Below are 47751 nucleotides of genomic sequence, written 5' to 3' on the forward strand. Positions count from 1 at the left end.
CGGCGGACCCGCGGCCCGGGACCACGGAGAGATCCGCGGGACGGACGGGGCGGCGGGGGCGGCGAGCGGCGGGCACGGCGGGGCGGCGGGCGGGCGGAAGGAGAACGGCGGGCGGACGGACGGGGGTGGAACGGGTCATTTGCGGATCGCCCCCGGCGGGGAGAGCGGGTACACGTCCACCACCCCCCGCGGGAAGGCGCAGAACATCTCCCCCGTCACCGACGCCTCGTTGAAGAACGGCGTCTCCGAGGAGAGCGCGAACTGCAGGTATTTCCGCCCCGTCGTCGTGTCGTCCGGCGGCGCCACCGGCGCGTCCGCGGCGTCGCCTTCGCTGACCGTCAGCGCCCCCACCGACAACCACTTCAACACGGACATCTCCAGCAGCCGGGCGCCCCCCGAGACGTTCGGCGGGCTCTGCCCGGCCGTCGGGTCCCAGAACAGCACGTAGGACTCGATCCGGCCGCGGTCGTTCACCACCGGCTGGCAGCGCCACACCGACTCGTCCTCCGCCGACAGCGCCCGGTTGAAGAACACCGCCACCTCGGTCTCCAGCCGGTCGGTGCCGGTCCGCCGGCAGGTCAGCATCCAGCTGTACTTCCGGTCCGGCCGCTCCAGCCGCACGCGGAGGACGGCCGCGTCGTCCGTGTCGGTCAGCCCGGCGGCGGCGAGGAACTCGTTGTTCGGCAGGGCCACCTTGACCCGCGCGAAGTTCCCGTCTTCGGTGACGATGTCCATCGCCTTTTGCCCGTGGAGCCGAAGCAGCGGGATCGCCGCGCTGCCCCGGCCGTCCGGGCGGAACAGCACCGCCCGGGCGGTCGCCGTGCCGACGGCCGGCCGCTCCGTGGTCCCCTGGGCGAACAGGTCTTCCAGCGAGCCGACCTCCGCCAGCGGGTAGGCGACTTCCAGATAGGGTTGGTCGCCGTCCTCCCGGCGCGTCACGGTCGCCAGCGTGTCCACCTCGGTGCCGTAGTCCCCCGCCCGGCCGACGAGGTTGTAGGCGGTTTCGATCATCTGGTTGCGGACCGCGGCGCCGTCGGCGTCGCCGGGGTCCTCGGCGGCCGCCAGCGCCTCGTACGGGAAGGGCCAGCAGAACCGCTGCACCCGCCCGCCGATCGTCCCGCTGATGCGGGCGCCGAACTGATCGATCACGTTCGCCGTGGAGACCGCGTTCGGCGTGTCCACCGCCCCGAACAGGAACGGGGTCACCTGGTCGATGCTATTGCGGCTGAGCACCGCCGCCCCCAGCGGGTCGACGATGTATTTCCGTGGCGGGACCGGGTCGCCGGCCCAGTCGTTCACGGGCGTGCCGTCGGGCCGACCGGGGCCGAACGTCTCGATGCTGCCGTTCGCGTCCGGGTCCAGCAGCATCGCGTCGCGGGAGACGCCCGTGCTGATGCGGGCGACGATCGGGCTCACGTCGACTTCGCCGGCGCCAGTTCCGATCGCGACCCCGCCGATGTTCGCCGGCGGGGGGGCCAGCGAGGGGCTGTAGCTGAACGCGACGGTCTCCGCGGCGTTCTGCTTCAGGATCGTTCCCGCCGTCAGTTGCGTGGCCCGGGCCCCGCGGAGCACCGCCAGCGGGAACAGCGTGGCGACGCTCGTCACCCCGATGCCCATCACCAGCACGCTCATCAACACCTCCGTCAGCGTCACGCCGGACCGGTTCGCGCCGGACCGGTTCGCGCCGGACCGGCGGGCCGCGCCCGGACGCCGTCCCCGGACCGGGGCGAACCGGGCGGCGGACGAGCGGCGGCGGACGGGGCGGGCGAACATGGAGAGGGGGCGGCGGGCGAAGGAACGGGCGGGAGAGAAAACGGCGGCGGGGGACGGCATCACGGCGCCTCCGTGCCGGTCTCGGCGAAGTACAGCGGGTCGTCGGCGAGGCCGTCGGCGTTCCCGTCGAACGGGTCCACCGGCGCCACGGTGATGTTGCCGGTCTGCGTGTTCACGGAGACGACCAGCTCCTCCTCGGTTTTGCCGGGACCGGCGTAGACCTTCGTCGCCGGGTCGTAGGCGGCGGGAACGTCCGGGTTCGTGCCGACGTACCCCAGCGGCAGGAACGTCCCCGGCCGATATCCCGGCGGGTCCTCGCCGGCGTCGTATTGGTTCGAGCCCCGGTCCAGGTCCTCCAGACCGACCACCGGCAGGTGGATCGTCCCGGAGGCCGCTAACGGCCCGGTGACCAGCCCGCTGGGGTCGAACATCAGGTCCAGATGCCCTGCCGGCACGCCGTCGATCAGCCAAGAGTCGGGCAGTCCCCCGAGCGTCGCCGCGGAGTACAGGTCGATTGCCGTGCCCGCCGGCAGGGCCCGCGGTTGTTCCCCCGCCAACGGAACCGTCCGCAGTTGGAAGACCCAACCGAACTCCGCCGATTTCTCGTTGTACCGCGGCAAACCGCCGGTGAACTCCGGCTCCGTCATCAGATAGATCCGCTGGATGCCGGACAGCCGGGCGTCCTGCTCCAGCCCCTTGGAGGCGGACTCGATCACCGCCGCGTACCACCGCCCCCACGCGGCGAACTTCGGCAGCCGGATCTTGGCGTTAAAGTACTGCACCTGACCGTCGTTCTCGACGATCGGCTCGCCCAGCAGGCCGCTGCGGAAGAGCGACCACAGCGGCGTCGCCGCCCACGCGTCCCTCAAATCGTCGGCGTCGATGGCGCCCTGTTCCGCCGAGGAGACGAACCGGTCGTTGTTCACGTCGCCGAACGGCACCCTCGCCTCCGGGGCCGACAGGTCCGACAGATTCTTTGGCGGGAGCACCTGGGTCGGGTCGGCGGAGCCCCCCTCGCTCCCCGCCAGGTACAGCCGCAGGCCCACCGGGTACTCGCCGACGCCCGAGGCGGCGGGCGGATAGAACCCGGCGCTCTCCACGTACTGCATCGCCGTGCAGGCGAAGGGCGTGGGGTCGGTCGCCGGATCGCCGTCGAGGTCCGCCGTCAGGTTGTAATCCAGCAGGAACCGCACGCCGCGGGCGCGGGGGCCCTCGTCGGTGCGGTTCGTATAGATCGCCCGGTCGCGGGCGCCGCTGACGTAGCTTTGCACCTGCCGGGCCGACCCGCTGACGACGTCCCCGCTGCGGAACGCCTGCACCGCGGTGATCGTCACCGCGGCCAGGATCAGCACGATCGCGATGACGATCAGCAGTTCGATCAGCGTATACCCGGCCCGTCCCCGGCGGGGGCGGTTCGCGGCGGCGAAGGCTCGTGTGAACGCCTGCATCAGAAGCCCCCCTGGGCGTTGGTCAGATTGTCCAGCGCCGCGTTCGGCTCCGACGGCTGGGCGAGGTGCCCGAAGCGGTTGCGGTCTTGCGGCTCGTACAGCCCCAATTCCCCGTCCGCCCCCGCGGAGACGACCAGCGGGGTGAAGTAGGTGGTGGGCGTGTGAAAGTAGAATTCAAAGTTTTTGCCGGCCTCCGCGGAACTCCCCGCCTGCCGCCGGTAATTCAACGCGAACTCCCGCCCGATCTGGGCGAACCGGTCGTCCGGGTCGGACCGCATCCGGCTGCCGATAGTCGGCAGGAACGGGTCGTCGGGGTCGGCGTCGTCGTCGATCTCGTCGCCGTACGGCGAGAATTCGCGGGCGGGGAACTCCCGGCCCAGCAGGGCCGCGGCCGCCGCCATGCTCTCGGCGGATTCGGGGGCGGCGTCGTAGGCCGACAGCGGGAACCGGCCGTTGCCGTTGTCCGCCCGGGCCTCCGCGTCGCTGATCACCCCGTCCCCGTTCCCGTCCGGCGCCGGCCGCAGCAGGCGGGTCGGCCAGCGGTAGAACCGCAGGGGGTTGCCGAACCCGTCGACGATCTCGCGGAGGCCGTCGCCGTCGGTGTCGGCCAGTTCGCTTTCCTTGAAGGCGTCGGCGTCGGTGTCGGCCACGCCGAACGTCTCGCCGCGGCTCAGGAACAGGAACAGCGCCTCCGAACTGGCGGTCGGGTCCTCGGCGAAGTTCGCGGCGGCGAACGCCCCCTGGGCGGCGCCGCCGTTTGCGAGCCGCAACGCCACGTCGCGCTCCTCGGTCAGCGGGCGGGGGTCGTCCTCCGTCCCGAGCGCGCCGTCCGGACCGGCCTGGGCGGCGGCGTACTGCGGCATCCGCTTGAGCTGCTCCGACTTGATCGCCAACGCGGGAACCGCCCCGCGGCCCACGCCGGCGGCGTTCCCGCTGCCGCTTTCCAGGCTCCGCCGCAGCGCCGCGAACCGGCGGTCCAGCTTGCCGTCCACCTTGGCCAACGTCGCTCGGGTGGCGGACTCGCGGGCGCTGGTGACGAACGCCAACGTCGCCGTGACGGTCATCCCCAGCAGGACCGCGATCACCGCGACCACGATCAGCAGTTCGATCAGCGTGAACGCCCCGCGCATCCCCGCCGACAGGCGCAGCGGCCCCGGCGGGAGCGTGGATCGAGATGACGTGCGGCGGTGAAGCATGAAACGGCTGCGGGTGCGAGGGAACGGGGCGGAACGGCGCGGCGGCTACTCGTCGCCCAGCGTGCCCTCGGAAAAGTTCGTGACGTTGTCGTCCCCGCCGTCGACGACGTTCCCGGCGCCGTCCAGGGCCGGCTTATATCCGTCTTCAACGCCGTACGTGCCGCCGGCGCCGAACTTGCCGTCACGCCCCGGCGAGATGATTTGATAGCCGTTGGGGTTGATCGGGGGGTTGTCTTCCAGATTCTCGGGGGTTTCGTCCGGCGTACGGTAAACGCCTTTGAACAACGACGGGCTGCCGTTCGTGTTCTTGAAGACGCCGACGTTGTAGGCCACGTCCCGGGCTTGGTACCCGCGGCCCATGTCGCTGTTGGCGTAGATCAGCGGCGTGGTCTGCCCGTCGAAGGCGTCGAGGTAGGTGAAGTAAGCCAGCTCGTCGGCGGCGCCGAGTTCGCCCGGCCGCTTCAGGCGGTCCGGTTGGAACTCGTAGAACGGCGGCGTCCGACGCGGCCCGTCGAGCAGAACGAAGTCGCCGGGGATCGGCGAGGAGGTGTTTTTATATTTCACGTTGAACGGGTCGCGGGGGTTCTTGCTCCAGCCGGACAGTTCCTTCGTGGGTCCGCTGGCGGCCGTCCCGCTCGCCGGCAGTCCGCCCAGGAACAGCACCAGGCATTCCGCCCCCCGCAGCACGCCCGGGTCGCCCGGCCCCCCGACGGCCGACGCGGAGACGCCGCCCCCGGGGAAGTTCATCGCGTTCAAGCTGTCCACCATCGCGCCCTCGTCGACCGTGATGCCGAACAGGCTGCGCAACAGCGGCATCGTCGCCGGGTCGACGAACGAGCCGGTCCCGGTCCGCCGCAGGTTGATGTAGCTGGGCGGCATCCGGCCGTACTCGCTGTGGAACTGCGACAGGGCCGCCTCCATCCCGCTCATCTCCGTGCGGACCGCGGCCGTCTTCGCCGTCCCGATCGCGCTGCGGAGGGCCGGCGTCAGCAGGGCCAGCAGCAGGGCGATGACCCCGATGACGACCAGCAGTTCGACGAGCGTGAACCCCGCTCGGGCGGGCGCCCGGACGGCAGACCGTCGCCGGAACGCGGGAACCGAGGCGGCGGACAGGGGCGAACGCGAAATCACGGGAGGCTCCGGGGAGAGATGCCGAACGGCACGGGAAAGAGGCTGCAAACGCGGCGCCGACGCCCGACAGGACCGCCTAAACCGTTGCGATGCCGGGAGTTGTACAGAACGCACGACCGCCGACGGGGTGCCGCATTTCGCAACACCCCGGCCCGGCGGGCGTGGCAGAATCGGACGGGACGGCGGGGAGAGCGTCACTGACCAAGAGACAAGAGGCCAAGACCGAGCGGGCGGAACGCGGCGCCGAACCCAGGCTTTGGTTCTTGTCTCTTGGACCTTGGTCATTCCGTCAGGAGAGGTCGTTGAGCAGGTCGATCAGCGGCATGAACAGGGCGATGACGATAAAGCCCACGACCAGGCCGAGCACGACGACCATGATCGGCTCCAGCAGCTTGATCAGGCCGTCGACCAGCACCTTGACCTCTTCGTCGTACACGTCGGCGACCTTGTACATCATCGTGTCCAGGGCGCCGGTCTCCTCGCCGACGTCCACCATATTGACGACGATGTCGTCCACGATGCGGGCCTCCTTCAACGGCACGGCCATCGATTCGCCCTCGCGGATCGCGGCGTAGATGTTGTCGAAGGCCCGGGCGAACACCGCGTTGCCGGCGGTGTCGCGGGCGATGATGATCGCCTCCAGGATTGGCACGCCGGAGGCGATCAGCGTGCCCAGCGTCCGGCAGATCCGGGCCACCGTGGCCTTCTCCACGATCTTCCCGAGCACCGGGATGTGCAGCAGAATCCAGTCGGTGACGTATTTGCCCGTGCGGTTCTTGCGGATGATCTTGAGGATCAGCCAGATCGCGAACGGGACCGCCGGGAACAGGTAGAAATACTTGACGACGAAGGAGCTGGTGTTGATCAGCACCTCCGTGATCGCCGGCAGCGGGGTGCCGAAGTCCTCGAAGATCTTTTTAAACTTCGGGATGATGTAGTACATGATGAACCCGACGATCGCGACCGCCACCGTGACGACCGCGACGGGGTAGATCATCGCCCCCTGAACCCGCTTCTTCAGGCTCTGGGAGCGTTCTTTGAAGTCCGCGAGCCGCTGGAGGATGATCTCCAGGGCGCCGCCGGCCTCGCCGGCCTTGACCATGTTGACGTACAGCCCGTCGAACGCCTTGGGCTGCTTGGCCATCGCCTCCGAGAGCGTCATGCCGCCCTCGATGTCCTCGATGACGCCCAGCAGGGAGTTCTTCAGCACCCCCGGCTTGCTCTGGCCTTCGAGGATGCGGAGGGACCGCAGGATCGGCAGGCCGGCGTCCTGCAGCGTGGAGAGCTGCCGGGTGAAGGTGGTCAGCTGCTTGGGGCTGACCCGCCCGATGGTGAAGCCGCCGCCCTTCTTTTTGGCGCGGGCGCTTTTGGAGGATTTCGCCTTCTCGCCGTCCTTGCCGCCGGACTTCTTTTTCTTCTTGGCCTTCGATTCCCGGATGTCGGTGACGAAGAAGCCCTTCTCGCGGACCTTCGCCTCGGCGTCCTTCTTGGTGGGCGCGTCGATCGACTCCTTGATCTCCAACCCGGTGTTGTCCATCGCCTCGTAGACGAAGGTGGGCATAGCGGTCTCCGGGCGGCGTGAGTGCGGCGGGGTACGGGCGGCCCTGTCGGGATCGTACCGGTCGGGGGAACCGGAGCGGGAGGAAGGTCCGGGTGCGTCCGGCGGAGCCGCGGGTTATGTGTGAAGGAACGGGAAGGAACGCCCGGCGGGCCGGGCGACGGGAAAACGAAGCCTAGGTCACGTCCTCGATCACGGTTTCGCGGACGACCTCGTCGATCGTGGTGATCCCCTCGAAGATCAGCTTCAGGCCGGCTTCCCGCAGGGTGGTCATCCCCTGGGAGCGGGCCAGGTTGCGGAGGTCGTCCACGTTGGCGTCCTCGGAGATCAGGTCGCGGACGTCGTCGGTGACGTCCATCAGCTCGTACAGCCCCACCCGGCCTTTATAGCCGCTGTTATGGCAGGTCGCGCAGCCCTTGCCGTAGTAGAAGTCGTACTGCCGGGCCGTCTCGACCGGCAGCTGGAGTTCCATCAGCAGTTCGTCGGAGGGCTCGAAGGCGGTGCGGCAGTCAGTGCAGATGCGGCGGACCAGCCGCTGGGCCAGGATCGCCTCGACGCAGGCGGTGATAAGGAACTTGGGCACGCCCATGTCCAACATCCGCGTGATGGAGGAGGGCGCGTCGTTGGTGTGCAGCGTGCTGAACACGAGGTGCCCGGTCAGGGCGGACTGCACGGCGATCTCGGCGGTCTCGTAGTCGCGGATCTCGCCGACGAGGATCAGGTCCGGGTCGTGCCGCAGGATCGCCCGCAGGCAGGCGGCGAAGGTGACGTCGATGTCCGAGTTAATCGGGCACTGAATGAGGCCGTCGATGTCGTACTCGATCGGGTCCTCGGTGGTGATGATCTTCTCGGTGATCTCGTTGAGTTCGTTCAGCGTCGAATACAACGTGGTCGTCTTGCCCGACCCCGTCGGCCCCGTCACCAGGATGATGCCGTTGGGCCGCTTGATCATCTTGCGGAACCGGTCCAGCGTGCCGGCGTCCATCCCGATCTTGTTGAGGTCGAGGCTGACCACCGTGCGGTCCAGCACCCGCATGACGCAGGCCTCGCCGAACATCGTGGGCAGGATGCTGACCCGCAGGTCGACCGGGTTGCCGCCGACGTTCAGTTCGATCCGGCCGTCCTGGGGCAGGCGGCGCTCGGCGATGTCCAGGTCCGCCATGATTTTAATGCGGCTGATCACGGCGTTCGCCATGTGCCGCGGCGGGGGGATCATCTCGTAGAGGACGCCGTCCGCTTTGACGCGGATCTTAAATTCGTCCTCGAACGGCTCGAAGTGAATGTCGCTGGCCTGGTCCTTGATCGCGTTGAGCAGCACGATGTTGACCAACTTGCGGATCGGCGCCGCGTCGGCCATCTCCTCCGGGTCGGACAGGTCGAAGGCGTCGCGGACGCTGCCCTGCTCGATCTCGAGCTCCCCGATGACGTCCTCGATGCTGTCGGGGCGTTCGGCGTAGTTCCGCTCGATCGCGGCGGCGACGTCCTCCGGGCTGCTGACGGCCCCGCGGACCTCGTGCCCGAGGAAATTCTTGAGGTCGTCCAGCGCCTCCACGTTCTGCGGATCGGCCATCGCGACCGTCAGCACGTCCCCCTTCAGGCTGACGGGGCAGATCTTATAGATCTCGCACATCGTCTGCGGGACGCTTTCCAGCACCTTCGCCGGGATCTGGGTGTTCTCCAGATCGACGACCGGCATCCCCCACTGCTCGGCCAGCGCCTCGGTGACCTGGGCCTGCGTGACCAGCCCGCTGCGGATCGCGACCTGCCCGAACACCTCCCCGGGGCTCTGCTTTTGTTCCTCCAACAGGTCCCAGACCTGGTCCTCGGACAGGTAACCGAGATCCTGCAGGATCTGTCCGATTTTGCGGCGGGCGGCCATGGGGAAGTTTGGAGTACGAAGTCAGAAGGAGAAAGTGCGAGGGGCGGCGGGCGGTTCGAGTCGGCGGTCGGTTCCGACCTCTGACTTCAAACCTCTGCCTTAGCGATCATTCAAAATCGTCGTCCTCCTCGAAGTCCTCGTCGTCCTCTTCCTCGTCGTCGTAGAGGCCGCGCTTCGCTTTTTCGATGCGGACCTTCAATTCGCCGGGGTTGTTGGCCTTATAGAGGACGTCCTCCTCCTCCACGATGTTGTTCTTCCACAGGCTGAACAGGTGGTCGTCCAACAGCTGCATCCCGTATTTGCGGCCGGTCTGGATGGCCGAGTTAATCCGGAACGTCTTGTTCTCGCGGATGAGGTTCGCGATGGCCGGGGTGACGACCAGCAGCTCGTAGGCGGCGACCATCCCGGACGGCTTGCGCGGCAGCAGGGCCTGCGAGAGGATCCCGAGGATGCCGACGCTCAGCTGCGTGCGGATCTGCTCCTGCTGGTTGGTGGGGAACACGTCGATGATCCGGTCGACGGTGCCCTGGGCGCCGGTGGTGTGCAGGGTGCCGAACACCACGTGCCCGGTTTCGGCGGCGGTGATGGCCGACGAGATCGTTTCTAGGTCGCGCATCTCGCCGACGAGGATGATGTCCGGGTCCTGCCGCAGGGCCCGGCGGAGGGCCTCGGGGAAGTCCGGGACGTCGACGCCGATCTCCCGCTGGTTGACGGTGCTCTTTTTATGCTCGTGGTAGTACTCGATCGGGTCTTCGAGCGTGATCATGTGGTGGGCGTGCGTCTCGTTGATCCAGTTCATCATGCTGGCCAACGAGGTGGTCTTGCCGGAGCCCGTCGGCCCGGTGACCAGAAACAGCCCGCGGGGGCGGGTGATGAGGTCCTTCACGACCGGCGGCAGACCGATCTGCTCCATCGTGAGGAACTCGTTCGGAATCCGCCGGAGCACCATCGCGATGGTGCCCTTCTGCTTGAACACGCTGACCCGGAAGCGGGCCTTGTCGCCATAGGCGAAGCCGAAGTCCGTCCCGCCGACCTCCTGGAGCTCCTGCTGGTTCCGCTCCGGGGTGATGGACTTCATCAACGACGTGGTGTCGTCGGCGTCCAGCGTTTTGGTTTCCAGCCGCCGCATCCGCCCGCCGGCCCGGATCACGGGCGGCTGACCGACGGTGATGTGCAGGTCGGAGACCTTTTCCTTCACCACCGTTTCCAGCAGCTTGTCGATCTGCACGGTGGCCATCGGGCGGGACTCTCGGGGAACGGGTTTCGAGGAACGGACGGGGAGGACGGGGCGAAGTGTGCCGGGCCGAGGCGACGCAGTTCAAGCGGCCGCGTCACGCCGAGGCCCCGCGGGCCCGGCGTGACGGGCGCTCAGTCCTGGGACCGCATCAGCTTCTGGACTTCGGTGAGGGTGGTGACGCCGGCCATGGCTTTTTCGCGGGCGTCGTCGACCAGCGTCCGCATGCCGAACAGCCGGGCCTGCCGGCGGATCGCCTGGGCGGGCTCGCCCTTGAAGGTCATCTCGCGGATGGCGCTGTTCATGCCCATTAATTCGAACACGGCCCGCCGCCCGCGGTAGCCGGTGTGGGAGCACTTGTTGCACCCCCGACCCTTGAAGAAGGTGGCCTCCTCGGCCTCCTCCTCGGTGATGTCGAAGTACTCCAGCTCGCTGGCGTCCGGCGAGTAGGGCTGCTTGCAGCTTTCGCAGACCACGCGGACCAGCCGCTGGGCCATCACCGCGAGGATGCTGCTGGCCACCAGGAAGGGCTGCACGCCCATGTCCGTCAGCCGGGTGATGGAGCTGGGGGCGTCGTTCGTGTGCAGGGTGCTCAGCACGAAGTGGCCCGTCAGCGAGGCCTGAATGGCCATCTCCGCGGTCTCCTTATCGCGGATTTCGCCCACCAGAATGACGTTCGGGGCCTGCCGCAGCATCGCCCGGATGATCCGCTGGAAGTCGAGCCCGATGTTGTGCTTGACCTCCACCTGGTTAATGCCCGGCAGATAATATTCGACCGGGTCCTCCGCGGTGATGATCTTGCGGTCCGGGCGGTTCAGTTCGCCCAGGGCGGAGTACAGCGTGGTCGTCTTGCCGGAGCCGGTGGGGCCGGTGACCAGGAAGATGCCGTTGGGGCGGCGGATCAGGTTCTGGAAGGTCTTGTAGTTGTCCTCGCCGAAGCCGAGGTTCTTCAGACCGATCTTGATGTTGTCGCGGTCCAGAATCCGCATGACGCAGGCCTGCCCGTGGTTGGTGGGCAGGATGGAGACGCGAAGGTCCAGCTCCTTGCCGCCGGCCCGCGTTTTGATGCGGCCGTCCTGCGGGCGGCGTTTTTCGGAGATGTCCATCGACGCCATGATTTTGATACGGCTGGTCATGGCGGCCAGCATGCGGCGGGGGGCGCTGTCGCGCTCCACCAGCGACCCGTCGATCCGGTAGCGGATGCGGACGCGGTCCTCGAACGGCTCGATGTGAATGTCCGAGGCCCGCATCTTGACGGCCTCGGAGATGATCAGGTTCACCAGGCGGATGATCGGGGCGGAATCGTCCTCGTCGCCGTCGTCCTTGGCGGTGAGGGTCGCCTGGGTGACGTCGATCTGGGTCTCGGTGATCTCCGTCAGCATCGTGTGCATCGTGTCCGCCCCGCCGCCGCCCTCGCCGGAGCCGCCGTAGTGGCGATCGATCGCGGCGACGACGTCGCTTTTCGCCGCCGGGGCGATGTCGATGGACCGCGGCGTGAGCAGGAACTCCAGCTTCTGGAGCGCCCCCATGTCCGAGGGGTCTGCGAACGCGATCGTGACCGTGCGCTCGGTGGCGGCGATCGGCAGCACCGTGTTCTCACGGGCCACGGAGACCGGCACCAGCGCGATCACCTCGTCCGGCACCGTCAGGTTCGCCAAGTCCAGCGCCTGCCCGCCGCCGGACGCCTGAGCCAGTTCGGACTCGTCCAGGTAGCCCAGCGCGACCAGCATCTGGGCCGGGCTGGTCTTCTTCTTTTTCGCCAGGTCCTGCGCCTCGTGGAGCTGCTCCCGGCTGATCGTGCCGTCGGCGACAAACTTTTCGAGGATGTCGGCGGCCATGCGGGGGGCGGCGACCGGCGGGGGCCGGCGTCTTGCGAGGGAACGAAACTGAGGGGGAACGCAGGCGAAGCGCGGGGGAAGGCGCCGGATCGGCGGCGTGCCGGACGGGCACGACGGATCATCCGACCGGTCGCTCGGGGTGTCAACACGCCGCCGATCGCCGCCGCCGGAGCGGCCCGCCCCCCGGACGGGTCGCTCGGGCGACGCCGAAAGCCCCGACCGCGAGGTTCGCCCCGGCGGCGCGACTCGCCCCGGCGGGACGGCGCCGGCGCGAACCCCGGGCGCGTCGGCCGTGTCCGGGGAGCGGAGAGGCGCTGACCGGAGGACGCCGGACACTTTCCCGCGGACGGCCGCGGGGGTATGGTATCCTCCCGCCCGACGCCGCTCCGCCGGCGCGGGCCGGCCCGTTCCCGCGGGCCCACGGGGCTGTAGCTCAGTTGGGAGAGCGCTGCGTTCGCAATGCAGAGGTCGTGAGTTCGAATCTCATCAGCTCCACTTATCGTTCAGGCCGGGATTTGCCTGCCTGAGACCGTCAAACGCCCCGCCGGTCCCGCCGGCGGGGCGTTTTGCGTGCGCCGACGGGAAACGCGGCCGGAGCGCCCCGCGCGACCGGGGCGCATCGCGGGGCGGCAGCGGTCGTGACGGGGCCGCGGGGGCGCCGCCGGGCGGAGAACCGGCGCCGTCGCGCCCACCTGCCCGACTTGAGCCGATCCGGCGTCGGAGGGGGAAAGAGCCGGCGGTCGGCGGGCGGGGCCGGCCGAAGCAGGTCATTGCCCGCGCGACTTCCCCACCGGTAGGCTGGACGTCCGCCCCCGCCCCCGACGGATCACCTCAACTCATGCCCGCTCGCATGCCCTCTCCCGTCCGTCGTTCGTCCGCAATCCCGGGGGCCGCCGTCGCCCCGGCCGGGATGAAGCGGCGGTCCGTGCTGCAGGCGGGGCTCGCCGCCCTGCTGGCCGCGCCGCTGTCCGCCGTCGCCGCCGAAGGCGACGGCGAGTCCGCCCCGGAGCGGGACCTGTCCAAAATGAAGAAGGTCCCCGCGAAGACGCTCAAGCTCGACGCCTCCGCCGGCTACGTCGACCTGTTCGACGGTCAGGAGACCGGCGAGATCTCCGTGCGGGTGATCGCGAAGGATGAAACCGGCGGCAACATCCTGATCGCCAACCACACCGACAAGCCGCTGACGATCCAGATCCCCGACGGGCTGGTCGGCGTGCACGTCCAGAACCAAATCGGCGGCTTCGGCGGCGGCGGCATGGGCGGGATGGGCATGGGCGGCGGCATGGGCGGCATGGGCGGCGGCATGGGCGGCATGGGCGGCGGCCAGATGATGGGCGGCGGCATGGGCGGCATGGGCGGCGGCATGGGGGGGATGGGCGGCATGGGCGGCATGGGCGGCGGCGGTTTGGGCGGCGGCGGCTTCGGCGGCGGCGCCTTCTCCATCCCCCCGCAGACCGTCGCCCGGGCGCCGTACACCTCCGTCTGCCTGGAGTACGGCAAGCCCGAACCCCACCCCCGCTCCCACTACGAACTCCGCCGGATCGAGGACGTGATCGAGGACGAGGTCCTGCGGGAGCTCATCATCCTCGTGGGCACCGGCCGGCTGCCTCAGGAGGCTGCCCAGGCCGCCGCCTGGCACCTCTCCGACAACATGAGCTGGGTGCAGCTCGCCTCCCTGAAACGCGGCGTCGCCGGGCCGAGCCCGGACGTCCCGCTGTTCAACGCCCGGACGCTCTACGGCGCCCAGCGGATCGTCGCCGAGGCCGTCCGTCGCGCCGACGTCCGCCGCGAAGGCCGCACCGCCGCCGCGAGGTAACGTCCCCGGAACGTCACGTTCTCAAATGCAATAACGCCGAGGCCCCGCGGGGTCTCGGCGTTATTGCGTTTCGTCGGGTCCCCCAACCGGGGACCGCTCAGGGGATCAGCATCTCCAGGCCCAGCGACAGGCCGTTGAAGGTCACGTTGTCGAACGACCGGTCCGTGCCCAGGTTCGCCCGGGCCAGGCCGGTGCCGAGGCCGGCGCCTTCGTACACCGTCGAGGAGTTCGGCTGGGCGACGTTCGCCAGATACAGCAGGTCGTAGCCGACGCTGAACCGGAACCGCTCGCCCAGCGGGATGCGGACGTACGCGGCCAGGTCGAACACCGGGCTGATCTGCGTGTGGTAGTCCGTCAGCCGCAGGGCGCTCTCCGCGGGGGAGAACAGGCCCACGCTGCGGGTCCGCACCTGGGCCTGGTTCAGGCCGAGGGTGAGGGCCGGCCGCACGCCGATCGTGCACCACTCGTGGCGGTACTCCGCCTCCACGCCCAGTTCCGTGCCGAACAGGTTGTTGTGGACGGTGGTGGACAGCTCGCTGGAGGTGACGACGCCGCCCTCGGTGTTCACCCCTCGCTGGTACAGGTTCTGGTTGAGCATGACGTACCGCACGCCGACCAGCGGCCGCAGGCCGAAGCCCTGCGCCGGGGCGAGGTGGTCGAAGTACATCCGGGCGCCGGTCCCCCACAGCTCCGTCTCGTATTCGAGTTCGAAGTCGGTGTTGAACGTGGCGATGGCGTCGGCGTAGTAGTCGTCGGCGTTCGCCAGCCCGATGCCGACCGAATCGGACACCGACAACGGCAGGACCGGATCGATTACGAACGTCTCCTGCGAGAAGGCGAAGCCGTAGAACTCCGCCCGGCCCACGTCCTCGACCGGCCGGCTCAGCGTCAGGCGGGCGCCCGCGAAGTCGTCGACGTCGTTGTTGTCCAGCACCGGGGTGACGAACGTCTCAAGATCGTCGTCCAACCCCACGCGGCTGAAGTCCCCGCCGTAGCGGGATTCGTCCGCGACCGGCACCCCGAAGGGAAAGAACCGGTTGGAGTTGTTGATCCTTGGAGCGAACCGGTTGTTCAGGTCGTTGAACTCGTCGTAGTCCGCGGTGACGCCCGCGATCGGGGCGCCGACGGGGCCCTCTTCCTCGCCCGTCATGTTGTAGTGCAGGTATTCCAGTCGGACGAAGCTGCCGCGGGGCGGCTGGTAGCGGGCGATCGTCGTCCAAAGGGCGCCGGGGCCTTCCGGCAGACCGCCCCGCACGCGGTAGTCCGTGCCGGCGGCGCCGAACGGGGCGCCGCCGTACGGGGCGCCGCCCACGCCGGCGACCTGGCCGGGCGGGCAGTACGGCGCCGGCGGGGCGTACTGGGCGGGGGCGACGGCGGGGTCGTACAGCCCGCCGGGCGCCGGCCGGCCGCCGGGGCCGACGGACGGCTCGCCCAGCGGCCCGAACTGGGCGGGGGGCGTGACGTAGCCGGCCGGCAGCACGCCGGAGCCGCCCGCCGCGGCGTCGTCGCCGATCGGCTCAACCCACGCGGGGCCGGCGCCGAAAGCGGGATCGGAGGCGAGGTTCACGACGCCGTCGTCGGCCGTCGCGGCGGGGGCCAGCGCGGCCAGGGCGGCCGGCGCCGTCGCGGCGGCGACCGCGGCGCCCCAGCGACGGGCGGCCGGAACGCGACGATCGGCGGGCATCGGGCAGGCGGCGGGAACGCGGGGTGCGGACGGGGCGCAGTCCCCATACCGGGACGGCCGCTCGACAGGGATCGTTCGGCGGGGCATCGTCTCGGGGTCCTGCGTCCGAACTGGGGGAGGCGGTCGGCGACCGTGCCGACGCGCCGACCGGGCGCCCTCCCGCACCGCACGGCGGGGGAGAGCGGGCTCGCCCGGCGGACGGGCGGTCCACGGGGCGCCGCCCCGGGGGCTCCGGGGGCGTCGGTCGTGATTGCGATATCGGTTCGCTCAGTTCGGCGGCTGGTGCGAAACCCGCCGGACGTGCGGAATCTGCGGCTCGCAGCGCTTCGCCCCCGAACCGTTCGCGACGCGCCGCGTCGTCCGACCGACGGTCCCGCCCCCGCGAAACCGCCAGCGAGACGCCGCCCCGGAGCGTGCGCAACGCTTCGCTCCGCATTCAGTAAGATTCCCGGATGCCCGTTGACTCGTCGCCTGCCCGCCCGTCGCCCACCGACCCGCTGCCGCTGGCCCGCGCGTTGATCGCGGCGGCCTCCGTCAGCCGGGATTCCAACGCCGCCGCCGCCGCCGTCTGCGAGACCGCCCTCGCCGCCGCCGGCTTCGAGGTGGAACGCACCGTCTACCGCGACGGCCGCGGGGTGGAAAAGGTGAACCTGCTCGCCCGCCTCGGCCCGGACCCCGCCGCCGGGGGGAGCACGGAGCGGCCCGGCTTCGTCTGGCTCGGCCATACCGACGTGGTGCCCGCCAACGAATGGACCGGCCCGGGCCCCGATGCGGGCTCCGGCGGGGTGCCCGGTTCCCCCTTCGAACCGGTCGTCACGGAGGACCGCCTGTACGGCCGCGGGGCCTGCGACATGAAGGGCCCGGTCGCCTGCGCGATCGCCGCTGGCGCCCGGCTGGCCGCCCAGGCCCGCCGCCCGGGCGCCGCCCCGCTGACGGCCCCGCTGTGGATCGGGCTGACCGCCGACGAGGAGATCGGCTTCGAGGGGGCGAAGGAACTGGTCGCCCGCAGCGCCGCCTACCCCGCCCTGCGGGCCGCCGACCCGCCGGGGCTCATCGGGGAGCCCACCTCCCTCACGGCGGTGCACGCCCACAAGGGCTCCCACCTGCTGACGGCGGTCGCCCGCGGCGTCGCCGCCCACAGCAGCACGGCCGAGGGGGTGAACGCCGACCTCAAGCTGATCCCGTTCCTCGCGGACCTGCTCCCCCTCATCCGCCGCACCGAAACCGACCCCGCCCTGCAAAACGACGCCTTCGACCCGCCGGGGCTGAGCTGGAACCTGACGCTCTCGGACCACGAGACCGTTCTCAACATCACCCCGGAGGAGGCCCGGGCGACGCTGTACTCCCGCCCCGTGCCCGGCGTGGACGACGGCCCGCTGGTGGCGGAGTTCCACGCCCTGGCCCGCAAGCACGGGCTGGAGTCGATCGACGACCGCCACGCCGGCCCGTTCTATTCCGACCCGCACGCCCCCTTCCCCACGGCGGTGCGGGAGCTGCTCGGGCAGGCGGAGCCGCGGACCGTCTGCTACGGCACCGACGGCGGCGTGTTCGCCGGTCCGGCGGGCGGGCTGACGAATCTGCTGGTGCTCGGCCCCGGCTCGATCGCCCAGGCCCACACCGCCGCGGAGTTCATCCCCCTGGACCAACTCCACCGCGGCTGCGACCTGTACGAAACCCTGTTCCGCACGCACTGCCTGAACTGAGGCGGAGACCGAAACGAGGCTCATCCCCCCTCGCCCCCTGTTGGGGAAGAGGAGAACCCCATATGCGGACCGCCGCGGCCCGCGTGACGGCCTCCGGCCGCGGCCGTACACTCCGGTTGTGTCCGCCCCCGATCTCTCCGTCACTCTCGGCCGGTTGCGGCTGGCGAACCCGATTCTGGTCGCCAGCGGCACCTTCGGGTACGCCCGGGAGTTCGCCCCGCTGGTGGATCTGTCCACGCTGGGCGGCGTCGTCCCCAAGACCGTGACTCCGCTCCCGCGGATCGGTAACCCGCCGCCGCGCACCGTCGAAACTCCGGCCGGGATGCTCAACAGCATCGGCCTGGACAACGACGGCGTGGAGCACTTCTGTTCCCATCACCTCCCCTACCTGTCCGGGCTGGGGACCGCGGTGATCGCCAACGTCGCCGGCAAAAGCCCCGACGAGTTCGCCGCCATGGCCGCCCAGGTAGAGGCCGCCGGCGGGGCGAACGCGATCGAACTGAACGTCTCCTGCCCGAACGTCAGCGGCGGGGTCGACTACGGTCGCACCCCCGAGGGCGCCGCCGCGGTGGTCGGCGCGGTGCGGAAGGCCTGCGAGCTGCCGATCCTGGCGAAGCTGACTCCCAACGTGACCGACGTGCCCAGCGTCGCCCGGGCCGCCGCCGACGCCGGGGCGGACGCGGTCACCCTGGTGAACACCTTCACCGGCCTGGCTGTGAACTGGCGGACCCGCCGTCCCGTACTGGGCAACGGCATCGGCGGCCTGAGCGGCCCGGCGATCAAACCGCTGGCGCTGCGGGTCGTCTATCAGGTGGCGCAGGCGGTCGACGTGCCGATCGTCGGCTGCGGGGGGATTCGGACCGTCGACGACGTGCTGGAGTTCCTCGTCTGCGGAGCCAGCGCCGTGCAGGTCGGCACGGCGAACTTCGCCGATCCCACCGTGTCCGGCCGCCTGGTGACGGACCTGACCGCCGCGATGCAGGAGCAGGGGATCGCCTCCATGAGCGAACTGGTCGGCACGCTCGGCCCGCCGAAAACGCAGCAGGCCGCCGGCACGCCGGCGACCCCGACGAAGGGTTAGAACACACGATGCGCGTCCTCTCCGGCATTCAGCCCACTGGCCGGTTCCATTGGGGGAACTACTTCGGGGCGATCCGCCAATACATCGCCCTGCAAACGGCCGCCGAAGAGCCCAACGGCCGGGCGTTTTATTTCCTCGCGGATCTGCACGCCCTGACGACGATCCGCGGGGAGCCGGAGACGCTCCGCCAGCACACCCGCGACGCCGCCCTGGACCTGCTCGCGCTGGGGCTCGACCCCGACCGGGCCACGCTGTTTCGGCAGAGCGACGTGCCGGAGGTGACGGAGTTGTTCTGGGCGTTGCTGACCGTCACCCAGATGCACCTGCTCGACAAGGGCCACAGTTATAAAGAGAAGAAGGCCCGCGGCCTGCCGGCCGACGCGGGGCTCTATACGTACCCCATCCTGCAGGCGGCGGACATTCTGCTGTACGACAGCGACACGGTGCCCGTCGGCGCCGACCAGGTGCAGCACATCGAGATCACCCGCGACCTCGCGGAGCGGTTCAACCACATCTATTCCGCGGACGTGCTCGTCCCCCCGAAGGCCTACGTACTGGACGATTCCGCCAAGGTGATCGGCCTGGACGGGGAGAAGATGAGCAAGTCCTACGGCAATACGATCGAGATTTTCGAGTCGCCCAAGAAACTCAAAAAGAAGTGCAATTCGATCGTCACCGACAGCCTGTCGGTCGAGGACAAGAAGGAGCCGGAGGGGGACAACGTGTTCACGCTCTATAAACTGTTCGCCACGCCGGAGCAGCGGGAGGAATTGGCCGCGAAGTACCGGGCCGGGGGGATGGGCTACGGCGAGGCGAAGAAGGCGCTGATCGAGGCCGCGACCGCGTACTTCGCCCCGGCCGTGGAGCGCCGGGCCGCCTGGGAGGCCCGCCCGGACGACGTGGAGGACGTGCTGCGTTCCGGGGCTGAGAAGGCCCGCGAAGTGGGCGGCGAGGTACTGGACCGCGTCCGCACCGCCTGCGGGTTGGCGGCGCGACGATGATCGTCGGCCTCGGGACGGATATTATTGAATGCGACCGGATCGCCGCCCTGATCGAGCGGCACGGGGAGTCTTTTACGCACCGGGTCTTCACCCCGGCGGAGCGGGCGTACTGCGACAAACATAAAAACAGCGCCCAGAACTACGCCGGGCGCTGGGCGGCCAAGGAGGCGGCGATGAAGGCCCTCGGCACCGGGTTCGTGCCGCCGGTCGGCTGGCACGACTTCGAAATCCTCCCCCAACGCAGCGGCGCCCCGACCATGACCCTCACCGGCGGCGCCGCGGAGGTGCTGACCAGCCGCGGCGGCTCCGTCGAGGGGGTGATGGTGACCATCTCCCACTGCCGGGCCTACGCGACGGCGACGGTGATCCTCTTAGGCTGACCTCGGTCAGTCGTCCGTATCGTCCCCGTCGCCCTTGAGGTACTTCTTGAACCAGGCGTGGTCCCAAGCCATTTTGGCGGCGCGGTGGGACTTCTTCATCAGGCCGTGCGGCTCGCCGGGGTAGACGATCAGTTCGGCGGGCACGTCGAGGTAATTATAAAGCGCCCGGAACAGCGTGCGGGAGTGCTCCGGGGGGACGCGGGCGTCCTCGGCGCCGACGTGGATCAGCGTGGGGGTCTGCGTTTTGTTGAGCGTGTACAGCGGGCTGCTTTCCACGTACTCCGACGGGTTTTCCCAGGGCAGCTTGCCGGCCATGTAATTGATGACGTGGCCGGGGGTGTCCTCCGTGCCCCACTGGATCACCTGGTCGACCACGCCGGCGCCGCTGCTGGCGGCGGCGAAGCCGTATTCCTGCTCCTCCAGACCGGCGGTGAAGGTGCGGGAGAGCAGGGCGTTGGTGAGGAAGCCGCCGTTGCTCCACCCCATCACGGCGACCTTTTCCGGGTCGATCAGGCCGTCTTTGGCGAGGGCCTCCACGCCGGCGAGGATGTCCTGCACCTCGATGTCGTTTTCCCGGCCGATCAGGTCGACCATGAACTTTTCCCCGTAGCCGGTGCTGCCGCGGTAGTTGGGGGCGAGCATCGCGTAGCCCTGCGCCGCCATCAGCGCCCGGCCGTAAATCCGGAAGCGCCGCATGAAGGGCTCGGCGGCGGTCGGGCCGCCGTGAATCACGACGACCAGCGGCAGCGGACCGTCACCGCGGTCGTAGCCGGGGGGGAGTTCGAGGATCCCCTCCACCGGGGCGCCGTCCGGGGCGGTCCAGCCGTACAGCTGCACTTCGGGGAAGGCCCAGTCGGCGGTGTGGGGGTTCACGTCGGTGAGTTTCGTATATTTCTCACCCTCCACGCGCCAGAGGTCGCCCAGTTCGGTCGGCGTGCCGGCGGAGACGATCGCGGGGCGGTCCTCGTGCAGGGCGAAGTCGAAGACGACCACGTCGCCGGGGGTGACGACCCGCGGCTTGGGGAAGCTGAGTTTCCGCGGGTCGTAGAAGACGCGGTAGACCCGGGCCCGGCCGTGGTCCTCGCCGACGAAGGCGACGTCCTCGGTCCCCTCGACGAACTCCGCCGCGTCGAAGCCGATCGTGACCGGGTCCTCCGCCTCGAGCGTTTGCAGCCCCCACCCGCTTTCGCCTTTGAACGCGACGTAGAGCAGCACCGGGTAACCGTCGAAGGCCACGGAGAACACGACTTTGCCGCCGGCCGACACGTCCGGCCCGTCGATCCAGCCGTACGGGCTCGGGTGGTCGTCCCGCCAGCCGTCCTTGGTGATCGTTGTCACTTCTTTTGAAGAGACGTCCAGCACGTCGACCCGGCTCTGGCCCTCGTGGGTGATGAGCAGGCGGTCCGGGTCGGTGACCATCGCCACCGTCTTGCCGTCCGGGCTGACGGCGAAGGTGCGGATGTAGCGGTCCGGGGCGATCAGTTCCTCGCTCCGCCAGGTGTTCAAATCCAGCCGGTGCAGCGTGCTGTATTTGACCTTGCCGTGGCCGTAGTCGAGGTCTTTATATTTGGACCGCAGGCCGGCGAGGTCGTCCTCCACTTCCTCCCGGGGGACGGTGTAGAAGATCGCGGAGCCGTCCCGCGTGACCTCCGCGGCCTCCACGCCGCCCTTGATGCGGGTGACGGCGGCGAGGTTCCGGCCGTCGACGTCGATCTTCCAGACCTGCGTCTTCCCGTCGGTCGGCGGTTCGTCGCCGCCTTTGCGGGCGGAGAGGAAATAAATCGTCTTGCCGTCTGGGGCCCACATCGGATGGCGGTCGCCGGCGCCGTCGAAGGTCAGCCGCGTGCCGTTGGTGGCCGGGTCGTCGTCGTTGGGCGCGAGCCAGAGGTCGGTGTTCATGTCGTCGGAGTCCTCCGACCAGCCCGTCACCGTGTAGGCGATCTGCGTGCCGTCCGGCGAGGGCGCCACGGCGCCGACGGCCCGGAGGGTGAAGTAATCCTCCGGCTCCAGTTGGTGCGACTTCTCCTGAGCCGCCAGCGGGGCGACGCCCGGTCCGACGGCCGACAGGGCGAGGGCCAGCAGGGCGAGAACGGGGCGGGGCATCCGGGAACTCCGTCGGGGGAAGGGGTCCGTCGTTGTTCGGATTCCCCCGCGAAACCGCAAGCGAGCGGGGCGGACGCGGGGGAGGCGGGAGGAGGGATGGGGGAGGAGACGACGCCGGACGCAGGTTTTCCCTCCTCCCTCATTCCCCCGAAGCCTCACGCCTCGAACCGTTCCAACACGGCCTCGGCGGCGTCGGCCTGGGCGAGGACGACGGCGACGTCGCCGGGCCTCAATGCGTCCTCGGCGCCGGGGACCCGCACGAATTCCTCGCGGTCGATCGCGGCGACCAGCGCCCCGCGAAACCCGGCGTCCTTCAGCGGCACGCCGATCAGTTCGCAGCCCTCGCGGACCTCCACCTCGTAGACGGCGGCCTGTTTGCCGGCGACGTCGAAGCGGGCCAGCACGGCGCCGGTCTGCACCATTCCGTCCACCTGCCGGGCCATCACGCTGCGGGGGGAGACGGCCACGTCGATGCCCAGTTTGCCCAGCACGTTGGCGTAGTCCGGGCGGCGGACGACGGACATGATCCGGCTGGCGCCCAGCTCCCGGGCCTCCACGCCGCAGACGATGTTGTCCTCGTCCCGGCCGGTGGCGGCGACGAACACGCCGGCCCGGTCCACGCGGGCCTCTTCCATCTCGCTGCGGCGGGTGACGTCGCCGTGCAGGATCGTCACGCCGTCCAGCTTGGTGGCCAACTCCTCGCAGCGCTCCAGGTTGCCCTCCATCAGCACGACGCTGAACCGGCCCTTGGCCAGCACCCGGGCGAGGTTGAAGCCGATCTCCCCGCCCCCGCCGATCACCACCAGCAGCTTCGGCGGGGCGGCTTTGCGGAACCGGCGGGCGGCGTCCTCCAGCGAGTCGCCGGTGCCGATGAGGGTCACCGTGTCGCCGGCGTGGGCGGCGTCCTCGCCGTTCGGGATGCGGGCGACGCCGTCGGTCACGAACACGCCGGCCAGCACCCCGGGGCCGAACTTCAAGTCCTTCAGCGGCACGCCGCAGGCGGGGGCGTCGGTCTCGACGAGCACCTCCTGCACTTCCACCCCGCCGCGGACGAGGTTTTCGAGCACGAACATCCCGCGCATCCGCACGCTGCGGGCCAGCTCCAGGGCGGTGAGGCGCTCCAGGGACAGCAGCCGGTCGATGCCGAAGTGCCGGCGGTAGTCGAACGTGCTGCTGTCCAGATAGGACGGGTTGAACACCCGGGCGACGCTGCGGCGGGCGCCCATGCTTTTGGACAGGCTGGCGCCGACGAGGTTGATCTCGTCCTTGCTGGTGACCGCCAGCACCAGATCCGCGCTCTGCACGCCGGCCTGGAACAGCGTGACGGCGTCGCAGGCGCTGCCTTTCACGGTCTGCACGTCCAGCTGTTCGCCGGCGATCTCCAGCACCTCCGGGTCCGGGTCGACCAGACAGACGTTGTGCCGGTTGCCCAGCACCTTGCAGATGCTGGTCCCCACGGTCCCGCCCCCGAGGATGACGACGTTCAAAGCGGGCGCGGGAGTTGGGGACGGGGAGCGGAACGGCCGAATGGTAACGAACCTCCCCCGCGCGCCGAATCCGGAGCCTCGGCTCCGGATTCGGCGGAAGGTCCGAGATGGATCGGCCGATTGGTGAACCGGTGTCCCGGTTTGGACGTTCCCCGGGGGGCGACCGGCGGTACACTCCCGCCCGCCCGGCGCTTCCCGTTCTTCGTTTCGCCCGTCTCCCGATTCGCGCTTCGCCCCGTGCCGATGAAACCCCGCGTCTACTGTGCCGGCCCGCTGTTCAACGCCTGCGAAAAGCGGGAGATGACGCAGATCGCCGACCGCCTGGAGGCCTGCGGCTACCCGGTCTACCTGCCGCACCGGGACGGGATGGAGTTCAAGAACGTCCTGCCGCTGTTGGTCCCCCGCGGCTATGAGCCGGCCGAGGCGGCGGAGTTCCTGCACAAGAGCATCTTCGCCCTGGACGTGTACCAGTTGGCGGTCGCCTGCGACGCGATGGTCTGGAACCTGAACGGCCGCGTGCCGGACGAGGGCGCCGTCAGCGAGGCGGCGATCGCCTGGACGCTGGGCAAGCCGCTGGTGGCCTACTCCGACGACGCCCGCTGCCTGATCGAGGGCCGCTTCAACCCGCTGCTGGTCGGGCTGGTGGACTTCGAACACACGGACGATCTGGACGAGCTGCCCCTGCTCCTCGCCGAGGCGATCGACGAGATCGCCGCCGACGACCACACCCCCGCCGCCCTCGAGGACATGCCCCGCCGCTTCCGCCAAACGGTGCGCGACGGCGAGGTGATGTGGAACCTGCTCTCCGACCGCGGCGCCGCGGAGAACAACCTGCTCATCGCCGACACCGTGGAGGAGCTGTTCGCCCCGAAGCGGGAACCGGCGCTGGTCTGAACGGGCGGCGCCCCGTTCCTCCCCTCGCCCCCTTTTGGGGGAGAGGGGTCGGAGCCGTCCACCCTCGCTTGCGCTTCGGGCTCACTCAGAACCCTGAGCGGAGACGTGCGAACCGTTCGCCCCCCTCACCCCCAGCCCCTCTCCCTCAAGGGAGAGGGGAGAAGAGTGGAGCGAACCTCTCCTCCACGGCCGCAGTCCTCGTCCCCCCTCGCCCCCTTTTGGGGGAGAGGGGTCGGGGGTGAGGGGGCAGCGACTCCCGCCAACCGTTTACCGTCCGCCTCGCTCTCCCGTCGGTGGGCCACCGCAGAGAGCGAAAGCGGGCGAACCGTTCGCCCACCCTCACCCCCGGCCCCTCTCCCTCAAGGGAGAGGGGGGAACCATTCCGCAATGCCCACGTCCCTCCCCGACCTGCCCGAACTCGCCCCGCCCGGCGGCGGGGGGTTGGTGCGGTTGCCCGGCAGCGGGGACGTGCCGTTTACGCCGCGGGTGCGGGCGCTGATCGACACCCCGGCGCTGCAACGGTTGCGGCACGTCTCGCAGTTGGGGGTCGCCTCGCGGGTGTATCCCGGGGCGACGCACACGCGGTTCGAGCACACCCTCGGCGTGTACGGCAACGCGGTGCGGTGCCTGCGGAGCCTCGCACGGGTGGAGGCCTTCGCCGCCGCCGCGACGGCCCACGACGCCGAGGTCTTCCTGTGCGCCGCCCTGCTGCACGACGTCGGCCACTGGCCGTTCTGTCACCCGATGGAGGACCTCAAACTCCCCAACGTGCCGGACCATGAGCGCCGCGCCGCCGCCCGCTTCGCCCCCGGCACGCCCGCGGGGGAAGTGTTGGAACGCGATTGGCAAGTGGACCCGGCGGAGGTGGCGGCCTTTCTGACCGGCGACGGCGCCGAGGACCGGCCGGCCCGGGCGCTGCTGCGGGGGCTGCTCGACGGGCCGATCGACGTCGACAAAATGGATTATCTCGAACGGGACAGCCTGCACGCCGGCGTGCCCTACGGGCGGAACTTCGATAAAGAGCGGCTGATCGCCTCCCTGACCGTTCACCCGGACTTCGGCGCCGCCGGCGCCCCGGCGACCCGGAGCCCGACGAACCGGGGTTGCGCCCTGACGAACAAGGGCCGCACCGCCGCGGAACTGCTCGTCTTCGCCCGCTACGTGATGTTCGCGGAGGTCTATTGGCACCACACCGTCCGGGCCGCCACCGCGATGCTGCTGCGGGCGGTCTATAATCGCCGCGCCGAGTTCATCACGCCGGACCTGTTCGACGCGATCGACGGCGAGTTCGAGCAACGGCTGCTATCGGTCTGCGAGGGCACGGACGACGCCCGCCTCGCCGCGGGGCTGTTCCGGCCGGCGGCGGGGGAGGGCATCTATAAGCGGCTGGCGGAGTTCGGCCCGCACGAGGGGGCGGAGGTGTTCCGGCGGCTCTCCGGCCGCCCCTACGCCCAACTCGCCGCGGTCGCCGAAGCGTTAGCCGTCCTCTTAAAGAGGACGGCGAACGTCCCCGCCGACCTCGTCCCGACGGATATCTTGTTGGACGCCCCGCCGGCTCACCGGGAGGTGCAATTCCAGGTGGACGTGATCGGCGCCGACGGCGCCGCCCGCCCGCTGGCCGACGTCTCCCCCGTCACCCGCACCCTGGCCGCGGAGCAGTTCGACGACCACGTCAAACGCGTGCGGCTGTACTGCCACCCCCGCCTGCGGGACGTTCTGAAGCCGCTCGACTGGCGATCGAAGCTGAGCGAAGCGGCGGACGCCGCGCTGGGCTGACGCTCGGCGGTGGGCCGGGGCCGAATGCGGTACGCTCGGGCGGTTTCGTTCCCACTCGGCCCCTGCCGATGTCGCCCGCCCCGTTCGCCGCCCTGCTGCTCGCGTTCGTCCCCGTCCCGGCCGACGGGGACGGCGGCGCCGCGGTGCGGGCCGCCGAGATCCGCGTCGTCGACGCCGCGACCGGCCGCGGCGTGCCGTTGGTCGAGTTGGAAACGACCCACGGCGTGCGGCTGGTCACCGACAACGCCGGCCGGGCCGCCTTCGCCGAGCCGGAGCTGTTCGGAACCGAGCTTTGGCTGAGCGTCCGCGGCCACGGCTACGGGGTGAAGCCGGACGGGTTCGGCTACGAGGGCGTCCGCGTCACGCCCGCCCCCGGCGAGCCGGTCACGGTCGAGGTGAGCCGCCGGTTTCCCGCCGAGCGCGTCGGCCGCCTGACCGGCGCCGGCCGCTGGCGCGACAGCGCCCTGCTGGGCCACGACGCGCCGCCGGAGTTGAACGGCCGCGTCGCCGGGCAGGACAGCGTGCAGGCGGCGGTCTATCGGGACCGCGTCCGCTGGTTCTGGGGCGACACGTCGCGGTTCGGCCACCCGCTGGGCATGTTCCGCACCGCCGCGGCGACCGCCCCGGTTCCCGATCTGCAGCCGGGCGACGACGTGCTGAACGCCCTGCGATACGACTACCTCACCGACGACGACGGCTTCGTGCGGGCGGCGATCCCGCTGCCGGATCGGCCGGAGGGGGTCGTCTGGATCGACGGCCTCTGCGTCGTGCCGGACGAGACCGGCGAGGACCGTTTGATCTGTCACTACTCCCGCCGGAAGGGGCTGGCGGAGGAGCTGGACCACGGCGTGGCCGTCTGGGACGACGCGGCCGCGGAGTTTCGGGCCGTCTCCACGCTGCCGACCTCGGAGCGGTGGCGGCACCCGAAGACGCACCCGATCCGCTACGAAGCCGACGGCCGCGACTGGCTGCTGTTCGGGGCCCCCACGCCGAACGTCCGCGTGCCGGCGACGCTGGCCGCGGTCCTCGACCCGGAGCAATACGAAGCCTTCGCCCCGACCGCCGACGCCCCGTCCGTCTGGCGCTGGCAGACCGAGGCCCCGCCGGGGGACTCGAACGCGGAGCGGAACCTCCTCGACGCCGGCCGCCTCGATCCCGCGGACGCCCGCTTCCTCCCGGCCGACGCCGCGAACCCGGCGGAGCGCGTCCGGCTGCACAGCGGCACGGTGCGGTGGAACGAGTACCGTCAGAAATGGGTGTTGATCGCCGGGCAGATCGACGGCACGTCCCACCTCGGTGAGGTCTGGTACGCCGAGGCCGACGCCCCGACCGGCCCGTTCCGCACCGCGGTGAAGATCGCCTCCCACGACCGCCAGACGTTCTATAACGTCTGCCACCACCCGTTCCTCGACGCGGCCGACGGCCGGACGATTTACTTCGAGGGCACCTTCACCCGCGACTTCTCCGGCAACCCGGAGCAGGTCCCGCGGTACAATTACAACCAGTTGCTGTATCGGCTCGACCTGGACGCCCCGGCGTTGGGGGCGGCGCAAAATTAATCGGCGGAGCCGGCCGTGAGCCCGCAGCGCAAGCGAGGGGAGGGCGGCTCCGCGTCAGGCGCGGCGGGCGCCACGGTAGATCAGGCCGTGCTCGGTCTTCGCCTTGCGGGCCAGCGTGGGCAGTTCGGCGTCGTAGCCGAGCACGATCAGGGCGTCGCCGGCGGCGAGGACGGCGTCGCCGGGCGGGCGGCGGATGATCTCCTCGTCCGCCCCGTGCTCCTTGGCGCCGCGGTGCAGGGCGACGATCAAAAAGCCGATCCCCCCGGCCGCCTCGACTTCGGCCACCGTCGCGCCGACCCAGTCGGAGCCGGGTTCGATCAGCAGTTCGTTCATTCCCAGCCCGATGCGGGCCAGTTCGTCCTGCAAATCGCTGCGGCTCTCGGCGTCGGTGAGCAAACTTTCGGCGCTGGGCCGGGTAATCAGGGAGGCGATCTTGCCGGCGCCGATGCGGGCCGGCAGCACCACGCTGTGGGCCCCGCTGCGGATGAGCTTCTTCTCGCTGGAGGGATCCTCGGCCCGGGCGATCACGCGGACGTTCGGGTTCACCCCCCGGGCGGTGAGGGTGATGAACACGTTCAGCGCGTCGTTGGGCAGCACCGTGGCGAGGGTTTTGGCCCGGGCGACGCCGGCGGTCTCCAGCGTCTCCTCGGTGGTCGCGTCGCCGAGGACCACGAACAGCCCGGCCTCCTCGGCGGCGGCGAGGCGGTCGGCGTCGTTGTCCACCACGACGAACCGCGTGCCGGCCTCCGCCAGTTCGGCGCAGAGAATCCGGCCGACGCGGCCGTACCCGCACACGATCGCGTGGCCGGTCAGGCGTTCGATGCCCCTGGTCATCCGCCGTCGTCCGAGAAGTTGATTAACCTGCCCCTCCGCGAGGGCCTGCACGAGCCCGCCGACGAGGTACAGCCCGCTGGTGGTGCACACGAGGATCACCCCGATGGTGAACAGCCGCAAGCCGGGCTGGTCGGAGAGGTCCCGCACCTCCCCGAAGCCGACCCCGAACACGGTGATCACCACCATATAAAGCGAGTCGACCCAGCCCCACCCGGCCGCTTTATACCCGCAGACGGCCAGTCCGCAGCTGGCCAGCACGAACCCGGCCCCGGTGGCGATCGTGCGGGCCGGCTTGGTCAAAACGCCGACCCGTCCGCCTCGCCGATCTCACGAGGCATCGTCCAGCAGGAGTCATGGCGTTGCAGGCCGACGTGCGGGTAGTACTCCCGAGCCTTCGGGGCGGCGAGCAGAATCAAGGTGGTGCCGCGACCGGCGGCCTCGTGGACGCGGCGGAGCAGTTCCTTGCCGATCCCCCGGCGTTGAAACGCGGCGTCGACGGCGAGGTCCGCCAGATAGGTGCAGCGGGCGTAGTCCGTCAGGGCCCGGGCCACGCCCGCCAGCCGGCCGCCGGCGCGGGCCGTCAGCACCAGGTCGGCGTTCCGCAGCATGTCCTCCATGACCAGCCGATCGTCCACCGGGCGCCGCTCCGCCAGCGTGGAGCGCCGCAGCACGTCCACGAACTCCTCCACCGGCAGGTCCGGCTCCAACCGATAAACCATCTCGCCCAGGCCGGCGTCCGCCATCAGCTTTCCCGAATAAAATGCTGGGCGAAACTGCGAACCTCTTTGCCGTTGAGCACGTGCACGGTCCGCAGGCGTTCGATCGTCGCGGAGCCCATGCGGCTCAGCGGGACGTGCACGAGCTTCTTTTTATATTTGCGGGCCAGCCGGCGGAAGCCGGCGCCGGGCGGGGCCTCGCTGAGCACGGCGATGTGCCGCTCCTCGGCGTATAAACAGGCGCCGGCCAGCAGGCGTTCCTCCAGCGTGTCGCAGAAGTCCAGCCGCCGGTCCCGCCAGACGTCGATCACCGGCCGCGGGGGGAACAGGAACAGACAGCCGCCGTAGGTCGCCCGGGCGATGCCGGGGCCGATCAGGTCGTCCTTCCAGTCCGAGGCGAACAGGGCCAGCGTGGACTCGTCCGCGTGCTCCGCGTGCCAGGTGATCCGCCAGGGATAGTCCCGCGGGTCGGCCGGGCTGTCGAACAGCATCACGACGCTGTCGATGCCCCCCCGCACCGGCGGCAGGTTCTTCACGTAAAGGTCGCCGGTGTGCCAGTTCCGCAGCGTCTCCCGAATATCGAGCCCGTCCCGCAGGCTGGTGGTGAACTTTTCGCTGCGGGCCAGGTCGGAACCGATCAGCTTCAACGCCGTGTCTTTGACGTGCGTGCGGAAGCTTTCAATCTTGCGATCCTCCGGCGGATAGCTGCACTGGCGAAAGGGGTTCCAGCGTTGCTTCCAGTGTTGTTTGTCGATCTCCGGCGGGCGGCGGTTCAGGTCGATCGTCCGCCAGGTCGTCGGCGGGCCGGGCAGGCGGTTGACGGCCTCGCAGACCTCCCCGTCCGGCAACTGCACGCGGCCCGGGGCGAACTTCATCGTGCGGTACGCCGGCTCCTCGGACAGCACGCCCGGCCGGGGGAGATAGTCTCGGGCGGCCTCCATCAGGTGCACCGCGAAGGCGTCCCCGAAGATCTGCTTCGCCCCCACCGCCAAGGTATATAAATCGGGGGTGAGCCGCCGTTCGATCAGGCTGAGGTTCCGCACGTAGCGGAAATAGGTCGCCATCAGCTTCGGCGTGACCGGCCGGGCCCGCTTTTTGTGCTCGGCGACGTAACGATCCCTCGCCTCTAATAACAGCGCCTTCACGCCGTCGACGGAGAGCGTCTCGTCCGGGTCCAACTCCGCCCGAGCTCGTTCGTAGAGGGCGGTGATGAACGGCAATTCGCCCAGACAGAAGGCCAGCGTGCGGGGGGCGACGGAATAAACCTCCGGCTCCTCGACGTACTCGTCCTCGCGCGGGTCGGCGACTTCGAGGTACGCCTCCCGCACCCACGGCCACTCCGCGAAGGGGACGGGGAAGAAGATGCGATCGTAGACCCGCTCCAGTTGCCGGAGCCGGCCGGCCATGTGCTTGCAGCGCTCGGCGAACTGCCCCTTCGGACGCGGCAGGGCGGGCAGCACCGCGGCGGCGTAGCGGGCCGCGGTGGTCCGTTTGAGGGCGTACGGGTCCGGGACCGGCAGGGCGAACGGTTCGTAGCGGTCCGTTTCGAGATCGACGAAGGCCCGGGCCAGGTGTTCCCCGACGGCCCCCCGCACGGCGGCGACGATCGGCTGGCAGGGGTCCACCGGCACGAAGGAAACGCGGGGGTCCCCCTCCCGGTCGCCGGCGGCGGACTCGGGCGAGAACTCGCCCGGCTCGGCCAGACGGGACCAGTCCTTCGGCTCGGCCTGCACCACCGCGGAGACGGCCGGCAGGTGTTGGACGGCCTCCTCCAGCCCCGCCCGGAAGCTCGGCGGCAGCGGCACGGCGAGACAGTCGAAGGCGTGCTCCACGCCCCCATCGGTCCCCGGCACGCCGTTCAGCATCGCCTGCCGCACGGCAACGGCGAAGTCCCCGCTGCCGTTGACCACCGGAAACGCCGTGATCTTCGGGCTCAGCCGGAACACCCCGGACGGGTCCGGCCTCCCGCGATCGGCGGTCGGGTCGGCGGGGGCGTCCGGCGGGGTCATGCCGGGATCGTACCGCGGGCGACAGGTGGGGTCAGCGGCGGCGCGAGCCCACGCTCTGGCAGAGGTCGAAGATCAGCAACGGCAGTTCGACGAACAGCGTACCGAGTACGTACAGGGCTTCGAGCATCGGGCGTGCACGGTTCCGGAGGTCAGTCGCGGCGGTTCGGGCTGGCCCGGTACAGCTCGACGCAGAGGTCGAGCAATGAGCCCAAAGGGTCCAGATCCAGCAGCAGCGCGAGGAATTCGTCCATGCCCCCGATAACGCCCGCCGCGGCCGCTCGGCTCACTTTTCGTCGCCGGCCTTGCCATACTCGTCCAGCAACGCGGCGAGTTCCTGCACGGTCTCCGCGTGCTGCGGGGCGGCGGCGAGGTTCTCGTTTTCTTCCGGGTCGGTCTCGTGGTCGTACAGCTCCGTGGAGCCGTCGCCCCAGCGGGTGAACCGCCAGCGGTCGGTCCGCACGCTGTAGGCCATGCCGCCGTCCCGCTTTCCCCGTCGCACCTGGGTGTAGGCCGGGCGGTCCCAGGCGGCGGCGGGGTCCTTCAACAGCGGGACCAGCGAGACGCCCTCCAACCGGTCCGGGGCCTTGTCGCTCAACCCGGCGAGGTTGGCGAGCGTGGGGTAAAGGTCGACGAACTCCACCGGCCGTTTGCAGGTTGCGCCGCCGTCGGTGAGGCCCGGCGCCGCGACGATCATCGGGGCCGCCGCGGACCGCTCGTACAGGCTCTGCTTCTTCCACAGGCCCTTCTCGCCGAGGTGGTAGCCGTGGTCGCTCCAGAACACGACGATCGTGTTCTCCGTCTGCCCGGCGGCGTCCAGGGCATCGAGGAGGCGGCCGACGTTGGCGTCGAGGAAGGTGACCGACGCCAGGTAGGCCCGCTTGCCGAGTTCCGCCTGCTCCCGCGTCACGCCGAGCCAGGGGTAGGGTCGGGTGAAGGCGGCGGCGGCCTCCGGCACGCCGGCGGGGCGGCCGTCGAAGGGGGGCACGGTGACGGAGCCGGCGGGGTACGGTGCGAAGTGCGGCTTCGGGGCGACGTAGGGCGAGTGCGGGCGGTAGAAGCCGGCGGCGATGAAGAACGGCTTGTCCGGCCGCTCTTTCAGGTGCTCCCGCATTAGCGCGACCGCCCCGACGGCGACCAGCCCGTCGGTGTGTTCCAGGTCCGTGCCGTCCGCCTCCAACGCCGAGATGCTGCTGCCCAAACCGCGTTTCGGCGTGTAGTTGAGGATGAGCCCTTCCTCGGCGACGTCCCGACCGGCGGGGTTGACGACGCGGTCCCAGCTCGGCGGGTCGTCCAGCCCGTCAGTGCCGATGTCCCCCGGGTTGCCGTAGTGATAAACCTTGCCGACGCGGGCGGACCAGTACCCGTTCCGCTTGAAGAGTTGGGGCAGGGTGACGGCGTCCGGGACGGCCTCGCGGACGGACTTGCGAAGGTCGTAGACCCCCAGCGTGTCCGGCCGCAGGCCGGTGAGCATCGAGATCCGCGACTGATTGCACTGCGGATACTGGCAGTGAGCGTGCTCGAAGGTGACGGCCCGCTTCCGGAGGCGGTCGAGGTTCGGCGTGACGACGCCCGGCTCGTCCAGACAGTTGGTCAGGTCGTCGGCGCAGATCAGCAGCACGTTGGGCCGCTCCGCCGCCGCGGCCGGCGCCGCGAGGAGGGCGAACAACAGGCCGGCCGACAGCCGCGGCAGGAGGGGGCGCAACGACATCCAAACGCTCGCGAGGCAGGGAACGATCCCGCCAACGTACGCTGATGCGTGCGTCGCTTCACCCGTCCCTGGCGCCGACGACCGTCGCGTTCTGCTCCCCTCTCCCCCAAAAGGGGGCGAGGGGGGAACGGCGAGGCGCCCGTTCTCGCAGCCCCCCGCCCTCAGATGATGCCGCCGTGGGTGCGATAGGGGGTGGCGGTGTCCGGCAGGTCGAGGAACCAGATCCGCTCCCAGATGCGGGTGATGTGGCGGAGGTTCTCCGACACGTACAACAGCTGGCGGGCCCGCTCGTCGCGTTCGGTGGCGTAGATCGGGACGACGCAGCCGGTTTGAATCGCGGCGGCCCCCAGCAGCAGGGCGAGGGCGGCGGCCGCTTTGAGACGGCGAGCCCGGGCGGGCCGCACCGTCGTGGAGCGAACCGTTGCGGAGCGGGTCGTCGTGGGGGTGGTCATCGGAGGCTCTCTCCCAAACGGCCGCGGGGCCGGGCGGATACCGGGTCGGGACGCACGCCCCCGCCCGCCCTCGGCGAACCGACGGCGAGGCGTGGGGGCCGGGCCCGGGGCGGCCCGGGGGACCGCCGCGACCCGTCATGCCGGAAGAATCGGCCGCTCCGCCCGTCGGCTTCACGCCGCTTGCCCGGCGAGCGCCGGATGACGCCGATTTTCCGGTTTTACCGGCCCTGAGGCCCCGTTTCCCTTCGCGGCCGAACGGGTTCCGCCTTCCGTTCGCCGCCGGTTTGCCGTCCGTCTGGAACTCTGAATGTTGTGGGGTTCCGTCGCGTTCCGATTCGCCGCACGCTCGGGAGGCTCACGCTCCCCGCTCGCCAGGTTCTCCTCTTCCTCGCCCCGTCAGTCGCCGGCGGAGGTCGCCTGGGGCGGGGGATCGGGCCGGACGGGGGGGCGGTCGGCGCTCTGCGGGGGGGCCGGGGCGTGCGGGGGCGTCTGCGGTTGGGCGTAGCCGCGGTTGGAGGCGGCCGGCGGGGGGACGTTCGCGCCGCCGGACGCGGCCGGCGGGGGGGCGAACTGTCGGGCGTGCTGCTCGCGGAGGCGGGCCTCCTCGGCCTTCTCCCGCTCGCGGCGCTCCATGAGTTTGACGCGCTCCTCCATCTCCTTGCCCGGCTTGAAGGCGACGACGTAGCGGGCCTTCACCTCGACCGGCTCCCCGGTCTTCGGATTGCGGGCCTGCCGGGCGGCCCGGCGCTTCACCTCGAACACGCCGAAGTTCCGCAATTCGATCCGCCGGTCGTCCACCAGCGTGTCCACGATGTGGTCGAAGGTCATCTGCACGACCTCCTTGACCGCCATCTGGGTGAGGCCCAGCTCGTCGGCGATCGCCTTGACGATCTCTTTCTTAGTCACCGGGGCGGAGCGGGGTCGGAGGTGCGGGGACGGTGCGATTCGACGGGCGGAGCTGCCGGCACTGTAGGACCGCCCGCGCCGTAATATCAAGCGGCCGCTTTCGTTACGGCGAACGGTCCGCCCGCGCCCCGACGCGACGGCGGGCCGCTCAATCGAACCGTTCGCCGTCGCGGTATAGCCGCACCGTCTCCCGCCAGCCCCGCACGTCGCGGCGGGGCGGCGCTTTGAAGTACCGCCCCATCCGATGCATCGGCGTCTTGCAGTTCGGGCAGGGAAACGGCCGCTGCGGGACCGCGGCGTCCCAGTTCGACGATCCGGGCTGTTTGAAGCTCACCCGACAATGGAAGCAGGCGAAGTGCACCGTGTTCGTCGGATGCGGCACGCCCGGCGTGCGGTCGGGGGGCGAGGGCATTCCGATAGCCTACGCCGCCGCGACCTTCGCCGCGGCCAACAGCCGGTCTCTCAACCCCGCGGCGTAGCCCGGCGGGTCGACGAAGAACTCCGGCGGCAGCACCCGGTAGCTCTGCATCGAGTCGAACACGTGGTTCCAGCCGACGGCCTCCGCGATGTCGAAGCAGCGGTGGGCCCGGCGGACGCGTTCTTCCGTGTCCTGAAAATTGCGGAACCAGAACCAGGTCCACTTCGGAAAATAGGCGAACCGCACCGGCGGCTTCATCACGCAGGCCCGTAGGATCGGGCAGTCGAACTTGGCGAACTCCTCGTTCACCTTCGGCCCGACCGTGACCGTCTGCTCCCGCCGCAACACGCGCTGGAACAGCTCCTTTCGCACGTCGGCGTCCAGCAGGCGGCCGGAGCGGCGCGCCTCGTGGATCGTGCCCAGGGCCGGGGCGAGGTCGGCGCCGACGAGGGGAACCGCGTCGCTCGGGTCGTCCAGTTCGGCGGTGAGGTAGAACTGGCTCCAGGTGTCGACGAACACGCTGCGGTTGGCCTCTTTGAAGCCGTCCGCGAAGCCCTGCAACATCGCGTGCCGGCGGACCATCTCCGCCCCGTTGAGGGCGTAGCGGTAGGAGATCACCCGGCCGAGGGTGCCCGTCGTCTCGAAGAACCCGTAGGCCCAGAGGGCGCCGTGGGCGGCGATCTCCGCAAAGGCGTGGTTGCCGCCGCTGTCGAGATAGATCCGGTGCAGCAGCGCCGCCCGCTGCCGAATGTCGGCGGGCGTCCCGGCGAGGGCGGTCGCCTCGGCTCTGAGAACGGCGTACCGGGCGGCGAGATCCGTCATCGGGGCGGGGGAGAAGGACCGAGGAACCGACAGCCTACCCGGCGACGCATCGGGATTCGTAACCCGTTCGTTGCTCCCCTCTCCCTGGAGGGAGAGGGGCTGGGGGTAAGGGGGACGCACGGTTCGCCCGCTTTGGCTCTCTGCGGGGAGATGTCTGAGGGAGAGCGTGGCGGACGGTGTACGGCCTGCGGGAATCACCGCCCCCTCACCCCCGACCCCTCTCCCCCAAAAGGGGGGCGAGGGGGGACACGGTCCGCGGACGTCAGAGCGTCCGCCGGTCCGCCTGGCGGCGGATGTCTTGCAGGGGCACCAGGTCGCCCACGCCGGCGCCGGGGCACTCGGTTTTCGTCCGTTCCCAGTCGGCGGGGGTTTCGAGGTTGGAATCCCAGAACGGCCAGGTTCGGCACTGGATCGGCCGGGCTTGGTAGACGGTGCACTTGCGGGTGTCGGGGTCGAGGAAGGTGCAGTCGCCGTTCGGCCGTTCCCGCAGGGAGACGCGGCCGTCGATCAGCCGCGTCCGCTTCAACCGCAACTCGATCAGGCTGATCCCGGCCGCCTCGGCGATCGCGGCCTGCTCCTCCGGGTCCACCCAGATCGCCCCCGGCGTCCCCGTGCAGCAGGCTCCGCAGGCGGTGCACGAAAACCGCAGGCCGTCCGCGTACCAGGGCTCCGGCTTCGTCGTCGTTTCACTCATCCGTCGTCTCGTTCAGCGGAACCGGCGGGTTTGGGCATCGGGCGGGTGTAGGTGGCGCTGGTGATCACCCCGCCGGGGCCGTCGCGGCGGAGGTGCACCTCCAGCACGTCGTACCGGCCGGCGAACGGGCTGGCGGCGACGGTCTCCTCCACCGTCTCCAACGTCGCGGCGGCCTGCGGGGGCGGGGTCGCGTGATCCTCGCCGGGATCGAAGGGCACCTTCAACATGACCTGCAACAGGGTGACGTCCGGGTCCGGGCGGCGGCGACGGCCCCCCTCCACCCGCGGACTGCTGCCGGGCAACGCCTCCGCGAGGGCGTCCGCCAACGGCAGATAGTCCGCGGTGCGGGTGTTCCAGAACCAGAACAGCCCCGCCGTCGTGACGCAGCCCAGACAGATCATCCCCATGACCAGCCAGCTGCCCCGGAACGAGCGGCCGCGGGGGGGCGTCGCCTCGCTCGTCGGTTCGCCCGCCGTCGCCTCGTCTCCCGCCGTCACTTGCGCAGGCCCCCCAGCGCGCCGTCCACTTCGCCGTGCACCCGCTGCGGAGCCCGGATCACGAGGACCTGATACAGATCGAAATAACTGGCGCTCGACGGCCCGCCGTTCACGTCCCACGCATCCGGGGCGACGGTGGATTGGATGAGGTCGATCAGCCGGCGGGCGTTCCGCATCTCCGCCGGCCCGGCGAGCGTCTGGCGGCCCCGTCGGCGGTTCGCGGTGGAGACCCGGCCCCGCTTCAGGTCGCGTTCCCACCGCAGGCCCTTGCGGATCAGGTCGTCGCGGGTCTCGGTGAGTTTGTAGGTGAGGGAGCGCTGCAGGTCGCGCCGTTGGGAGTTCCGCAGGCCGCGGACGGAATCGACGCTGCGGAGCAGCCGCACCCCGCCGGGCACGGTGGCGGCGGCCGGCAGGTCCGGGTTGCGGTCCAGCTGCACGAAGGCGTCGAACCGGGCCCGGAACTCCTCCGGCGAGAGCGGCCGGGCGTCTTCGGCGGCCAGCAGCGCCGGCAGGGAGAGCGTCAGCAGGGCGGCGGTCGTCATGGCTCCGGCTCCGCGGCGGGGGCGTCGGGGTCGTCGTCGGCTTCGTTCGTCTGTTCGTCCCCCGTCCCGTCGGCGGCGGGCGGGTCGGCGGTGAGGTCGGCGACGCGGTAGAGCCGCACGGCGCCGGCGTCGTCGCCGACGGCCAGCAGGGTTTCGTCCGGGGAGAGGGCGAGGCTCCGCACCGGGCCCTCGAAGTCCCCGATCGCCGCCAGATCCCGCACCTTCCCGGCCGGGCCGTCCTCGTCCGCTGCCCCTTCAACCTGCTCTCCTTCCGCCTTCACTTCCTCCGGTTCGAATCGCCAGACGCGGAGTTCGTTGCCGCCCTTGGCCCGTCCGCCGCTGCCGGTGGCGAACAGCGGCTGAGAATCGTCCGACGGCAGCCCGAGCGCCGCGTTGACCGGCCGGGCGTGGCCGCCGTAGCGGCCGACGGGCTGCGGTTCGCCCTGCTCATCGAAGCGGGAGAGCCGGGCGGTCTCGTCGGCCCCGCCGGTGAGGACGTAGCCGCCGCCGGTGCTAAAGGTCACGCACTCCGCGGCCCGGGTGTGCGTCGGCAGGGGGAACAGGGCGTCGAGGGTCGCGGCGTCCAACAGGAACGCCGGGCCGCCCTTGGTGTCGCGGTTCGGGTCGCCGAACACGACGGCGAGTCGGTCGCCGTGCACCGCCAGACCCCGGGCCGGGACGCGGGATTCTTCGCCCAGCGGCTGAACGACGACCGGCTCGGAATCCCCCGGCCACCGGCGGACCGTGCCGTCTTCGGCCCCCGCGAACAGGGCGTCGTCGCTCACGGCCAGCCCGGTGACGTAGCCGCGGGGGCCGGTGAACTTCTTCAGTCCGCGGCCGGCGTCCGGGTCCCAGCGGGTGACGCGGCGGTAGTCGCCGACGGTCAGCACGCCCGGTTCGGCCCACCGCAGCGCCTCGGCGAAGCCGGAGCGGGTTTTGAGCGTGCGCACCGGCTCCCCGTCCTCGGCCCCCAGCAGTTCGACCGCCTCGAAGGTGCCGACGGCCAGCGTCTCGCCGTCGGGGCTGAAGGCGAGGGCGGTGACGCGGTCCTCCACTGTCTTCGCCCAGACGGCCGCCGGGGCCGGGGGACCGTCGGCCGGGGCGGCGGGGCGGAGGCCCTCGGGGAGTTGCAGCCCCTCCGGCAGTCCGGGCGGCTGGGCGCCGGCGGGAAGGGCGAACGCGGTCGCCGACAGCAGCGCCGCAACGACGAGCAGCGACCGACGAACCGAGGGGGGGCGGGACGGGGCGAGCATCGTCCGATTATCCTCCCCGGCCCGTCCCACGCCACCGCCCACGTGTCCGCCGCCCCCCCGCCACCCGCCGCTCCGCCGCCCGTCGACCGCCCGCGGATCGCCGTGCGCGGCCGGTCCCGGTGGGGGCTGTGGTGGCGCGACGAACTCGCCGGCGACCCCCGGTTCACGCTGCTCGGACCGGACGACGCCGACGCCCCGGAGCCGGACGCGACCCTCCGCTGCGAGGGCGGCCGGGTGACGATTGCGGTCCCCCACGGCCCCGACGCGGACGAATTGCCCTTCCGCCCGGCCCGCTTCACCGCGGCCTTCCGGGCGGCCCGGTCGGCGGTCGAGTTTCTGGGCGGGAGTCCGCGGGACTTCACCCTCGTCGAACACACGCAGACCCCGCTGGGCGATCTTGAACAGCACGGTACGGCTCTCGACCGGTTGGAGGCCCGGCTGGACGAACTGCTGGCCCTCTCCGACTGGACCGCCCCCCGGGTGACGCACGTCGCCCGAGGCGAACGGGGGGAGGAGGTGACGTTGCGGACGGAGATCGCCGACGGGGCGACCGGCGGGACGGCCTTCGTCGAGATCGTCCGCGGGGCCGCGGTGCGCTGGGACCGCGGCTGGAGCCTCCGCACCCCCGCGGGCGCCTACCACGCCGGGCTGCTGACGACCCGCGAACCCGCCGGCGAGTTGGCCCCGCGGCCGTGGACGGGGGAGGAGTCGTCCCCGTTGGACGCACTGCACGCCTGGGTCGCGACCGGCGAGCCGTGGCCGGTCACCGCCGAGCAGACCGCGGCGGTCGCGGCGTTGCTGAAGGCGATTGAACGCTCGTAGAGCCGCGACTGTGAGGGAGCGTCCCGAGCGGCCCCCGCTCGCTCTCCGCTCGCCCCCGGACAGAGACGCTCCCTCACGGTCGCGGCTCCATCTCTGAGTCGCGTCGTTTCAACACCGTTCCTCGCACAGCCGGGCGACGGCGTGGGCCGGCAGGGCGGCGGAGACGGCGGGGGAGAGCGCCTCCGCGAACGTGATCCGCTCCACGGTCGGGGGCGGCCAGTCCTTCAACCACGCCTGCAACACCGGCGTACCGGACCCGGCGAGCAGCAGGCGGTCGAACTCCCCGTGGCGGTCGCACAGCGTCTCGACGGCCGTCGTCAGCAGGCTTTCGGCGTGTTGGGCGTAGAGGTACGCGACCATACCGATCTCTCCGTCGGCGATCTCCGACCGATCCGCACAGACCATCCGGGCGAGGCGCCGCTCGCAGTTCTCCCGCGTCGCGGGGCGGCCGTCGGCGGTGTCGCGGTCGTCCGGGTCCGGCGGGAGCGTGCCGAGGGCGACGTAGGCGTCCTTCGCTGTGGCGAACAGCTCCGCGGCGGCGGGAATCGCGATGCGAGCGCCGGAGTCGATCAACAGTTCCCCCGCCACGCAGACCGGCGTGCGGCCGGCTCCGCGGTACAGCAGTTCGTACGACTTCAGCCGTTCGAGGTCCGTCCGCCCCGTCGGGACCGGCACGCCGTCGGTCAGCCAGGTGAAGTCCGTGGTGGTGGAGCCCATGTCGATCAACAACGCCTCCCCCTCCGGCACGCAGCGGCCGACGAAGGTGGCGGTCGCGTGCCAGTTCGCCGCGGCGGTCAGTTGCCAGAACTCCCGGGCGGTGTGCGGGTCCACGAACTCCCCGCTCGTCTGCCAGACCCAGACCGGCCGGCCGTGCGCCACTTCGTCCACCGCGTCGAGGATGTGGGCGACGCCCTCGGCCTTCGTCTCGAAGCAGTCGCACAGTTCGCCGGTCATGGTGACGGCGAGGCGGTCGAACGGGGCGAACCGGCCGCACAGTTCCCCCAGCGCCGCGGCGAGGCCGGCGGGGTTCTGCCAGAGGGCGAAGGGGACGGAGGCGGCGCGGTCCTCGCCGTCGGCGGCTTTGAGGTTCGCGCCGCCGATGTCGAGGCCGAGGGTGGACAAGGCGGAAGGGCGCGGGCGAAAGGCGGAGGGGTTTGGAGCCGCGCCCGCCCGCCACCGCAGCGGGGGGAAGGACCGTTCGGGGAACAGCAGCCGCTCGGCGAGGTTGTCCGGGGTGAGGGCCCGGTAACCGAGGTAGCTGGTCGTGAGGCGAGGGTTCACCTCGATCAGCACCGGGTCGAACGACCCCTCAAACGGTTCGTCGGGGATCACGAAGTCGATCCCCCACCACCCCCGCAGCCCGGGGAGGGCGGCATGCACCTGCCCGACGAGCCGGCGGACGGCTTCTTGGTCCACGTCCGCCGCGGGGACCGTGCCGCCGTGGTAGGAGAGCCGGCCGGGGGAGCCGTCGATCTGGATGTGTTGAAGCCCGGCGGGCAGCGGAGTGTCGTTGATGACGGCGACGGAGCAGGGGCGGCCGGGGATGTACTGCTCGTGGATCAATTGTTCCCCTACCCGGTCCGGCCAATCTAAGAAATCCAGCGCTTTGCTGAGCCCCTCAACGAACTCGTCGTTGTTACGAAAGAGGATCGCGGCGCCTCCTGCCCCATGCCGCGGCTTCATAATTAGTGGGCCGTGGGGCAGGAGATCGCCGCCTTCGATCAGCGGCCACGGCGGAAGGTGCCGCTTGTTGCGCAAGTGGTCGTATGTCCGTCTTTTGTCCCCGCAGATCCGCACCGCGTCCGGCTCCGCCCCCAGCCAGTTGCCTGAGGTTTCCTCTGCTCGCTCCGCCAACAGATCGCCCGTCTCCGGGGCGATGTGCAGCGTGGCGTCGCATTCGGCGGAGAGATTCGGGAACAACTCGTCGAACGCGCCGCCTAACGGCGACGGCGAAACGGGGACGACTTCGACGCCCGCCACGCCGAACGGCGGCAGGCCCTTCGCCCACGTCACGACGACCTCCACCCCCTCGACCCGAACCGCGTCGGCGGCAAGGGCCCGCAGCATGGCGGCGCCCTCGGGGAACAGCGGGTCCGCCTCCGCCCGGTGGACGGCGCCGCAGGTGAGGTGTTCGGAGAGGAAGACGCGCATCGGTCCGGCAGCGTAACCCCATCCTCTCCTTTTTGGGCGGCGGGGCGTTCCGTTCTCAGCAGGGCGAGCAGGTCGGGGACGCGGTTGGCCTGCCGCGCCCGCGGCCGGCGGGGGGCCGGCGCGGCGGCGGACGTTCGAGCGGCGTTTCCCCCCGTCGACCCGAACTGCGCGACTCTGGCCGAAAGGGGGAGGGGGAGAGCGGGGCAGCGAGGGGAGAGCGAGCCGGCCTGTTGGGCCCCCGTCGCGGCCCGCTAGAATGCGGGGTCGGGATCGGCCCCCGCCCCAGCGACGGTCGCCGATCCGTTACCGTTCGCCCCGCTTCGCGGTTGCGCTTCCTGTCATGATCGAAACCGTCACCCCCGCCTTCGACGACCGCGTTCAACCCCCCGTGGCGGACCGCTACGACGCCGTGGTGATCGGCGGCGGCCCCGCCGGCAGCGCCGCCGCGGCGACCCTCGCCGAGGCCGGCAAGAGCGTCGCCCTGCTGGAACGCCAACCGGCCGGCCGGTTTCACGTGGGCGAGTCGCTCATCCCCGAGACCTACTGGAGCCTCAAGCGGCTCGGCCTGCTCGATCGGCTGGAGGAGGTCGGGTTCGTCAAGAAGTATTCCGTCCAGTTCGTGAACGAGATGGGCAAGGAGAGCGCCCCGTTCTACTTCGACCTGGACGACGCCGGCCGCCCCAACGGCAAAGAGGGCACGCAAACCTGGCAGGTCGAGCGCGGTCCGTTCGACCGCATGCTGTTGGAGCGGGCGGAGGAGCTGGGGGCCGTCGTCCGCACCGACGCCCACGTGCTGGACGTGCTCTGGGACGGGGAGCCGCTGGACGCCGACGGCAAGCCGAACGCCGACGCCAAGGCCGCCGGGGTGAAGGTGAAGTTCGGCCGCGGCGACGCGGCCTTCACCAAGGAGATCCAGTCCGAGGTGTTGATCGACGCCACCGGGCAGACGGCCTTCATGGGCCGCCGGCTGGGCACGATGCAGGCCGACCCGCACCTCAAAAAGGGCACCCTTTGGAGCTACTGGGAGAACGCGGAGCGCTCCCCGGACGACCCCCGCGAGGACGGCTGCACCGTCATCATTCAGGGGAAAGAGAAGAAGTGCTGGTTCTGGTACATCCCGCTGGGCGACGGCATCACCTCGGTGGGCTGCACCGGGGATATGAGCCACATGTTCGGCCCGCACCGCTCCTCGCCCGCGGAAACCTACGAGAGCGAAATCGCCGCCGCCCCCGGCATCGCCAAACGGCTGGAGAACGCGACCCGCGTGCGGGACGTGTTCACCACGAAGGACTTTTCGTATTACAGCGGCGTCGGCGCCGGCAACGGCTGGACGCTGGTGGGGGACGCCTTCGGCTTTATCGACCCGGTCTATAGCTCCGGCGTGTTTCTGGCGCTGGACAGCGGCATCCGCGGCGGCGAAGCGGCCGTGAAGGCCCTGAACGCCGGCGACGTCTCCAGGGAGACGCTGGGCGCCTGGCAGCCGGAATATAAAAAGGGCGTGGAAAACTTCCGCAAGCTGGTCTACGCCTTTTACGACGACAGCTTCAGCATCGGCGGCTTCCTGCGGGATTTCCCGCAATATAAAATGGGCATCGTGGACGTGCTGATCGGCAACGTCTTCCGCCCGGAACTGGACGAAATGTTCCGGCACATGCCCCAAAGCCGCCGGGCCGCGACCGCGGCGTAGTTCGCGCTGCGGCGCCGCCGGCCCGACCGCCCCCGTTCGCTTAGGCCCCTCCGTTCGCTCAGGCCCCTCCGTTCAGAACCTGCCATGGCTCGTTGGCCGGGACTCGCCCAGTTCCAACTGACCGGCCGCGCGGCCCTCGTCACCGGCGGGTCGAAGGGGCTGGGCGAGGCGATGGCCGCGGGGCTGGCCTCCGCGGGGGCGAACCTCTGCCTCGTCAGCCGGCACGGGGACGAGGCCGCCGCGGCGGCGGAGCGGATCGCCGACGAGTACGGCGTGCGGGCGCTCGGCGTCGCCGCGGACGTCGCCGACGAGGCCGCCGTCGTCGCGATGTTCGACCGCTGCGAGGCGGAGTTCGGCCGGCTCGATATTCTGGTGAATAACGCCGGGATCAACGTCCGCGGGCCGATCGACGAACTGAGCCTGGAGCAGTTCCGCGCCGTGCAGCGGCTGAACGTGGACGGGCTGTGGCTGTGCTCCAAGTACGCCCTCCCGGCGATGAAGCGGGGCGGGTACGGGCGGATCGTCAATTTGGCCAGCACGCTGGGGGTCGTCGGGCTGGCCGACCGCACCCCCTACGCCAGCAGCAAGGGAGCCGTGGTCCAAATGACCCGGGCGCTGGCTCTGGAGGTGGCCGGGACGGGCGTCACCGTCAACGCGATCTGCCCCGGGCCGTTCCTCACCCCGATGAACGCGCCGATCGCCGACACCGAGGAGGCGAAGCGCTTCGTCGTCGGCGCCACGGCCCTGGGCCGCTGGGGCGAACTGCACGAAATCCAGGGGGCCGCCATCTTTCTGGCCAGCCCCGCGTCCAGCTACATGACCGGCAGCCTGCTGACGGTCGACGGCGGCTGGACCGCCCGCTGAGGCGTTCGCGGTCGCCCGTTCGGGCCGCAAGGATACCCCCCGGGGGAATGTCCCGATTCCCGCGGGTCGGCCCGTTCCTACGATGCCGGTCCGTCTCGTATTGAATCGGATTCTCACATGTCCAACCTGCCCGTCGTCGACGCCCCGCCCGCCGCCAAGCCGGCCGCCAAGCCGGCGAAACCGGCGTGCGGGTCCTGCTGCGGGGCGGACGACGGGATCCCGGAGAACCCCGCCGCCGGCTTGGCCGGGGCTCCGCCGGGCCGGGTTACGTCGCGCCACGCCGCCGGCGGCCGGGTCTGGACCTGCCCGATGCACCCGGAGGTGGAGCGCAGCGCCCCCGGCGACTGCCCAAAGTGCGGCATGGACCTCGAACCGATCGAGGAGCCCCTCCCGCAGGCCGCCTCCGACCACGGCGCCCACGGCCCCGGCGACGGGCACGGCCACGGCGACGAATCCGGCAGCGACCTCGCCGCGGTCACGCGGCGGTTCTGGATCGCCACGGCCCTCGCCGTGCCGGTGGTCGTTCTGGCGATGGGGCCGATGCTCGGCCTGCCGGTCGACGATTGGCTCAGCCCGGCGGCGAACCGCTGGCTGCAACTGGCGTTCGCCCTGCCGGCGGTCCTGTGGGCGGGCTGGTCGATCCTCGAACGGGGCGTGCGGAGCCTGTGGCCGCCGCGGCCCAATATGTTCACCCTGATCGGCCTGGGGGTCGCCGCGGCGACGGTCTACAGCGTGATCGCCACGGCGGTTCCCTCCGCGATCCCGGAGGCGTTCGGCGAGGGCGGCCCGGACGGCAACGTGCTTCCGCCGGTCTATTTCGAGGCGGCGGTGACGATCGTGGCGCTGGTGCTGCTCGGCCAAGTGCTCGAACGCCGGGCCCGCCGCCGGACCGGCGACGCGATCCGCGAGTTGATGAACCTCGCCCCCGCCACCGCCCGGCGGGTGCGACGCGCCGGGGAGCAGGGGGACGGCCGGGAGGAGGAGGTCCCGCTGTCGGCGGTGCAGCCGGGCGATCGGTTGCGGGTGGTCTCCGGCGCCGCGGTGCCGGTGGACGGCACGGTGGCCGAGGGCGGGTCGCACGTGGACGAATCGATGCTGACCGGCGAGCCGGAGCCGGTCCGCAAGGAGCCCGGCGACGAGGTGACCGGCGGCACGGTGAACGGCAGCGGGTCGTTCACGATGACGGCGGAGCGGGTGGGGGCGGACACCGTGCTGGCCCGGATCGTCACGTTGGTGGCGGAGGCCCGCCGCAGCCGGGCGCCGGTGCAGGACCTCGCCGACCGCGTCGCCGCCTGGTTCGTCCCCGCCGTGGCGCTGTGCGCCCTGCTGACCTTCGCCGGCTGGTCGCTGCTGAGCGACCGTCCGGACCGGCTGGCCGTCGGGGCGGTGGGGGCGCTGTCGGTGCTCATCATCGCCTGTCCCTGCGCGTTGGGGTTGGCGGTGCCGATGAGCGTGACGGTGGGCGTCGGCCGCGGGGCGAAGGCCGGCGTGCTGGTCCGCGACGCCGCGGCGCTGCAGGGCTTGGCGAACGTGGACGCGGCGCTGCTGGACAAGACCGGCACCGTGACCGAGGGCGCCCCGCGGGTGACGGAGGTCGTGCCGGCCGCCGGGACGACCGCGGAGGACCTGCTGCGGCTCGCCGCCGCGGCGGAGCGGGGCAGCGAACACCCCCTCGCCGCGGCCGTTCTGGCCGCGGCCGCGGAGCGGGGGCTGACCGTGCCGGACTCCACGGACTTCGCCTCGATCACGGGGCGGGGGGTGGCCGCGACGGTGGACGGCCGCCGGACGTTCGTCGGCTCGCGGGAGCTGTTGGTCGGGGAGAACGTCGCCGAGGCGGACCTGCCCGCCGACCCGGACGCCCTGCGGGCCGCCGGCCGCACGGTGGTGTTCGTCGCCGCCGAGGCCGACGGGGGCGGAGAAGCCGCGCTGCTCGGCCTGCTGGGGATCGCCGACCCGATCCGCAAGGACGCGAAGGCGACGATCGCCGGGCTGCGGGACCTTGGTTTGACCGTGCGGCTGCTGACCGGCGACGACGCCGGCACCGCGGCGGCGGTCGCGGGGCAGGTGGACGTGGCGGCGGAGGACGTGACCGCCGGCGTCTCCCCGGAGGGCAAGCACGACGCCGTCCTCGCCCTGCAAAAGCGGGGGCGGAGCGTGATGATGGTCGGCGACGGGGTGAACGACGCCCCGGCCCTGGCCGCCGCGGACGTAGGCTGCGCCGTCGGCGGCGGCGCCGACGTGGCGATCGGGGCGGCGGACGTCACGCTGGTCGGCGGGGACGTGGCGGCGATCGCCCGGGCCGTGCGGCTGGGCCGGGCCGTGATGGGCAACGCCAAGCAGAACCTCGCCCTGGCCCTGGTCTACAACGCCTGCGCGATTCCCGCGGCGGCCGGGCTGCTGACGGCGCTGTTCGACGTGCCGCTCTCCGTCGTGCCGATGCTCGCCGCCGCCGCGATGGCCTTCAGCGACGTGAGCGTCATCGGCAACGCCCTGCGGCTGCGGGGGGCGAAGCTGGAGGCGTAGGAGCCGCTCCGCGGATCGTCTCACGAACCGGGAGGCCCCGTGGGAACGGGGCGTCCCGACGGCGGCGCGGAGCCCGCCGTGCGGTCCGCAGAGCGGACCCTACGCCCCGGTCCGCTTTCGCCGCCGCCGGGACGCCGCCACACTGCCGGGCCGCTCCCGTCCCGGCCGCCGGCATGTTCGCTTCGTTCCCGCACCTTCTCGCCCAGGCCGGCGGCGGCGGCGGTTACGGCGGCGGAGGAGGCGGCGGCTTCGGCGGCGGCGGCGGCGGGGGGTTCAGCGGCGGCGGGGGCGGCGGGTCGGGCGACGGCGGCGAGGCGCTGATCGCCTTGGTCCACCTGACCGTCCGCTACCCGCACATCATGATCCCGGTGTGGATCGTCCTCGCGCTGGTCTTCTACTACGGCAAGAACGAGGAGAAGTCTTACCGCGTCAGCCGCACGATCCGCCGGGGCAAGAAGGTTCAGGAGCGGGACCGCCGCGAAGGCGCCCTGCAGAAAGTGCGGGACCGCGACCCCGCCTTCACCGAAGAGCTGTTCCTCGATCGCGTCTCCCACGCGTTTCTCACCACCCAGTATGCCTGGAGCGAACAGAACCTCTCCACCTGCCGGGCCTTTCTTTCCGACGGCGTCCACGAGCGGTTCGAGCTTTATATCGGGATGCAGAAGGCGGAGGGGATCCGCAACCGGATGAAGCGGGTGACGGTGGGATCCGCCAGGATCGTCTCCGTGGAGAGCGCCCCCCACTTCGACACGATCCACGTCCGCATCGCCGCCGCGGCGGTCACCTACAACGAGAGTCTGACCACCGGGAAGCGGGTCTCCGGCGGCAGCGATTCGAGGCCGACGCCGTTCACGGAGGTGTGGTCCTTCTCCCGCCGACCCGGGGTGCAGACCAGCGCGGACCGCTCCGTGCTGGAGGGCCGCTGCCCGAACTGCGGCGGCCCGGTCGCGATCGTGGACCGGGCGGAGTGCCCGCAGTGCGGCTCGATCGTGAACTCCGGCCAGTACGACTGGGTGCTGGCGGAGATTACGCAGGACTCCGAGTGGGTCGTCCCGCCGGCCGGCGCCGCCGTGCCCGGCTGGGAGGAGCTGCGGCGGGCCGACCCGCACCTCAACGTGCAACACGTCGAAGACCGGGCCTCCGTCGTCTTCTGGCGGGCGATGATGGCCGTGTACCACGACGACTTCGCCCTCGCCGCCCCGGTCGTGCAGCGGGGGGCGGAGACGGTCCCCCGCCGCTGGCACCGGGGCGAGGACCGCTTCTGGAAGACGCCCGCGGTCGGCGTGGTGGAGTTGGTCCGCTGCCAGCCCGC

37 protein-coding genes and 1 tRNA gene are annotated in these 47751 nt (G+C 70.9%); 14 read left to right on the top strand and 24 right to left on the bottom strand.

Translation table 11 applies throughout. The features are described from left to right. Positions 1-135: 135 nt before the first annotated feature. The 8 genes from ACG2DA_RS05340 to ACG2DA_RS05375 all read right to left on the bottom strand — a co-directional run bounded on the left by ACG2DA_RS05340 (position 136) and on the right by ACG2DA_RS05375 (position 12057). Positions 136-1653, bottom strand: a complete 1518-nt coding sequence (locus tag ACG2DA_RS05340) for a hypothetical protein (RefSeq protein WP_395254440.1) — start codon at positions 1651-1653, stop codon at positions 136-138. A gap of 179 nt (positions 1654-1832) precedes the next feature. Next, positions 1833-3221, bottom strand: a complete 1389-nt coding sequence (locus ACG2DA_RS05345) for a Tfp pilus assembly protein FimT/FimU (protein ID WP_395254441.1) — start codon at positions 3219-3221, stop codon at positions 1833-1835. Next, complete coding sequence (locus ACG2DA_RS05350; RefSeq protein ID WP_395254442.1) at positions 3221-4417, bottom strand: type IV pilin protein; 1197 nt, start codon at positions 4415-4417, stop codon at positions 3221-3223. The genes ACG2DA_RS05345 and ACG2DA_RS05350 overlap by 1 nt, the downstream gene beginning before the upstream one ends. Before the next feature lie 45 nt (positions 4418-4462). Next, positions 4463-5548 (bottom strand): type II secretion system protein, encoded by a 1086-nt coding sequence (locus ACG2DA_RS05355; protein ID WP_395254443.1) that lies wholly within the window; start codon positions 5546-5548, stop codon positions 4463-4465. Positions 5549-5837: 289 nt separating this feature from the next. Beyond that, positions 5838-7109, bottom strand: a complete 1272-nt coding sequence (locus ACG2DA_RS05360) for a type II secretion system F family protein (RefSeq protein WP_395254444.1) — start codon at positions 7107-7109, stop codon at positions 5838-5840. A gap of 172 nt (positions 7110-7281) precedes the next feature. Beyond that, the gene (locus tag ACG2DA_RS05365; protein WP_395254445.1) at positions 7282-8985 is read right to left on the bottom strand and encodes a GspE/PulE family protein; all 1704 of its coding nucleotides are present in this window, start codon (positions 8983-8985) and stop codon (positions 7282-7284) included. Positions 8986-9091: 106 nt separating this feature from the next. Next, the gene (locus ACG2DA_RS05370) at positions 9092-10222 is read right to left on the bottom strand and encodes a type IV pilus twitching motility protein PilT (protein ID WP_395254446.1); all 1131 of its coding nucleotides are present in this window, start codon (positions 10220-10222) and stop codon (positions 9092-9094) included. A gap of 131 nt (positions 10223-10353) precedes the next feature. After that, positions 10354-12057, bottom strand: coding sequence for a GspE/PulE family protein (locus ACG2DA_RS05375; protein WP_395254447.1), 1704 nt, complete (start codon positions 12055-12057; stop codon positions 10354-10356). Positions 12058-12479: 422 nt separating this feature from the next. On the opposite strand from ACG2DA_RS05375, the gene ACG2DA_RS05380 reads away from it, so the two are divergent. Together ACG2DA_RS05380 and ACG2DA_RS05385 are read left to right on the top strand one after the other, a co-directional pair. Beyond that, a tRNA-Ala gene (locus ACG2DA_RS05380) sits at positions 12480-12552 on the top strand. A 355-nt stretch (positions 12553-12907) separates the two neighbouring features. After that, positions 12908-13873: a hypothetical protein gene (locus ACG2DA_RS05385; protein WP_395254448.1), complete on the top strand. Its 966-nt coding sequence runs from the start codon at positions 12908-12910 to the stop codon at positions 13871-13873. 97 nt (positions 13874-13970) lie between these two features. Here ACG2DA_RS05385 and ACG2DA_RS05390 read toward each other — a convergent pair whose 3' ends face one another. Further along, entirely contained in the window at positions 13971-15557 is a 1587-nt protein-coding gene (locus ACG2DA_RS05390; protein WP_395254449.1) for a hypothetical protein, read from the bottom strand. Positions 15558-16009: 452 nt separating this feature from the next. Here ACG2DA_RS05390 and ACG2DA_RS05395 point away from each other — a divergent pair, with 452 nt between their 5' ends. From ACG2DA_RS05395 to acpS, 4 genes are all read left to right on the top strand, one after another. Beyond that, positions 16010-17260, top strand: a complete 1251-nt coding sequence (locus ACG2DA_RS05395; RefSeq protein ID WP_395254450.1) for a M20/M25/M40 family metallo-hydrolase — start codon at positions 16010-16012, stop codon at positions 17258-17260. Positions 17261-17378: 118 nt separating this feature from the next. Continuing rightward, complete coding sequence (locus tag ACG2DA_RS05400; protein WP_395254451.1) at positions 17379-18341, top strand: dihydroorotate dehydrogenase; 963 nt, start codon at positions 17379-17381, stop codon at positions 18339-18341. An 8-nt stretch (positions 18342-18349) separates the two neighbouring features. Continuing rightward, on the top strand, positions 18350-19342 hold the full coding sequence (gene trpS / locus ACG2DA_RS05405) for a tryptophan--tRNA ligase (protein ID WP_395254452.1): 993 nt from the start codon (positions 18350-18352) through the stop codon (positions 19340-19342). Beyond that, the gene (gene acpS / locus ACG2DA_RS05410; protein ID WP_395254453.1) at positions 19339-19722 is read left to right on the top strand and encodes a holo-ACP synthase; all 384 of its coding nucleotides are present in this window, start codon (positions 19339-19341) and stop codon (positions 19720-19722) included. Before trpS ends, acpS begins: the two co-directional genes overlap by 4 nt. 6 nt (positions 19723-19728) lie before the next feature. Here acpS and ACG2DA_RS05415 read toward each other — a convergent pair whose 3' ends face one another. Beyond that, on the bottom strand, positions 19729-21825 hold the full coding sequence (locus ACG2DA_RS05415) for a prolyl oligopeptidase family serine peptidase (protein ID WP_395254454.1): 2097 nt from the start codon (positions 21823-21825) through the stop codon (positions 19729-19731). A gap of 155 nt (positions 21826-21980) precedes the next feature. Further along, complete coding sequence (gene trkA, locus ACG2DA_RS05420) at positions 21981-23312, bottom strand: Trk system potassium transporter TrkA (protein WP_395254455.1); 1332 nt, start codon at positions 23310-23312, stop codon at positions 21981-21983. Positions 23313-23555: 243 nt separating this feature from the next. Between trkA and ACG2DA_RS05425 the strand changes: the two genes are divergently transcribed. The 3 genes from ACG2DA_RS05425 to ACG2DA_RS05435 all read left to right on the top strand — a co-directional run bounded on the left by ACG2DA_RS05425 (position 23556) and on the right by ACG2DA_RS05435 (position 27541). After that, positions 23556-24206, top strand: coding sequence for a nucleoside 2-deoxyribosyltransferase (locus ACG2DA_RS05425; RefSeq protein ID WP_395254456.1), 651 nt, complete (start codon positions 23556-23558; stop codon positions 24204-24206). A gap of 387 nt (positions 24207-24593) precedes the next feature. Next, complete coding sequence (locus tag ACG2DA_RS05430) at positions 24594-25982, top strand: HD domain-containing protein (RefSeq protein ID WP_395254457.1); 1389 nt, start codon at positions 24594-24596, stop codon at positions 25980-25982. Positions 25983-26050: 68 nt separating this feature from the next. After that, positions 26051-27541: a hypothetical protein gene (locus tag ACG2DA_RS05435; protein ID WP_395254458.1), complete on the top strand. Its 1491-nt coding sequence runs from the start codon at positions 26051-26053 to the stop codon at positions 27539-27541. A gap of 54 nt (positions 27542-27595) precedes the next feature. Here ACG2DA_RS05435 and ACG2DA_RS05440 read toward each other — a convergent pair whose 3' ends face one another. From ACG2DA_RS05440 to ACG2DA_RS05495, 12 genes are all read right to left on the bottom strand, one after another. Further along, positions 27596-28675, bottom strand: coding sequence for a potassium channel family protein (locus ACG2DA_RS05440; protein WP_395254459.1), 1080 nt, complete (start codon positions 28673-28675; stop codon positions 27596-27598). Next, entirely contained in the window at positions 28672-29118 is a 447-nt protein-coding gene (locus tag ACG2DA_RS05445) for a GNAT family N-acetyltransferase (protein WP_395254460.1), read from the bottom strand. The genes ACG2DA_RS05440 and ACG2DA_RS05445 overlap by 4 nt, the downstream gene beginning before the upstream one ends. After that, entirely contained in the window at positions 29118-31100 is a 1983-nt protein-coding gene (locus ACG2DA_RS05450) for a hypothetical protein (protein ID WP_395254461.1), read from the bottom strand. Before ACG2DA_RS05450 ends, ACG2DA_RS05445 begins: the two co-directional genes overlap by 1 nt. Before the next feature lie 283 nt (positions 31101-31383). Further along, positions 31384-32808, bottom strand: a complete 1425-nt coding sequence (locus ACG2DA_RS05455; RefSeq protein ID WP_395254462.1) for a sulfatase — start codon at positions 32806-32808, stop codon at positions 31384-31386. 161 nt (positions 32809-32969) lie between these two features. Beyond that, complete coding sequence (locus ACG2DA_RS05460) at positions 32970-33260, bottom strand: hypothetical protein (protein ID WP_395254463.1); 291 nt, start codon at positions 33258-33260, stop codon at positions 32970-32972. A gap of 396 nt (positions 33261-33656) precedes the next feature. Further along, positions 33657-34166 carry an HU family DNA-binding protein gene (locus ACG2DA_RS05465; RefSeq protein WP_395254464.1) on the bottom strand — a complete coding sequence of 170 codons (510 nt, stop codon included), beginning with the start codon at positions 34164-34166 and terminating at the stop codon, positions 33657-33659. 148 nt (positions 34167-34314) lie between these two features. Next, on the bottom strand, positions 34315-34578 hold the full coding sequence (locus ACG2DA_RS05470) for a hypothetical protein (RefSeq protein ID WP_395254466.1): 264 nt from the start codon (positions 34576-34578) through the stop codon (positions 34315-34317). A 9-nt stretch (positions 34579-34587) separates the two neighbouring features. Beyond that, positions 34588-35406, bottom strand: a complete 819-nt coding sequence (locus ACG2DA_RS05475) for a hypothetical protein (RefSeq protein ID WP_395254467.1) — start codon at positions 35404-35406, stop codon at positions 34588-34590. A gap of 262 nt (positions 35407-35668) precedes the next feature. Next, positions 35669-36100 carry a YkgJ family cysteine cluster protein gene (locus ACG2DA_RS05480; RefSeq protein ID WP_395254468.1) on the bottom strand — a complete coding sequence of 144 codons (432 nt, stop codon included), beginning with the start codon at positions 36098-36100 and terminating at the stop codon, positions 35669-35671. Continuing rightward, a complete protein-coding gene (locus ACG2DA_RS05485; RefSeq protein WP_395254469.1) occupies positions 36097-36597 on the bottom strand; it encodes a hypothetical protein in 501 nt (166 codons plus the stop codon). The genes ACG2DA_RS05480 and ACG2DA_RS05485 overlap by 4 nt, the downstream gene beginning before the upstream one ends. Then, positions 36594-37139, bottom strand: coding sequence for a hypothetical protein (locus ACG2DA_RS05490; protein ID WP_395254470.1), 546 nt, complete (start codon positions 37137-37139; stop codon positions 36594-36596). The genes ACG2DA_RS05485 and ACG2DA_RS05490 overlap by 4 nt, the downstream gene beginning before the upstream one ends. Beyond that, a complete protein-coding gene (locus ACG2DA_RS05495) occupies positions 37136-38392 on the bottom strand; it encodes a WD40 repeat domain-containing protein (protein WP_395254471.1) in 1257 nt (418 codons plus the stop codon). Before ACG2DA_RS05495 ends, ACG2DA_RS05490 begins: the two co-directional genes overlap by 4 nt. A 42-nt stretch (positions 38393-38434) precedes the next feature. Here ACG2DA_RS05495 and ACG2DA_RS05500 point away from each other — a divergent pair, with 42 nt between their 5' ends. After that, the gene (locus tag ACG2DA_RS05500; RefSeq protein WP_395254472.1) at positions 38435-39214 is read left to right on the top strand and encodes a hypothetical protein; all 780 of its coding nucleotides are present in this window, start codon (positions 38435-38437) and stop codon (positions 39212-39214) included. Between the two features lie 108 nt (positions 39215-39322). Here ACG2DA_RS05500 and ACG2DA_RS05505 read toward each other — a convergent pair whose 3' ends face one another. Next, positions 39323-41365, bottom strand: coding sequence for an ATP-grasp domain-containing protein (locus ACG2DA_RS05505; protein ID WP_395254473.1), 2043 nt, complete (start codon positions 41363-41365; stop codon positions 39323-39325). A 340-nt stretch (positions 41366-41705) separates the two neighbouring features. On the opposite strand from ACG2DA_RS05505, the gene ACG2DA_RS05510 reads away from it, so the two are divergent. The 4 genes from ACG2DA_RS05510 to ACG2DA_RS05525 form a co-directional block, all read left to right on the top strand. Beyond that, positions 41706-43052 carry an NAD(P)/FAD-dependent oxidoreductase gene (locus ACG2DA_RS05510; RefSeq protein WP_395254474.1) on the top strand — a complete coding sequence of 449 codons (1347 nt, stop codon included), beginning with the start codon at positions 41706-41708 and terminating at the stop codon, positions 43050-43052. An 84-nt stretch (positions 43053-43136) separates the two neighbouring features. Then, entirely contained in the window at positions 43137-43916 is a 780-nt protein-coding gene (locus ACG2DA_RS05515; protein WP_395254475.1) for an SDR family NAD(P)-dependent oxidoreductase, read from the top strand. A gap of 117 nt (positions 43917-44033) precedes the next feature. Next, positions 44034-46439: a copper-transporting P-type ATPase gene (locus ACG2DA_RS05520; RefSeq protein ID WP_395254476.1), complete on the top strand. Its 2406-nt coding sequence runs from the start codon at positions 44034-44036 to the stop codon at positions 46437-46439. Between the two features lie 173 nt (positions 46440-46612). Then, the coding region (locus ACG2DA_RS05525; protein WP_395254477.1) for a TIM44-like domain-containing protein at positions 46613-47751 on the top strand (1139 nt) is incomplete at its 3' end.

This window comes from Alienimonas sp. DA493, assembly GCF_043951915.1.
GTDB lineage: Bacteria > Planctomycetota > Planctomycetia > Planctomycetales > Planctomycetaceae > Alienimonas.

Coding starts and splice junctions, on each gene's coding strand:
- ACG2DA_RS05480 (WP_395254468.1), bottom strand. CDS start 36,100: ATGAGTGAAACGACGACGAAGCCGGAGCCCTGGTACGCGGACGGCCTG.
- ACG2DA_RS05375 (WP_395254447.1), bottom strand. CDS start 12,057: ATGGCCGCCGACATCCTCGAAAAGTTTGTCGCCGACGGCACGATCAGC.
- ACG2DA_RS05520 (WP_395254476.1), top strand. CDS start 44,034: ATGTCCAACCTGCCCGTCGTCGACGCCCCGCCCGCCGCCAAGCCGGCC.
- ACG2DA_RS05390 (WP_395254449.1), bottom strand. CDS start 15,557: ATGCCCGCCGATCGTCGCGTTCCGGCCGCCCGTCGCTGGGGCGCCGCG.
- ACG2DA_RS05425 (WP_395254456.1), top strand. CDS start 23,556: ATGAAACCCCGCGTCTACTGTGCCGGCCCGCTGTTCAACGCCTGCGAA.
- ACG2DA_RS05495 (WP_395254471.1), bottom strand. CDS start 38,392: ATGCTCGCCCCGTCCCGCCCCCCCTCGGTTCGTCGGTCGCTGCTCGTC.
- ACG2DA_RS05415 (WP_395254454.1), bottom strand. CDS start 21,825: ATGCCCCGCCCCGTTCTCGCCCTGCTGGCCCTCGCCCTGTCGGCCGTC.
- ACG2DA_RS05430 (WP_395254457.1), top strand. CDS start 24,594: ATGCCCACGTCCCTCCCCGACCTGCCCGAACTCGCCCCGCCCGGCGGC.
- ACG2DA_RS05445 (WP_395254460.1), bottom strand. CDS start 29,118: ATGGCGGACGCCGGCCTGGGCGAGATGGTTTATCGGTTGGAGCCGGAC.
- ACG2DA_RS05470 (WP_395254466.1), bottom strand. CDS start 34,578: ATGCCCTCGCCCCCCGACCGCACGCCGGGCGTGCCGCATCCGACGAAC.
- ACG2DA_RS05370 (WP_395254446.1), bottom strand. CDS start 10,222: ATGGCCACCGTGCAGATCGACAAGCTGCTGGAAACGGTGGTGAAGGAA.
- acpS (WP_395254453.1), top strand. CDS start 19,339: ATGATCGTCGGCCTCGGGACGGATATTATTGAATGCGACCGGATCGCC.
- ACG2DA_RS05450 (WP_395254461.1), bottom strand. CDS start 31,100: ATGACCCCGCCGGACGCCCCCGCCGACCCGACCGCCGATCGCGGGAGG.
- trpS (WP_395254452.1), top strand. CDS start 18,350: ATGCGCGTCCTCTCCGGCATTCAGCCCACTGGCCGGTTCCATTGGGGG.
- ACG2DA_RS05435 (WP_395254458.1), top strand. CDS start 26,051: ATGTCGCCCGCCCCGTTCGCCGCCCTGCTGCTCGCGTTCGTCCCCGTC.
- ACG2DA_RS05490 (WP_395254470.1), bottom strand. CDS start 37,139: ATGACGACCGCCGCCCTGCTGACGCTCTCCCTGCCGGCGCTGCTGGCC.
- ACG2DA_RS05360 (WP_395254444.1), bottom strand. CDS start 7,109: ATGCCCACCTTCGTCTACGAGGCGATGGACAACACCGGGTTGGAGATC.
- ACG2DA_RS05460 (WP_395254463.1), bottom strand. CDS start 33,260: ATGACCACCCCCACGACGACCCGCTCCGCAACGGTTCGCTCCACGACG.
- ACG2DA_RS05505 (WP_395254473.1), bottom strand. CDS start 41,365: ATGCGCGTCTTCCTCTCCGAACACCTCACCTGCGGCGCCGTCCACCGG.
- ACG2DA_RS05515 (WP_395254475.1), top strand. CDS start 43,137: ATGGCTCGTTGGCCGGGACTCGCCCAGTTCCAACTGACCGGCCGCGCG.
- ACG2DA_RS05475 (WP_395254467.1), bottom strand. CDS start 35,406: ATGACGGATCTCGCCGCCCGGTACGCCGTTCTCAGAGCCGAGGCGACC.
- ACG2DA_RS05365 (WP_395254445.1), bottom strand. CDS start 8,985: ATGGCCGCCCGCCGCAAAATCGGACAGATCCTGCAGGATCTCGGTTAC.
- ACG2DA_RS05510 (WP_395254474.1), top strand. CDS start 41,706: ATGATCGAAACCGTCACCCCCGCCTTCGACGACCGCGTTCAACCCCCC.
- ACG2DA_RS05350 (WP_395254442.1), bottom strand. CDS start 4,417: ATGCTTCACCGCCGCACGTCATCTCGATCCACGCTCCCGCCGGGGCCG.
- ACG2DA_RS05455 (WP_395254462.1), bottom strand. CDS start 32,808: ATGTCGTTGCGCCCCCTCCTGCCGCGGCTGTCGGCCGGCCTGTTGTTC.
- ACG2DA_RS05395 (WP_395254450.1), top strand. CDS start 16,010: ATGCCCGTTGACTCGTCGCCTGCCCGCCCGTCGCCCACCGACCCGCTG.
- ACG2DA_RS05385 (WP_395254448.1), top strand. CDS start 12,908: ATGCCCTCTCCCGTCCGTCGTTCGTCCGCAATCCCGGGGGCCGCCGTC.
- ACG2DA_RS05345 (WP_395254441.1), bottom strand. CDS start 3,221: ATGCAGGCGTTCACACGAGCCTTCGCCGCCGCGAACCGCCCCCGCCGG.